General features: G+C 39.5%; 54 protein-coding genes, 1 tRNA gene and 1 other RNA gene (2 of these 56 only partly in view). 25 read left to right on the forward strand and 31 right to left on the reverse strand.

The window, feature by feature from the left end; genetic code table 11:
• A protein-coding gene (locus AMET1_RS05355) for a hypothetical protein (RefSeq protein WP_086637469.1) crosses the window boundary here: on the reverse strand, nt 1-592 show its 5' portion. 116 nt of this gene lie to the left of the window's left edge; 592 of the gene's 708 nt are visible here — the first part of the coding sequence; it begins with the start codon at nt 590-592; the stop codon falls past the left edge of the window.
• A complete protein-coding gene (locus AMET1_RS05360; protein WP_086637470.1) occupies nt 582-3,218 on the reverse strand; it encodes an ATP-dependent helicase in 2,637 nt (878 codons plus the stop codon). Before AMET1_RS05360 ends, AMET1_RS05355 begins: the two co-directional genes overlap by 11 nt.
• A gap of 208 nt (nt 3,219-3,426) precedes the next feature.
• Between AMET1_RS05360 and AMET1_RS05365 the strand changes: the two genes are divergently transcribed.
• Nucleotides 3,427-3,891 carry a type IV pilin N-terminal domain-containing protein gene (locus AMET1_RS05365; RefSeq protein WP_086637471.1) on the forward strand — a complete coding sequence of 155 codons (465 nt, stop codon included), beginning with the start codon at nt 3,427-3,429 and terminating at the stop codon, nt 3,889-3,891.
• A gap of 202 nt (nt 3,892-4,093) precedes the next feature.
• On the opposite strand, the gene yciH is transcribed toward AMET1_RS05365, so the two are convergent.
• The gene (gene yciH, locus AMET1_RS05370) at nt 4,094-4,408 is read right to left on the reverse strand and encodes a stress response translation initiation inhibitor YciH (RefSeq protein WP_086637472.1); all 315 of its coding nucleotides are present in this window, start codon (nt 4,406-4,408) and stop codon (nt 4,094-4,096) included.
• 356 nt (nt 4,409-4,764) lie between these two features.
• Between yciH and AMET1_RS05375 the strand changes: the two genes are divergently transcribed.
• Together AMET1_RS05375 and AMET1_RS05380 are read left to right on the forward strand one after the other, a co-directional pair.
• Entirely contained in the window at nt 4,765-6,900 is a 2,136-nt protein-coding gene (locus AMET1_RS05375; RefSeq protein ID WP_086637473.1) for a minichromosome maintenance protein MCM, read from the forward strand.
• A gap of 34 nt (nt 6,901-6,934) precedes the next feature.
• Nucleotides 6,935-7,225, forward strand: coding sequence for a DUF424 domain-containing protein (locus tag AMET1_RS05380; protein ID WP_236629459.1), 291 nt, complete (start codon nt 6,935-6,937; stop codon nt 7,223-7,225).
• A gap of 300 nt (nt 7,226-7,525) precedes the next feature.
• Here the strand turns inward: AMET1_RS05380 and ribB are convergent, their stop codons facing one another.
• Both ribB and AMET1_RS05390 read right to left on the reverse strand, forming a co-directional pair.
• Complete coding sequence (gene ribB, locus AMET1_RS05385) at nt 7,526-8,173, reverse strand: 3,4-dihydroxy-2-butanone-4-phosphate synthase (RefSeq protein ID WP_086637475.1); 648 nt, start codon at nt 8,171-8,173, stop codon at nt 7,526-7,528.
• Nucleotides 8,170-8,811 (reverse strand): DUF120 domain-containing protein, encoded by a 642-nt coding sequence (locus AMET1_RS05390; protein ID WP_161490790.1) that lies wholly within the window; start codon nt 8,809-8,811, stop codon nt 8,170-8,172. The genes ribB and AMET1_RS05390 overlap by 4 nt, the downstream gene beginning before the upstream one ends.
• A 249-nt stretch (nt 8,812-9,060) precedes the next feature.
• On the opposite strand from AMET1_RS05390, the gene AMET1_RS05395 reads away from it, so the two are divergent.
• On the forward strand, nt 9,061-10,914 hold the full coding sequence (locus AMET1_RS05395; RefSeq protein WP_086637842.1) for a threonine--tRNA ligase: 1,854 nt from the start codon (nt 9,061-9,063) through the stop codon (nt 10,912-10,914).
• 54 nt (nt 10,915-10,968) lie between these two features.
• Here the strand turns inward: AMET1_RS05395 and AMET1_RS05400 are convergent, their stop codons facing one another.
• Entirely contained in the window at nt 10,969-11,484 is a 516-nt protein-coding gene (locus AMET1_RS05400; RefSeq protein ID WP_086637477.1) for a cob(I)yrinic acid a,c-diamide adenosyltransferase, read from the reverse strand.
• Nucleotides 11,485-11,756: 272 nt separating this feature from the next.
• Here AMET1_RS05400 and AMET1_RS05405 point away from each other — a divergent pair, with 272 nt between their 5' ends.
• Nucleotides 11,757-13,151, forward strand: a complete 1,395-nt coding sequence (locus tag AMET1_RS05405; protein WP_086637478.1) for a phosphoribosylamine--glycine ligase — start codon at nt 11,757-11,759, stop codon at nt 13,149-13,151.
• A gap of 13 nt (nt 13,152-13,164) precedes the next feature.
• Nucleotides 13,165-14,058 carry an ornithine carbamoyltransferase gene (gene argF, locus AMET1_RS05410; RefSeq protein WP_086637479.1) on the forward strand — a complete coding sequence of 298 codons (894 nt, stop codon included), beginning with the start codon at nt 13,165-13,167 and terminating at the stop codon, nt 14,056-14,058.
• A 397-nt stretch (nt 14,059-14,455) separates the two neighbouring features.
• Here the strand turns inward: argF and AMET1_RS05415 are convergent, their stop codons facing one another.
• Both AMET1_RS05415 and cobS read right to left on the reverse strand, forming a co-directional pair.
• Nucleotides 14,456-15,058 carry an NTP transferase domain-containing protein gene (locus AMET1_RS05415; protein WP_086637480.1) on the reverse strand — a complete coding sequence of 201 codons (603 nt, stop codon included), beginning with the start codon at nt 15,056-15,058 and terminating at the stop codon, nt 14,456-14,458.
• Entirely contained in the window at nt 15,055-15,780 is a 726-nt protein-coding gene (cobS, locus tag AMET1_RS05420) for an adenosylcobinamide-GDP ribazoletransferase (RefSeq protein WP_161490791.1), read from the reverse strand. Before cobS ends, AMET1_RS05415 begins: the two co-directional genes overlap by 4 nt.
• Nucleotides 15,781-15,931: 151 nt before the next feature.
• On the opposite strand from cobS, the gene AMET1_RS05425 reads away from it, so the two are divergent.
• Both AMET1_RS05425 and AMET1_RS05430 read left to right on the forward strand, forming a co-directional pair.
• Complete coding sequence (locus tag AMET1_RS05425) at nt 15,932-16,846, forward strand: TIGR00269 family protein (RefSeq protein WP_086637482.1); 915 nt, start codon at nt 15,932-15,934, stop codon at nt 16,844-16,846.
• Between the two features lie 236 nt (nt 16,847-17,082).
• Nucleotides 17,083-18,216 carry a nicotinate phosphoribosyltransferase gene (locus AMET1_RS05430; RefSeq protein ID WP_086637483.1) on the forward strand — a complete coding sequence of 378 codons (1,134 nt, stop codon included), beginning with the start codon at nt 17,083-17,085 and terminating at the stop codon, nt 18,214-18,216.
• Nucleotides 18,217-18,278: 62 nt separating this feature from the next.
• Here the strand turns inward: AMET1_RS05430 and cca are convergent, their stop codons facing one another.
• Complete coding sequence (gene cca / locus AMET1_RS05435) at nt 18,279-19,676, reverse strand: CCA tRNA nucleotidyltransferase (RefSeq protein ID WP_086637484.1); 1,398 nt, start codon at nt 19,674-19,676, stop codon at nt 18,279-18,281.
• Nucleotides 19,669-20,229 carry an RNA 2',3'-cyclic phosphodiesterase gene (gene thpR / locus AMET1_RS05440; RefSeq protein ID WP_161490792.1) on the reverse strand — a complete coding sequence of 187 codons (561 nt, stop codon included), beginning with the start codon at nt 20,227-20,229 and terminating at the stop codon, nt 19,669-19,671. Before thpR ends, cca begins: the two co-directional genes overlap by 8 nt.
• 182 nt (nt 20,230-20,411) lie before the next feature.
• Here thpR and AMET1_RS05445 point away from each other — a divergent pair, with 182 nt between their 5' ends.
• The 9 genes from AMET1_RS05445 to AMET1_RS05485 all read left to right on the forward strand — a co-directional run bounded on the left by AMET1_RS05445 (nt 20,412) and on the right by AMET1_RS05485 (nt 26,145).
• Nucleotides 20,412-21,128: an anaerobic ribonucleoside-triphosphate reductase activating protein gene (locus AMET1_RS05445; protein ID WP_161490793.1), complete on the forward strand. Its 717-nt coding sequence runs from the start codon at nt 20,412-20,414 to the stop codon at nt 21,126-21,128.
• Nucleotides 21,125-21,667 carry an AAA family ATPase gene (locus AMET1_RS05450; protein WP_086637487.1) on the forward strand — a complete coding sequence of 181 codons (543 nt, stop codon included), beginning with the start codon at nt 21,125-21,127 and terminating at the stop codon, nt 21,665-21,667. The genes AMET1_RS05445 and AMET1_RS05450 overlap by 4 nt, the downstream gene beginning before the upstream one ends.
• Nucleotides 21,668-22,084, forward strand: coding sequence for an RNA-binding domain-containing protein (locus tag AMET1_RS05455; protein ID WP_086637488.1), 417 nt, complete (start codon nt 21,668-21,670; stop codon nt 22,082-22,084).
• Between the two features lie 10 nt (nt 22,085-22,094).
• Nucleotides 22,095-22,886, forward strand: a complete 792-nt coding sequence (locus tag AMET1_RS05460; protein WP_086637489.1) for a sugar phosphate isomerase/epimerase family protein — start codon at nt 22,095-22,097, stop codon at nt 22,884-22,886.
• Between the two features lie 70 nt (nt 22,887-22,956).
• Nucleotides 22,957-23,271, forward strand: an RNA gene (ffs, locus tag AMET1_RS05465) — signal recognition particle sRNA.
• Nucleotides 23,272-23,277: 6 nt separating this feature from the next.
• Nucleotides 23,278-23,364, forward strand: a tRNA-Ser gene (locus tag AMET1_RS05470).
• A 194-nt stretch (nt 23,365-23,558) separates the two neighbouring features.
• Entirely contained in the window at nt 23,559-24,476 is a 918-nt protein-coding gene (locus AMET1_RS05475; protein ID WP_086637490.1) for a substrate-binding domain-containing protein, read from the forward strand.
• A gap of 95 nt (nt 24,477-24,571) precedes the next feature.
• A complete protein-coding gene (locus AMET1_RS05480) occupies nt 24,572-25,330 on the forward strand; it encodes an ABC transporter permease (protein WP_086637843.1) in 759 nt (252 codons plus the stop codon).
• On the forward strand, nt 25,330-26,145 hold the full coding sequence (locus AMET1_RS05485; RefSeq protein WP_201721291.1) for an ABC transporter ATP-binding protein: 816 nt from the start codon (nt 25,330-25,332) through the stop codon (nt 26,143-26,145). Before AMET1_RS05480 ends, AMET1_RS05485 begins: the two co-directional genes overlap by 1 nt.
• 428 nt (nt 26,146-26,573) lie before the next feature.
• On the opposite strand, the gene AMET1_RS08000 is transcribed toward AMET1_RS05485, so the two are convergent.
• Entirely contained in the window at nt 26,574-26,750 is a 177-nt protein-coding gene (locus tag AMET1_RS08000) for a hypothetical protein (protein WP_201721323.1), read from the reverse strand.
• Between AMET1_RS08000 and AMET1_RS05495 the strand changes: the two genes are divergently transcribed.
• The gene (locus AMET1_RS05495; RefSeq protein ID WP_236629462.1) at nt 26,701-28,017 is read left to right on the forward strand and encodes a rhomboid family intramembrane serine protease; all 1,317 of its coding nucleotides are present in this window, start codon (nt 26,701-26,703) and stop codon (nt 28,015-28,017) included. The genes AMET1_RS08000 and AMET1_RS05495 overlap by 50 nt on opposite strands.
• A 93-nt stretch (nt 28,018-28,110) precedes the next feature.
• Here AMET1_RS05495 and AMET1_RS05500 read toward each other — a convergent pair whose 3' ends face one another.
• The 4 genes from AMET1_RS05500 to heR all read right to left on the reverse strand — a co-directional run bounded on the left by AMET1_RS05500 (nt 28,111) and on the right by heR (nt 31,717).
• On the reverse strand, nt 28,111-28,902 hold the full coding sequence (locus tag AMET1_RS05500; RefSeq protein ID WP_086637493.1) for a UbiA family prenyltransferase: 792 nt from the start codon (nt 28,900-28,902) through the stop codon (nt 28,111-28,113).
• Between the two features lie 7 nt (nt 28,903-28,909).
• Nucleotides 28,910-29,803 (reverse strand): PH domain-containing protein, encoded by an 894-nt coding sequence (locus tag AMET1_RS05505; RefSeq protein WP_086637494.1) that lies wholly within the window; start codon nt 29,801-29,803, stop codon nt 28,910-28,912.
• 120 nt (nt 29,804-29,923) lie between these two features.
• Nucleotides 29,924-30,850 carry a nucleotidyltransferase domain-containing protein gene (locus AMET1_RS05510; RefSeq protein ID WP_086637495.1) on the reverse strand — a complete coding sequence of 309 codons (927 nt, stop codon included), beginning with the start codon at nt 30,848-30,850 and terminating at the stop codon, nt 29,924-29,926.
• Between the two features lie 51 nt (nt 30,851-30,901).
• Nucleotides 30,902-31,717 carry a heliorhodopsin HeR gene (gene heR / locus AMET1_RS05515; RefSeq protein ID WP_086637496.1) on the reverse strand — a complete coding sequence of 272 codons (816 nt, stop codon included), beginning with the start codon at nt 31,715-31,717 and terminating at the stop codon, nt 30,902-30,904.
• A gap of 179 nt (nt 31,718-31,896) precedes the next feature.
• Here heR and AMET1_RS05520 point away from each other — a divergent pair, with 179 nt between their 5' ends.
• The gene (locus AMET1_RS05520; RefSeq protein WP_086637497.1) at nt 31,897-33,411 is read left to right on the forward strand and encodes an AMP phosphorylase; all 1,515 of its coding nucleotides are present in this window, start codon (nt 31,897-31,899) and stop codon (nt 33,409-33,411) included.
• 92 nt (nt 33,412-33,503) lie between these two features.
• Here the strand turns inward: AMET1_RS05520 and AMET1_RS05525 are convergent, their stop codons facing one another.
• From AMET1_RS05525 to cheY, 9 genes are all read right to left on the reverse strand, one after another.
• On the reverse strand, nt 33,504-34,010 hold the full coding sequence (locus AMET1_RS05525) for a nitroreductase/quinone reductase family protein (RefSeq protein ID WP_086637498.1): 507 nt from the start codon (nt 34,008-34,010) through the stop codon (nt 33,504-33,506).
• A 71-nt stretch (nt 34,011-34,081) separates the two neighbouring features.
• On the reverse strand, nt 34,082-35,248 hold the full coding sequence (locus AMET1_RS05530) for an inorganic phosphate transporter (protein WP_086637499.1): 1,167 nt from the start codon (nt 35,246-35,248) through the stop codon (nt 34,082-34,084).
• A 108-nt stretch (nt 35,249-35,356) separates the two neighbouring features.
• Complete coding sequence (locus AMET1_RS05535) at nt 35,357-36,157, reverse strand: CheR family methyltransferase (RefSeq protein ID WP_086637500.1); 801 nt, start codon at nt 36,155-36,157, stop codon at nt 35,357-35,359.
• The gene (locus AMET1_RS05540; protein WP_086637501.1) at nt 36,154-36,666 is read right to left on the reverse strand and encodes a chemotaxis protein CheD; all 513 of its coding nucleotides are present in this window, start codon (nt 36,664-36,666) and stop codon (nt 36,154-36,156) included. The genes AMET1_RS05535 and AMET1_RS05540 overlap by 4 nt, the downstream gene beginning before the upstream one ends.
• A 59-nt stretch (nt 36,667-36,725) precedes the next feature.
• Nucleotides 36,726-37,910, reverse strand: coding sequence for a chemotaxis protein CheC (locus AMET1_RS05545; RefSeq protein WP_086637502.1), 1,185 nt, complete (start codon nt 37,908-37,910; stop codon nt 36,726-36,728).
• Nucleotides 37,907-38,518, reverse strand: coding sequence for a chemotaxis protein CheC (locus tag AMET1_RS05550; protein WP_201721292.1), 612 nt, complete (start codon nt 38,516-38,518; stop codon nt 37,907-37,909). The genes AMET1_RS05545 and AMET1_RS05550 overlap by 4 nt, the downstream gene beginning before the upstream one ends.
• Before the next feature lie 31 nt (nt 38,519-38,549).
• Nucleotides 38,550-40,481 carry a chemotaxis protein CheA gene (locus tag AMET1_RS05555; RefSeq protein ID WP_086637503.1) on the reverse strand — a complete coding sequence of 644 codons (1,932 nt, stop codon included), beginning with the start codon at nt 40,479-40,481 and terminating at the stop codon, nt 38,550-38,552.
• A gap of 21 nt (nt 40,482-40,502) precedes the next feature.
• Nucleotides 40,503-41,525, reverse strand: a complete 1,023-nt coding sequence (gene cheB, locus AMET1_RS05560) for a chemotaxis-specific protein-glutamate methyltransferase CheB (RefSeq protein WP_086637846.1) — start codon at nt 41,523-41,525, stop codon at nt 40,503-40,505.
• 12 nt (nt 41,526-41,537) lie between these two features.
• Nucleotides 41,538-41,900, reverse strand: coding sequence for a chemotaxis protein CheY (gene cheY, locus AMET1_RS05565; protein WP_086637504.1), 363 nt, complete (start codon nt 41,898-41,900; stop codon nt 41,538-41,540).
• 331 nt (nt 41,901-42,231) lie between these two features.
• On the opposite strand from cheY, the gene AMET1_RS05570 reads away from it, so the two are divergent.
• From AMET1_RS05570 to AMET1_RS05580, 3 genes are all read left to right on the forward strand, one after another.
• Entirely contained in the window at nt 42,232-43,437 is a 1,206-nt protein-coding gene (locus AMET1_RS05570; protein ID WP_086637505.1) for a DUF401 family protein, read from the forward strand.
• 319 nt (nt 43,438-43,756) lie between these two features.
• Nucleotides 43,757-45,109, forward strand: coding sequence for a sodium-dependent transporter (locus AMET1_RS05575; RefSeq protein WP_086637506.1), 1,353 nt, complete (start codon nt 43,757-43,759; stop codon nt 45,107-45,109).
• Nucleotides 45,110-45,391: 282 nt separating this feature from the next.
• A complete protein-coding gene (locus AMET1_RS05580) occupies nt 45,392-46,336 on the forward strand; it encodes a sugar phosphate nucleotidyltransferase (RefSeq protein WP_161490795.1) in 945 nt (314 codons plus the stop codon).
• 70 nt (nt 46,337-46,406) lie between these two features.
• Here the strand turns inward: AMET1_RS05580 and nifB are convergent, their stop codons facing one another.
• From nifB to atwA, 5 genes are all read right to left on the reverse strand, one after another.
• Nucleotides 46,407-47,288 (reverse strand): nitrogenase cofactor biosynthesis protein NifB, encoded by an 882-nt coding sequence (gene nifB / locus AMET1_RS05585; protein ID WP_201721294.1) that lies wholly within the window; start codon nt 47,286-47,288, stop codon nt 46,407-46,409.
• Nucleotide 47,289: 1 nt separating this feature from the next.
• On the reverse strand, nt 47,290-48,630 hold the full coding sequence (locus AMET1_RS05590) for a (Fe-S)-binding protein (RefSeq protein WP_086637509.1): 1,341 nt from the start codon (nt 48,628-48,630) through the stop codon (nt 47,290-47,292).
• 15 nt (nt 48,631-48,645) lie between these two features.
• A complete protein-coding gene (locus tag AMET1_RS05595; RefSeq protein ID WP_086637510.1) occupies nt 48,646-49,476 on the reverse strand; it encodes a respiratory nitrate reductase subunit gamma in 831 nt (276 codons plus the stop codon).
• 97 nt (nt 49,477-49,573) lie between these two features.
• Nucleotides 49,574-50,218 (reverse strand): methyl-coenzyme M reductase I operon protein C, encoded by a 645-nt coding sequence (gene mcrC, locus AMET1_RS05600; RefSeq protein ID WP_086637511.1) that lies wholly within the window; start codon nt 50,216-50,218, stop codon nt 49,574-49,576.
• Nucleotides 50,215-51,807: a methyl coenzyme M reductase system, component A2 gene (atwA, locus tag AMET1_RS05605; protein ID WP_086637512.1), complete on the reverse strand. Its 1,593-nt coding sequence runs from the start codon at nt 51,805-51,807 to the stop codon at nt 50,215-50,217. Before atwA ends, mcrC begins: the two co-directional genes overlap by 4 nt.
• A gap of 325 nt (nt 51,808-52,132) precedes the next feature.
• Between atwA and AMET1_RS05610 the strand changes: the two genes are divergently transcribed.
• From AMET1_RS05610 to thsA, 3 genes are all read left to right on the forward strand, one after another.
• Complete coding sequence (locus AMET1_RS05610) at nt 52,133-53,224, forward strand: phenylacetate--CoA ligase family protein (RefSeq protein WP_086637513.1); 1,092 nt, start codon at nt 52,133-52,135, stop codon at nt 53,222-53,224.
• 118 nt (nt 53,225-53,342) lie between these two features.
• On the forward strand, nt 53,343-54,263 hold the full coding sequence (locus AMET1_RS05615) for a transcriptional regulator (protein ID WP_086637514.1): 921 nt from the start codon (nt 53,343-53,345) through the stop codon (nt 54,261-54,263).
• A 254-nt stretch (nt 54,264-54,517) separates the two neighbouring features.
• Entirely contained in the window at nt 54,518-56,179 is a 1,662-nt protein-coding gene (thsA, locus tag AMET1_RS05620; protein WP_086637515.1) for a thermosome subunit alpha, read from the forward strand.
• Nucleotides 56,180-56,498: 319 nt separating this feature from the next.
• Here thsA and mmp11 read toward each other — a convergent pair whose 3' ends face one another.
• The gene (gene mmp11 / locus AMET1_RS05625; RefSeq protein ID WP_086637516.1) at nt 56,499-57,449 is read right to left on the reverse strand and encodes a methanogenesis marker protein 11; all 951 of its coding nucleotides are present in this window, start codon (nt 57,447-57,449) and stop codon (nt 56,499-56,501) included.
• A 1-nt stretch (nt 57,450) separates the two neighbouring features.
• Nucleotides 57,451-57,671: the 3' end of a radical SAM protein gene (locus AMET1_RS05630; RefSeq protein ID WP_086637517.1), read on the reverse strand. It continues 835 nt past the right edge of the window; 221 of the gene's 1,056 nt are visible here — the last part of the coding sequence; its start codon lies off the right edge, out of view; its stop codon occupies nt 57,451-57,453.

Raw genomic sequence — 57,671 nt, forward strand, 5'->3', positions numbered from 1 at the left:
CACGTGACTTCAACCTGTTTACTGATACACCTTTTGTCAACGGTGAGAAACTAGGGGTTAATATTAAATCGCTGTCTTTTTTTGAGCGATCAACCAAAAAACAATCAAGTTTATCCCCCTCTATTTCGATTGCAGGATGTTCATGGCCTAATACCACCATTTCAGGGTTATCTAACGGTAGTTCACGATCTCCGTGTAAGAAAAAAACTCCATCTATTTCGAGATGTTTGTGGATATTTCGATCTTTATCCTCCATTAAGGTGGGTAGCATTTTGTCATGGGAACCCTCTATCAAAACACAGTCTCCACATATATCTAGTACTTTTTCAAGTTTGGTTGAAACACCGCTCCAAATCTTGCCGAAAGAATGCAGTATATCTCCATTTAAAACAGTTTTATGGGGGTTGAATCTCTCTATAACTTCACTGAGACGGGTTGTGATTATTTCTTCTTCGTTTAGTGGGAAAGAGATTCCTTGACGAAGAAGTTCATCTTCAAGACCTATATGTAGGTCTGAAACGACGCAGACATCTATATCGGGTAGGTATAAAGCTGAGTTATAAACTTCGATCCTTTTTGGTTTAGGGGTCATCCAACCCAATCTCCTCAATAACCTGTTTATGGAATTGTTTTATAACGGAAGAACGGTCTTCAGCTAGTACTACATCACTTGAATCAAGTGTTGCCGTTCCGAACATGAATGGGCTTGGTGACCTAACAGTTTTCTGAGTAACCTCGACCTCGTTTTTTTGAACTTTATTTATAAACTGTTCAACATGGTCTAACTCAAGTTTATCATAGAAAATCTCTCGGTATGTCTCATCTACAACTGCGAAATCATCTTTTGATAAGGCGTAGTTTATCATCATGTCGGAATTAAACTGCTGCCTACGACCACTTTTTCGGTTCCCCTTATAGTTTTCAAGTATCATGAAGGAACGTACAGCGTTTATCCTGAACATCCTTTTAAGCATTTCAGTACCCTGTAGAGCATCTTTCATTGTTCTCTCCATCATATCAAGGTCGATTCCATCGATAACCTCTTTGAAATCTATCTCTATTTCATTTGAAAAGGAGAGTGTGAAACCAAAATCCGATATCGAAACGGAAACATCTACACCACGTCTCCTGGAAACCTCATGAGCTAAAAGCCTACTTAAACCATCGTTAAACTTACGTCCATAGGTACTCTGGAATAAAAATCTCTTGCGGTAGTCACTGTCATGATACTGTTCAACGTAGAAATTGTTTGGTGTTGATATCGATTCACCTCCAGAGTACATGACCTGCTCCATAAACATCTTAACTAGGCTTTTAACTGCGTTTTCATCGATTGGAAATGTCTTTAGATATTTCTCTGCTTCTTCAGCGGAGCCACCACTAACCCAACCCCGCATCTTCTTTTTAAACAAAAGAATTTTAATCGCTAGGTCATAGGACAAAGGCAATCGCTCTGAAAACCATCTAGGCACGTTTGAAGGACGGTCGGTCCGGTCTACATATACCTTCCCACCACGTCGATACCTGAATTCATATCGATCACCACCAAGATGGAATACATCTCCCTTCTCGAGTTTATCCAGATACTGTTCATCTAAACTACCAACTCTTTTTTTATCATCCCTTGTATACACTCCACAAGAGAAACTGGCAGGTATAGTTCCAAGATTCGTCATGTATATAACGCGTGACATGCCTCCACGCCTACCTATCTCGCCTGAATCACTGTCATACCAGATTTTGGCGTATATATTCTTGTCTTCCATACCAGCGTAATCCGCGGTCAAATACTTGATAACCTTATCAAAACTACTTTCAGGTAAATCTGAATAGCAATAAGACCTTCTAACAACTTTTTTAACTGTATCAAGCTTTTTAACACTATTTATAGCCATGCCATAGATATGTTGGGAGAGCACATCGAGACAGTTTGTCGGTATGAACACCCTATCGATAAAACCTTCTTCAGCGTGTTTAAGCATAACAGAACACTCAAGCAACTCATCCCTATCCATCACAAAGACAATACCCTTCACCTTATGATGCAGTGAGTGTCCAGACCTACCTATACGCTGCAACAACTTGGAGACAGATTTTGGAGATCCGATTTGAACAACAAGGTCCAGGTGTGGCATGTCAACCCCGAGTTCGAGGGAGGTGCTGGTGGTTACAAAATCGATTTCCCCACCTTTCAACTTCTCCTCAATATCCACCCTCTTCTCCCGTCCAAGAGAACCATGGTGACACCCAGTGTTCTCATCGAAATAATGTTCTGGGAACTTACTCCTCAGATTTTTCAACACACGTTCAGCACCACTACGTGTATTGGTGAAAATCAATGTGTTATCATGTTCCTGGATAAGGTCGTGAAGTTCTGTATACAATACCTCGCTGATCTCCTCTGGATCCGTGTTTATCAAATCATCTGTTGGACATCTAAGACTTAACTCCATATCACGTATAAAACGTGTGTCAACAACCTCGAAATCACGTCCAGAGCCAACTAAAAACCTAGCAACCTCCTCAACAGGCTCAACCGTCGCACTACAACCAATCCTAACAAACTCTTGGTGAGCCATCTCCTGAAGACGCTCCAAACTCAATGAAAGATGAACACCACGCTTACCCTCAGCAAGTGAATGTATCTCATCAACAATAACCCACCTAACCGACCTCAACTTCTCCTTAAACTTAGGTGAATTCAACAAGATAGCTAGTGTCTCAGGGGTTGTATTCAATATATGCGGGGTTGTGTCAAGCATCTTAGCCCGCTCGTTTTTTGGAGTATCACCATGCCTTATCGCATGCCTAATCTCATCGTTATCAATACCCCGCTCCCTAGCAATCTCTTCAATACCCCTTAATGGTTCAACCAGATTGCGGTGTATATCATTAGCAAGAGATTTCAAAGGAGATATATAAAGGCAATAAACAGTGTTTTCAAGCTCATCCTCTCTAGAAAACTTATACAACTCATTTATAATCGATGCAAAAGAAGAAAGCGTCTTACCTGACCCTGTTGGAGCACATACAAGAGTATTCTCACCCCTATAAATATTAGGGATAGCCCCACGCTGCGGAGGAGTGAAATAACCGTCATTAACATCGAAAAAACGACCAAACTTACCAACCCACCAATCCCTCACAGAAGGCTCAAAAACCTCATCAATTATATAACTTTCAACATCCTTTAACTCAGATTTAGGTTCTAAAGACATCTAATGAAAAAAATAATCCTACAGATTTAAAAACAAACTGGAAAAAAAAATCAGGGAATGAAAAACAACCAATCCTCGTCGAAACACCCAAACCACCAAAAAAAAAACAAAAAAAATAAATAAAAACCCAATAAAAACCCAATATAAAAGGTATTAACCATTAGAAACCGAATTAACATAAACAGAACAAACAGTCTGGTGTAAAACTTTGAAGAAACTATTAAAAAATAAGAATACATCATATAATGACAGTGGGGTAAGCTCGGTAGTAGGAGCCATAATAATGGTCAGCGTTGTGGTAGTGATGGCTACAATTGCAGGAGCATTCGTAATGGGAGTTTTAACTATACCCGAACCAGCACCAACAACAACCATCTCAACCGAAGACATGAACAATCAAGAAATATCCCTAATACACGAAGGAGGCGACACTGTCAAAACCGAAGACCTCAGAATAATAATATACAACCTCGATGGCGAGCAAGAAAACAACCGAATAGACATAGACAAAGAAGAAATAGCAGAAGAAACCGATAAATCCGAATGGAGCAGTGGAGAAAGAATCTCAATACAAATAAACGAAATCCAAGTCGATCAAGGAGATAGGGTAGATATAAGAATTATGCACACACCATCAGAAACAACAATATACTCAGAACTAAAAACAACCTAAAAAACACGACAAAATAAAAATATTCAAAGAAAGGTCTTGATTTATAACATAACCCTAGCCTAACTGTTTTCTGTTATTTTTTTAGAAATTAAATGGGTTTTAGGAGGGCTGTCTACCCGTTTTTTTGGTTTTTAGGAGGTATCCCTAGGGTTGTTGTTCTATGTTGTTCCTAGGTTCCCTCCATGTGCGTTTAATTATTTCTTCATTTTCCTAGTACAACACTTTGTTCGGAAAATCCTTTTTGAATCAGCATATCTTTTACTTTACGTTTGTGGTCTCCCTGTAGCTCGATTTTTTTATTTTTAACCGTACCTCCACAAGCGCATTTAGTTTTTAGTTCTGTAGCCAATTCGTTTAGGTCAATGTCTTTACTGTCAATACCCTTAACAATAGTCATGGGTTTGCCATAAGCTCTATTTTCAACATAGACCTTAATCCTCTGATCTTCTTTTGCTATTTCTTCGCATACACAGAGTTCACTAGGTAAACCGCATTTGGGGCAAACTTCTTCACTCATTTGTTACAAGTCCTCATTTTTCCTCCAATATATTATTATTTTTTGGAGACCATGCAGATATTATCTTTTGGTGTAACCATCAAACGAAATTTTATACTCGAAATAAACACCATTTCTCAAATTACTCAGTATCTTATATATCTATTCTGTTTTCTATCCATCTAATTTTCCTAGAACCTACCAAAATTACGTTTACCAGGAAATTATTAATATATCGAAGATTTAGTTAGTTGTCACAATAATATTACTTATAGATCAATTTAATTTGGTTTGGATTGGATTAGTTTGGTTTGGTTTGAAGTTGGGTTGTGGTGTTTGGTTGGTATGGTTTTTTGGTTGTATGTGTGGGGTTGATTATGTCTACTACTATTGAAGAGAGTTTGGATATTAATGAGGTTGAAGATAGGTTTAAGGAGTTTTTCGAGAAGTATTATTCAACTGAGATTAAGGATTTAGTTGCTAAGTATCCAAATGAGAAGTCTCTTTATGTTCATTATAACTCTTTGTTGGAGAGGTTTGACCCTGAGTTTGCTGATCGTTTGGTTGAGGAGCCTGATAAGTTTATTTTGGGGGCTGAAAGGGCTGTTAAAAATACGGAGATTAAGTTGCAGCCTGTTATTGATAGTGGGGAGTCTCAGGGATTGAGTTTGAATGAGATTTTGAACAATATTAATGTTCGATTTATTGAGCTTCCGACTCGTTTGAGGACTCTTGCTCGGAATCTTCGAAGCCATCACATTAATAAGTTTGTTTCTATCGATGGTATTGTTAAGCGGGCGACCGAAGTACGGCCTAAATTGGTTAAGGGGGTTTTTAAGTGTCTTCGGTGTGGTAATGTTATGGAGGTTGGTCAGGAGGGAGAGTCTTATCAAGAGCCGTATCAATGTGCAGATGAGACTTGTCAAAGGAAGAATGCTTTTGAGTTGTTGGTTGATAAATCTGATTTTATAGATTCTCAGAAGCTTCAGATTCAGGAGCGGCCTGAGGATTTAAGAGGTGCTGAACAGCCTCAGGATCTTAATATTCTTGTGGAGGATGATTTAACGGGGGAGGTTGTTCCTGGTAATCGTGTTATAATTAATGGTGTGTTGAGGTCTTCTCAAAAGCAGAGTAGGAACAGTAAGAGCACTGTTTTTGATGTCTATGTTGAGTGTAATTCCATTGAGTTGATGGATCGTGAGTTTGAGGACCTTGAGATTACTGTTGAAGAGCTGAATATGATTGAAGATCTTTCTAGTGACCCTGATATCTATAATAAGATAATTGATTCTATAGCGCCCACGATATATGGGTATAGGGATGTTAAGGAGGCTATGGCTCTTCAGTTGTTTTCTGGTGTTGCTAAACAACTGCCTGATGGCTCTAGGATTCGTGGTGATATACATACGTTTCTTGTTGGTGACCCGGGTATTGGTAAGTCGCAGATATTGAGGTATGTTTCTAATTTGGCTCCTAGAGGTGTTTATGCTTCTGGTAAGAGCAGTACGTCTGCCGGGCTCACTGCAGCTGCTGTTAAGGATGAGTTTGGTGATGGTAAGTGGACTTTGGAGGCTGGTGCGTTGGTTCTTGCAGATAAAGGTGTGGCCACCATCGATGAGATGGATAAGATGAATAGTCGTGACCGTAGTGCTTTGCACGAGGCGATGGAGCAACAGAGCATCTCTATTGCAAAGGCTGGTATTACATCTACACTCAAGTCGAGATGTGCTTTGTTGGGAGCTGCTAACCCTAAGTATGGTCGTTTCGATAGGTATGAACCGATTGCGGATCAGATTGATATGGAGCCTTCTTTGTTATCGAGGTTTGATTTGATTTTTACTTTGACGGATAAACCGGATAAAAAGAAGGATGAGAAGATTGCTAACCATATAATTAAATCTCATTATGCGGGTGAGATTTCGATGAAGTCTGATAAATCTGGTGAAGCGGATACTGCTTTGGAGGATATAGAGCCTGCTATAGAGCCTGAGTTGATGCGTAAATACATTGCTCATTCTAAACAGATTACTCCGGTTTTAACTGAGGATGCTAAAGAAGAGTTGGTAGATTTTTATCTGGAGCTTAGGGAGATTGGTGAGGATGAGAATTCTCCTGTCCCGGTTACTGCTCGACAGCTTGAGGCTTTGGTTCGTTTAGCTGAAGCAAGCGCCCGAACCAGGCTTAATGAAACAGTTGAGGTTGTTGATGCTGAACGAGCAACCACTATAGTTAATAAATGTCTTAAAGAGGTTGGTATGGATCCTGAGACAGGTCAGTATGACATTGATATGTTGACAACTGGTACCAGTAAGAGCCAGCGTGATAAAATCAGGTTGATTAAGGAGGTCATTGAGAGTTTAGAAGGTGAGGAAGGAGCTCCTAGGACTGAGGTTATTAGTGAGGCTGAAAGTGAAGGTGTAGATAAGGATGAGGTTAAAGATATAATTAAGAAGTTGAGGGAGAAAGGAGATATTATAGAGCCAAGGCCTGGAAAGACCTTGCGTACAACTTAAATCAAATAATAGTTAGGGGTGTTTATTGTTGTTTATGAAAACTCATGTTAGGAGGGCTGAAACGATTGTTGCTGTTTGCGATGAAGATTTGGTTGGAAAGGAGTTGGCCGAGGAGGGTAGGAAGATCTCGATTCGGGAAAGTTTTTATGGTAGCGAGAGTAGGTCTAAAAAGGATATTAAAGAAGCGTTAAATAATGCAACTATAGGTAATTTGATTGGTAGGAACAGCGTTGATTTAGGAATCGAGGTTGGTGTTATCGATGAGGAAAATGTAATGGATGTATGCGGTGTTCCCCATGCACAGGTTGTTGTAATGGACTATTAATGTTGTAATGGATTATTAATGTTGTAATGGATTATTAATGTTGTAATGGATTATTAATGTTGTAATGGATTATTAATGTTGTAATGGATTATTAATGTTGTAATGGATTATTAATGTTGTAATGGATTATTAATGTTGTAATGGATTATTAATGTTGTAATGGATTATTAATGTTGTAATGGATTATTAATGTTGTAATGGATTATTAATGTTGTAATGGATTATTAATGTTGTAATGGATTATTAATGTTGTAATGGATTATTAAATAACTTTATAGTTTTGTTTTTTTGTTTGGTTTTTTAGTAGTTTTTGATTTGGCTGCCTGTTAGGAATGGTATGTTGTTTTTTTCGCCGTATTCTATTGCTTTTTCTTTTGGTAGTGCTTCTCCTGTTTTGTTGTCTAGCATTTCGCATAGTACCATTGCTGGTGTTATGTTTGCTTTCTGTGCCATTTCTATTGATAGTTCTGTTTGGCCTGTTCTGTTTTTTGTTAGTCCTTTAGCTGCTCTTAGTATTGGTACGTGTCCGGGGGCTCTGAATTGTTTTTCGAAGTTGTAGTTTTCTTTGTTTATTGTTGTTTCTACTGCTTTTGAGAGTTCTTTTGCTGTTTTGCTTCTGTCTTTGTCTGTTATTCCGGTGTATGTGTCTTTGTGGTTGACCCATATTGAGAAACTGCTTCTTTGGTCGTATGGTACTTTTTTGTTGAATTTGTATCCTGTTTGTTTTAGTATGTCTGATGTGTATTTTAGGTTGAGTTTTTCTGCAGCTTTAGGGGGTATTGCTACGCATATTAATCCTCCTCCGTCTCGTCTCATTCTGAGTATTGTGTTGGGGTTTGTGTGTTTGGCGGGTGCTACTATGTCTGTTTCTCCTTCTCGGTCGCTTGAGTCGTAGATTAGTATTGGTTTTCCGTTTTTGAGTTGTTTGATTCCTTTTTTTACGTTCATATTTGGACCTCTATTTTTACTTTGTTTTTTTCCAGTTTGTTTCTGAGGCGTTCTGGGGATATTATTTCTATTATGTCGTCTTTGTAGTGTGATCTGTTTGGCTGTATTATTGCGCTTTTTATGCCGTTTATTCTGGATTTATAGCATTTTGAATCTCCGAATGTACGTTCTCCTTTTTGGAAACCTTTTATCATTATTCCATTTTTTTGTTTGATTAGTTGGTATTTTTTTATGCTTTTTTTGTTTAGTTTGATGTTTAGTGTTCCGGGGTATGCTTTGAATCCAAGTTTCTGTTTGAATTGTTGTTGGTATTCAGGTTGGGATATATAGTATTTGCCTTCTCCTATTCCATCGATTACGTGGCCCTGTAGTGTTTTGGTCATCTCTAAATAAAATATGTTTTTATAGTCCTTGTATTCTTTTTTAAGTGTGTTATATCCTTTTTTGGATATTTTGATTATCTGTCCGTTTGTATCGACTTCTCTATTTATGTATTTATTTTTTTCAAGGTTGTTTAGACGTCTTGATATGGTTTGAGGGCTGTAGTCCAGTTTTTGAGCTAACTCGGTGTTTGTTGTTTTTTGTTTTTCTTGTAAAGCTATGGTTTTAAGTAACTGGAGGTTGTCAGAATCAATCATCAACTTCCCAAAAATGAGATGCCTTCCATAAATAATAAAACCTTTGTTTTTCACAAAACCAAAAAAACAAAAAACCAAACAAAAAAACATCCAGATAAAATAATGTTGGTTTTTATCTCCGTAAATATATTGTTTTAAAAACATCAAGTTTCAGGGAAGGTTGAAATAAAAAACGACCAAACCCGTTTTTCTCCAGAAATATTGAACGAAAAAACATGGAGAACATCAACACCTGGTGGAGGAAAAATAATGAAATTATTACTTATACATTCCGATCACTTCAAATATAAAGTCACAAAAGAAACCCCGGTTGCTGAAGACATAAGTGATGAATTGAAAGAAGGATTAATGGATGAAGTTTTAGCAGTTTTCACAACAGTAGAACAGACAGACGAAGAAAACCCAGAAAACATAGTCAAACAAGCAAAAAAAGAAATAATAGACGTACTTGAAAGCGTTAACGCCGAGAGAGTAATGCTGTATCCCTACGCACATCTAAGTCCAGATCTCGGTTCACCTGAAACAGCCGTCAAAATACTGAAACAACTAGAAAAAGAACTCCAAAACTCCAACATAGAAACACAGAGATCCCCATTCGGTTGGTACAAAGCATTCGAAGTAAGCTGCAAAGGCCATCCACTCTCAGAACTATCCAGAGATATAAAACCAGAAACAAAAGAAAAAGAAGAAACAGGAGAAGAAAAAAGAGCAGTACCCAGCGAATACCTAATACTATATCCAGATGGAACTGAAGAAAAAATCAACCCAACAAACTACGAAAAAAATGACGTAGAAAACAAACCCCTAAATAGATACATCTTATCCGAAGAAGTAAAAGGACAGCCATCAGAAAAACCACCATCAATAGACTCGATGAGAAAACTAGAGATCGCCGACTACGAACCATCGAGCGACCCTGGAAACCTAAAATTCTACCCAAAAGGCAGCTTGATATTCAACCTAATGAAAGATTGGGCACACGAAATAGCGGTCGACAGGTTCGGAGCGATGGAGATAGACACACCCATACTATACGACTGGAACGAACCAGATATCCGAGAACAAGGAGAAAGCTTCCACGAAAGACACTACATAGTCTCCCCACCAGAAGGAGACAAAGAACTAGTTCTAAGGTTCGCAGGAGACTTCGGGCTATTCAAAATGCTCCAAGACTCAATAATAAGCTATAGAGATCTCCCAATAAGAATATACGAATTCAGCAAGAGCTTTAGATACGAAAAAAGAGGCGAACTATCAGGTCTTAAAAGACTAAGAGCATTCCACATGCCCGACATACATTCCTTCACCGCCAACCTCGAATCAGGATGGAAAGAATACCAAGAACTATACAAAGAATACGCAGAACTCGCAGATGGAACAAACATAGAGTACGCAGTAGTATTCAGAGTCGTCGAAGAATTCTACAGAGAAAACAAACAAAAAATAACCGAACTACTCCAATACTCAGACAAACCCGCATACATCGAACTACTAAAAGAAAGAAAACACTACTGGGTAGTCAAACACGAATTCCAGGGAATAGACTCAACAGGAGGCAACAGCCAACTATCAACAGTTCAACTCGACATAGAAGACGCTGAAAGATACGGAATCACATACACAGACCAAGACGGACAAGAAAAAGGATGCATAATCTGCCACTCATCAATAGGGTCAATAGAAAGATGGATATACGAAATAATAGAAAACGCACATAAAATGGATAAACCAACACTCCCAACCTGGCTATGTCCAACACAAACAAGAATACTACCAATATCCAGCGACAACACCGAATACGCCGAAAAAATCCAACAAAAACTAACAAAAAACAACATAAGAGCAGACATAGACGACACAGACTCCAGCCTAGGCAAAAAAATCAGAAACGCCGAAATGGAATGGATACCATACATCATAGTAGTAGGGGACCGAGAACAACAAAACCAAGAAATAAATCTAAGAACCAGAAAAACAGGAAAAGAAAAAACAACAAAACTCAACCAACTAATCAAAGAAATCAAAGAAGAAACAAAACAAATGCCACACCGACCACTACCACTACCAAAAAAACTAAGCAAAAGACCAAAATTCATCGGTTAAAAAAGGGAAAAAACCCTTTTTAACCAACAAAACCCTTTTTAACCCTTTTTTTAATCAATAATCAAAACCTTCACGAGCCTTGACACCAGACTTCATATAATGTTTAACAGGAGTCATAACTGTAACAAGGTCGGCCACATCAATAATCTCATCAGGAGCATACCTACCAGTCAAAATGACCTCCATATCCTCCGGCTTTTTAGACAACAAATCAAGCACATCACCCACCTCGATCAAACCCTGATCTAAAGCAACATTCACCTCATCCAAAATCAAAAGCCGACAACCACCATTTAAAACCACATCAAGAGCAACTTCAAGAGCCTCATCAGCCTGTTCATAATCGATAGGTAAGGTATCACCCTTAAGCTTCCCCTCCCTACCAAACCGCTCAACACTAAAATTATCAAATTCATTCAAAGCCTTTAAAGCAGAATCCTCACGGCTCTTAAGAAACTGAACCATCTTAACCTTATAGCCAGCTCCAACCGCTCTCAACCCAGCTCCAAACGAAGAAGTAGTCTTACCCTGTCCTTTACCAGTATAAACACGAATATATCCAGTCGAAATAAATACACACCCACCTAAACACTAGTTTCCAACAAACATTACTCTAACTCCCCAAAACAACTCCTCATCCTACTTCACCAACTAAAAAACCGATAAAATAAAACAAAGAACACTAAACCAATAGACTGCATATACTAAAATACCTAACGCATCAAAACATAAAAAACCCAACCCACATATGTAATGTATATAAACCACTATACATATTTTAAATTGAACCTTAATACAGATACAGAAATATTCAAACTAAAACATAGTTTTGAGGTCTATTAATGAAAGAAGTTGGCATACTTATTGTATCATATGGCTCTAGAGCCGCATCGATGGTTGATGCTTTTTCACGTAGCGACAAATACGATGTAACATTCTACATCGCAGATAAACAAAATAATCCCTACAACTTAAAGATGGCTAAAATATCCGAAGGCGACCACGAAGTAACCGGATTAGATGTAAATAGAATATTCGGGTTCGCACGAAAATACAGAGACGAAATAGACTTCGGAATCGTCGGCCCCGAAGGACCCATCATAGACGGAGTTAGAGACAGAATAGAAAACGAACTATGCATACCGATCATATGTCCAACATCAAAATACGCATTAGAAGGAAGCAAAGTACGACAAAGAGAGATAATAGATAAAGTACACCCATCCGCAAACCCTGAATACAAAGTATTCAGCAAAGACCAATACCAAACCGAAAAAGAAGCAATAGAAGACTTAAATAAATGGATAGAACAAAACGGAATCGAAGTAGCAGTAAAACCAGACACACCAGCAGCAGGAAAAGGAGTTGGAGTCTGGGGAGACCACTTCACAACAAAAAAAGAACTGATCGAAGACTGGTTCCTACCCAACCTAAAAGGAGGTAAGGTCATACTCGAAGAAAAAGTCGATGGAGAAGAATGGAGCCTCCAGTTTATTTCGGACGGAACCCACCTAATACCAACCCCACCCGTAAGAGACTACAAAAGAGCATACGACCGAGACCTAGGGCCAAACACCGGAGGGATGGGCACATACACATACAAAAAAACACAACTCCCATTCATGGATCCTGAAGACTGGGAAGAAGGAATAGAAATCGCTAAAAAAATATTCATAGAACTAAAGAAAAACACAAGACCTGAAAACCTACGTGGAGTACCACTATACATGGGATACGTATCCTGCAAAGACGGAGTAAAAGCATTCGAAATAAACAGTAGATTCGGAGACCCCGAATGCCAAAACACAATGGCATTGATAAAAGACGACTTCGTGGACGTATGCCTCAAAATGATAGAAGGAGAACTAGACGAAATCAAATTCAAAGACAAATGCACAGTCCTAACATACGCAGTACCAATGACATACGGAAACGCAAGAAAAGAATACACAGGAACCAAAAAAATCAACCTACAAAACGCACATAGACTCAAAGAAAAATATGGAGAAAACCTCAGAATCCACCAAGGAAGCATGATAGAAGAAAACGGCGTCACAAAAACAGGAACCAGCCGAACAGTAAGCACAGTCGGAATAGCAGACACAATACAAGAAGCACGGGAAATATCACTAGAAGCAATAAGAAGAATAGACGGAGCCCTATGGAACCGATGGGACATAGCATCCAAAGAACACATACAAGAAAGCAAACAAAACATGAAAGAAATAAGAAAATAAAAAGGAAACAAAAATGGATTTCTTAAAAATAACAGACATAACCCCCGAAACCCTACATCAACTCATAGAAAAAGCAACAAAATACCGAAAAAACCCCAAAAAACATCCAAAAACACTAAAAGAACATAACATAGGTCTCTTCTTCGAAGAATACAGCACAAGAACCCGAGTATCCCTATCAGTAGCCGTTTCAGAGCTAGGTGGAACACCCCACATGCTAAACAAACACGAACTACAGATAACCAGAGGAGAAGAAATAGGAGACACAGCAGCCGTCCTATCCCGATACCTAGACGGATTAACAGCAAGAATGCTCGACCAAAAAGCCCTAAAAGAGTTCGCAGAAAAATCAGAAATGCCAATAATAAACGCAATGACCAAAAAACACCACCCATGCCAAACACTAGCAGACCTCCAAACCATAAAAGAAAAAAAAGGAAAACTAAAAAACCTCAAATACACATGGATAGGAGACACAAACAACGTCTGCAACTCAGCAATACTAGGAAACGCAATGACCGGAATAAAAACAACAATAGCAACACCCAAAAAATACCAACCAAACAAAGAAATACTCAACGAAGCACAACAATACAACCCAGACATCACAATAACAGAAGACCCAATACAAGCAGTAAAAAACGCAGACATAATATACACAGACGTATGGATATCAACAGGAATGGAAAAAGAAGCAGAACAAAGAAAAAAAGACTTCAAAGGCTACCAAGTAACAAAAAACCTCATAAAACACGCAAAAAAAGACGCAATAATAATGCACTGCATGCCAATAGACGGAAAAGAAATAACAAGACAAGTCGTAGAAAGCCCCAACTCAGTAATAATCGACCAAGCAGAAAACAGACTACACTCCTCAAAAGCACTACTAAACCACATATACCAATAAAAAACAAAACAAAACAAAAAACAAATTAACTAAATTGGTTTTTTCAACACCACCCCTGCAAAAACACTACCAATAAACCAAACACAAAAAACCACTAAAAATACCAAAAAGAAACACAGAAAAAAAACAACCTAATCCACTCCACCAATAGACCTCCACAACACCAAACCATTCCCCACCAACCTAAATAAACATAGAGAAACCATACCACCTGTATATCCATAAACAGTGAAATCGAAAAAACAGAGATTGGATTGTTTAGGCTTTATACAGCTATACCCTGTTTTTAAACTAAATTAAAGGGATTTAGATATCTATGTCCATGGCACCCTCCTCTCCCTGAAGAAGATATGTTTTAGCCCTGAATCAAGATGAAAATAAACTGGCCGTTAACTGATTATTTCTTGTTTTTGTTGGCCACCAATGTTTTTTTAGCTACCTTTCTAGCGTAAGTTAGGTCTTCGGTTTTATTGATGTTTATACTGAGTTTAGGGTTGTATGTGAAGATTTTTTTCTCTTTATCTGTTTTTCCAACGATGTTTAATCCAATGGGAGCAACTTCAACCCCCATATAATTAAATGTATCATCTCTATCCACCTTTTCAGGAAAGAGTTTTTTTGGAATCACTACAGTATATCCGCCATCGAAATCATTTTTTTCAGCCATCTTGATCAGGTTGTTTATGTGGTTTGGTTTTATGAACGGGATATCTGATGCAGTAGTTAAGAAAGGTGGTTTCAACAACCTAGTGATGTCCTGTAGGTCTTTTATGTATCCTGCTCCACGGGTCCGTATCATTTTTATGTCTTTTTTACGGCAGTATTTCCAGGTTTCAGGGGAGTTTTCCGAAACAGCAACATAGACATCGGTTAACTCAGACCTATCCAACTTGTCATAAATTATGTCTAAAAGCCTTTGGTTACCGATTCGTGATAGTTGTTTTTCTTTACGAGCAGTAAACCTACTTCCTTTTCCCCCGGCAAGCACAACACCTTTCATAACAACATCCCCCACAACAACAGTGTTGCAAACCTAGATGTCTCGTTGGATCCACCCATAACATCACCATTAACACCACCGATAGTGTTCTTGCCTAAACGAATAAACAATAAACCGATTAAAGGACCGATTAAAACCAACAACCCTCTCCATCCACCGACAACAAAACCAAGCAACAACGAGATAACAAACACAAAAGCAAAATCTTTTTTATCAAAACCCTTGATGAATCGGTTACCACTACCTTCATATGGCGATTGGCCGTAAGCAAGAATTGTTGACATACTGAATTTAGCGCTCAACTCACTGACAACTGCAGCTTGAAATAGAATTAAGGGACTATAAGACCCTAAAGCTTCAATAGCGACCAAACCAGTAAGCAAGACAATAAATATTGATAAAACACCGCCAATACCTACATTAGGGTCTTTCATTATCTCTCTAGCTGTTTCAACATCTACTTTAGCAAAAACAGCATCCATAAAATCCGATAAACCATCAACATGAAGAATACCGGTAACTAAAAAAATCGATATAACTGTTAGTATACCAGCAACCCAACTAGAGAAATAACTAAATCCAACATAACCAACCCCACCAAAAACTACCCCAATAAAAACACCAACAAAAGGCAGTAAATACGAACTATCTGCAGCCCTATCGAAACTAACCCCTTTAACAGGAAGTCTTGTAAAAAAACCTAATAAATCTTTAAAACCCAACAAACCAACTCCATTAAAAAACCGTAAGATAAACGGCCCCTTCCAATTCAAATGCACCTTCAACAAAATTAAAATTTTCGGAAACAAAAAAACACGAAAAAACATCAAACCCCGGAAAATATGAAAACACTGGAGACCATACCATACCTAGATGGATTGTGACAAATGCAGTCAAGAAGCTGTCATACACCAAAAATACTCAGGCCTACACCTCTGCCAAACACACCTTATGGAAAGCGTTGAAAGCAAAGTTAAACAGACACTTAGAAAAAACTGTGACATCCAACATGGCCAGAGAATCGGTATCGCTTTAAGCGGCGGTAAAGACAGCTCAGTGTTACTGCACATAATGCACCAAGTATTTGGTGAATGGCCAGACCTAGATTTAATCTGCATATCGGTAGATGAAGGAATAACAGGATACCGAGACCCATCTATAGAGCTCGCCACCAAAAAAACCAATGAACTAGATATAGAACACCACGTATACTCATTCAAAAAAGAGGTCGGATACACACTAGACGAAATATCCAACACAGTAGGAGATGAAAAAACATGCCGATACTGTGGGATATTGAGGCGCTGGATATTGAACAAAAAATCAAAAACACTAAACCTTGATAAAATAGCTATAGGTCATAACCTAGATGATGAAAGCCAATCGGCATTAATGAACTTCCTAGATGGTGATGTAGATCGATTAGCCAGACAAGGACCTGAAATCAACAATAAAAAAGGATTCATACCCAGAATAAAACCACTCCGAGAAGTCCCCGAAAAAGAAATCGGCCTCTACGCACTAATCAACAACAAAGTCGACGCCCACTTCGATGAATGCCCATACTCAGACTGGGCATTACGACAAGAAGCACGGAAAATATTGAACAAATATGAAACAAACCACCCTGGAACCAAATACTCGATACTAAGATCGGTAGACCAGATAGCACCCAACATACCCAAAAAAAACATCGACCTAAATAACTGCCAAAAATGCAGCGAACCCACAACAAACAAAAACTGCAGAGCATGTCAAATCATAAAAAAACTCCAAAAAACTCATTAAACTCCTGAAAACAAGAGATAGATTAACTTACCTTGTTCTTACTTTAACTTGTTTTTCGTTTATTATCTCTATTTTTATTTTTATTTTTATTTCTATGGGTTTTTGTTTGGTTTTTTTTGTTTGTGTTCTAATTTTTTTTGTTTTTGTTAGATAGAGTTAAATTGTGTTAGATACAATTTGGTAGTGTTTGTAGAGTTTGATTAAGAAGTTTTGTTTCCTATTGTTGGTGTTTGTATATGACTGATCTATATAATGTTGATAAGGATTTTATTAGGGATGGTAAGACTACGGATGTTTATTTAAATCGGACTGAAGAGATATTGAGAGATAAAGGTGTTAACCCTTTTGTTGTAGCGGAGATTACAGCTAGTGAGCGTGGTGTTTTTAGTGGTTTGGAGGAGGCTGTTTGTTTACTTGAAGGTTTACCGATTGATGTGTATGCTATGGAGGAGGGGACCTTCTTTATGGAGGGTGAGCCTGTTATGCGGATTGAAGGGAATTATCTCGATTTCTGCAGGTATGAAACTTCCTTGCTTGGGGTTTTATGCCATAGCACGGCGATTTCAACTAAAGCGGCTCGTATAAAGAAGGCTGCGAAAAACAGGAAGGTTCTTTCATTTGGCACTCGAAGGCAACATCCATCTATAGCTGGTTTGATAGAGAGGTCTGCATACCTTGGTGGGATGGACGGTATAAGTAATACCGCTGGTGAAGAGATGTTCGGAATAGAGGCAAGTGGAACAATGCCTCATTCACTAGTAATCTGTTTTAGAGATCAGGAAAAAGCTTGGAGTGCCTACAACGATGTTTTAAATAAAGATATACCGCGTATAATGCTGTGTGATACATATAGTGATGAGAAAGACGAGGTAATACGGGCAATTGAAGAACTAGGAGATGATTTAGATGCAATCAGACTGGACACCCCTAGTTCCCGTAGAGGAGATTTCCGCGAAATCATAATGGAGATTAGGTGGGAACTTGACTTAAGAAATAGAGAGGATGTTGAGATATTTATTAGCGGTGGCATAGATGAAGAAGATATATTAGAGCTCCGTGATATAGTCGATGGTTTCGGTGTAGGCACATCTGTAAGCGGTGTGTTCCCGATTGATTTCGGGATGGATATAGTTATGGTTGATGGTGAATATTCAGCCAAAAAAGGAAAATACAGTGGCAAAAAACAGGTGTATAGGTGGGAAGATTTCGATGACGCAATAATGATAGAAAAAGAAATACCACCAGAAAATGCAGAACCATTACTTGAAAAAATAATAGAAAACGGAGAGATAAAAACAGAGTTCTCTCTAGAGAAAGCTAGAAAAAAAGTACTATCAAAACTGAATAAAATGCCATTAGGGATGTTATAACCTAAAATAAAAAGCCTTAAACAAGACACCCTAAATACCAAAAAACCCCATGCTGGGGGTTTTTATTTATGATTTTCCAGCCAGTGTGGTTTTCCAATAAAATATTCGGTTAAAAACCTGTTGTTGACATCGAGAATTTCTTGGTCTTCTAGTATTTCAACTTCGGTTTTTATTAGGTCTTTACCGACACCGGTGAGTTTTGGGTCTTTGATTCTCTCTAAAATTATGTTGGTGGGTTTTTTTTCCTTTCTTTTTCTTTCTACAACCCATCTGTCTTCTTCGATGTAGGGTCCTGAATGTATGTCGTTATCTATATATTTTTCTAGGAAGCTTTGGCTATGTTTTTTTGATGTTACTGGGGGTCCATAGTGTTTTTCTACTGATGGAAGGTTTTTTTCTTTCAGTTCGATTAAGACATAAGCACCTGTTTCTCCGTTTATTTCGCTTCTTATTACATCGAAACCTTTGTTTTCGAGTAATTGCTCTATCCAGTTCGCTGTTTTCCTTAGTTGGGGGTAGAGTGTGTCATCCACCACTTCAGGTTTATCGAAGTCTAGTAGGATTAGTTTGGTTTTTCTCTTTTTAATTATCTCTTTTAGTTTTTTACTGTTGTATGGTTTTATTTTGCTGGGATAGAAGTAATCGGTTTTTGGGTTCTGGAGGAATAGGTGTGCTGCGGATGTAAATTCAGCCCATCTTTTTTTTGTTAATGCTGCGGCGACGTTTCGGTTGGGGTCAACTGGATCGATCACTATTAATGGGCCATTAAAACTGCTTGCTGTTTTATATCCTTTTATATCGATTGTTTCGCCATAACTCCATTTTGAGGCTTGTTTTAATGTGTTAGTGAATGTTGGGTGGGGGTTATCTCCATTTTTTTGGTAGTTTAACGCTAGTAACTCCGTTAGGTATCCTGAGAAACCACCGATTTTGAATTCGGCTCCATAAACCCCGATTCCCTTCATGAATCTTTTTAGTAGTTTTATACTGTTTTTTAGTTCTTTGTTTAGTTTATTGCTGACGTAGTCATCGTGGAGTGGTGTTCTGTCCACGGCTGAGGTAACTTCTTGGTAGTTTTCGGCTTTGTAGCAGGGAACTATGTCAACATCGAACTCCCCGAACCTAGCTGTTATGTATGGATGTTCGGCGAATTCTTCGACATAACTATCTGCGTGTTCGGCTGTCTTTCTTGCAAGCTTTAACCCTTTTTTTCTGAACTCTTTCTCGCTGAGGTTTTTAGGGAGAACTAAGAAGATGTCTATGTCACGGTCTCCTGAGATCCATGTTCCACGTGCAACGGAGCCTACTGTTCTCGGATTAACTTTAACCCCGATTTCATCGCCAACTATTTGGACAATATTCTTGACTTTATCGATCGTTTCAACTGCTTTCTCCCGCTCCCTATTACTTGGATCTACTTTATTCAAAACTTGGTTTAAAACGTTTTCCAGGTCATCCAACTAACTTAACCTCCTTGAGATCGGTGTACTCCGGACCCTCCGGCTTTAACTCACTTTTCTTTATCTTGACAACATCGAAGGTTGTTTCTCCAACATAAATACCCTCATTCTTCTTTAATGCATCAACTAACCTTTCTTTGTTACGACCGCTCTTAACTCGAGCTAGTGTTGCGTGTGGAACGAACTCATGCTCCTCTTCACTAAATCCAATAGAAACCATTTCTCTTTCGATACGTTTATGCAAGTCAACAACCTTTTCGCTACCTTTATCCACTCCCAGCCACACCACTTTTATGTAACCTATATCAGGGAACACACCAACCTCTTCGATAGAGGCTTTAAAACTATTAAAACCCTTAACAGCATTTTCAACACCGCTAACTACTTTTTTAAGTTGGTTCGAATCGATTTCACCAAGAAACTTAAGAGTTATATGAACTTTTTCTGGATCTACCAGATTAAGGTCGGCTCCACTAGCGGATAGTTCATGCTGTATCCTCTCAATCTCATCCTTAAATTCACTAGGCAGGTCAAGTGAGATAAAGCTCCTCAAACAAAACACCCAGTATATATTATCTCTAATACAGAAATATAACCCCACCACAAATACCGGTATATGCCAAATAAAATAGTGATGCAACACCAACATCAATACCCAACCCTAAAAAATAGAAACAAAAAAATATCGGTAATATAAATCCGATGTTCCTTATCGATGTATCGGTGATCTATGTTATGAAACTTAATTTTGGTGGTAAAATACCGTTAACAACGGTTGATTGGCCTGGTAAACCATGTATGTCTATTTATTTTAGAGGATGTAATTTCAGGTGTCCATACTGCCATAACCATGATATTTTAGAGGGTCTTGATGAAATTAAGATATCTAAGGTAGTGGAGGAGGTGGAGGAGTCGGCACGTTATATAGAGGGTGTGAATGTTTCTGGTGGGGAACCGACGGTTCAAATCGAGGTTTTAATGCATTTAGCTAGGCGGGTTAAAGACCTTGACCTTGGATTCGGTTTGCAAACCAATGGATACTATCCAGACAGGGTTTTGAGGTTGGTTGAATCGGGGTTGGTCGACTATATATCGCTTGACATAAAAGCACCTCTCGATAATGAGGAGTTGTATAGTGAGGTTGCTGGTGTTGAAGTCGATACCGATAGGATAAAGGAGACATTGAACACCTTGATTGATTTTAATGGCGAACGAGAAGTTACAACCACATTATTTAGAGGTAAAGTCGGTAGGGAAGAGGTAAATCGGGTTGTTAATGATCTAAAAGATATTAGATACGTACTTCAACAAGGTAGACCCGAAAGTGCTATGCAGATGGAGTACAGAGATATAGAGAAATTCACTAGAGAAGAGTTAATTGAAATCGCAAAAAAAATTGATTACCCGGAAATATTGATTAGAACATTTGAGAGAGGAGAGGAAATAATTTGAAGGTCATTGGATTTGTAGGACGGCAGGCATCAGGGAAGACAACTGCGGCGAAGTTTTTAAAAAACGATGAGATACCCGTAGTTAGAATGGGAGACACGGTTCGTAATGAAACACGGGAAAGAGGTTTAGAGCCAACTATAGAGAACATAGGTCAGGTAGCAAACGAATTAAGACAAAAAAACGGGCTTGAAGCTATAGCTGAACTAACAATCCCAGAGATTAAGGATAAAAAATCAAACCTAGTAATCATCGATGGAATAAGAGGTAAAAAAGAAGTAGATAGGTTTAGAGAAGAGTTCGATGAAAAATTCATATCTATAGCAATAAAATCAAGCCAGAAAACAAGGTTTAAACGAATACAAGAAAGAAAAAGATCCGACGACGCCGCAAGTTGGAGCGAGTTCATAGAGAAAGAAGAACGAGAAGATTCATGGGGCCTCGATGAAGCAATAGAAACAGCAGACCTAAAAATAAAAAACGAAAACAGCCTAGAAACATTTCAAGACCAACTAACAAAATTGGTAGAGGGAATAAAATAAATGACCGAAATAACAGTCGAAACCCCGATATACCCAACAGAAGAAAGTGAAAAAATAAAAAAACTCATAAAAAAACTATTCCCAAAGATAGAGATAGAGATAAAAGAAAGGGAGCAAAAAAAAGCCTTAGTCGCCTTTGGAAACAAAGAATCACTTAAAAAACTCAGAAAAAAACTCTGGGAACAAAAAATCCTAGACACATCAAGAACATACCTTCAAAAACAGAAACAAAACAACCTGACAACATTCTCCATAAACAAACAGTCAGCCACATCCGGTAAAATAAACATAAAAGAAAACGACATACTCGGAACAATAAAAATAACAATAAAAGAAGAAACCCCACAAAAACTCCAAAAAACAATAGACTGGCTAGCCCCCGAAACCGAAGACGGAAAACCGATAACTCAAACCTGAGGAAATCCCCATGGAAAACCCCATATACTTCGCTTCATTCAACATGCTAGAACTAGACCCCAGAGAGATGATAAAAAAAATAAACAAACACAACTTCGATGGAGTCGAAATACTAGCAGACGGAAACCACGAACTCAAAGGAAAAAACATAGAGATATTCAGAGAACTAAGCAAGCAAACACCATTATCCGTACACGCACCATTCGAAGGAATAAACCTAGCAAGCCTCAACGACGAGATATGGGAGAGATCGATAGAAAAAACAACCACCGCAATAAAAGGTGCAGCAAAAATAAACGCCAAATGCACAACAATACACCCCGGCCACCTAACCAGCGTCACAGTACACTTCAGAGACAGAGCCTGGAGAAGAACCATAAGAGCTTTCAGAAGACTTGCAGACAAAGCAACGGAAGAAAACACATCGATAGCGATAGAAAACATGCCCAAAATGGAACACCTATTCTGCAGACATCCATCAGAGATACAAGGATTCATAGAAACAGTCAACAAACCAAACCTAAAATTCACTTTCGATATAGGACATGCCCACACAAACAACAACCTCGAAAAATTCCTGGAGATAAAAAACCAAATAAACCACATACACATACACGACAACAAAGGAGACTTCGACTCACACCTACCAGTCGGTGAAGGAACAGCAAACATAAAACAAACACTAAAAGAACTAAAAAACTACAAAGGAATATACGTAATCGAAGGAAGAAACCTGAAGGAAGGAGAGACCAGTAGAGAAAAAATGAACGAATACACAAAACAAACACAAAAAACAGAATAACCAACCAACCTACCACCAGAAAACTAGATAGCAACAATTTTATTCATAAGTAACCACTAACATATATTCCCGGTGGGATAGCTCGGAGGGTTCGGCGTCCTCTGTAACCTAAAACCGCTGTTATGTAGGTGGCGAAGCTGGGGGGAAGGCAGAGGGACTATACTTAGGAATATGTCTCTAACGTCGATTCCTCGTCCTCTGGGACTGATGGTGGTATGATCTTCGGCTGGAGGGCCGATGCACATACCTTTATCATGGACAACGGCTCAGGCCCGGAAGGGAGCAGGCCATCCATGAACACGCAGTGCTCAGAGGGTCGCGGGGATGAGGAGGAGGCATATACACCGAGTGTAGTCGCTCTGTCAACCTTCTGGCGTTCCCACCGGCTATTGTCGGGGTAGCCAAGTCTGGCCCACGGCGCTGGTTTGCTAAACCAGTGGGCTTTACGCCCTCGCGGGTTCGAATCCCGTCCCCGGCGCTCTAAAATCTATTTTTTAGATTTTTTTTCTTTTTTTATGTTGCAATCTCTAGTGCAAATGTCCCTAGTGCAAATGTCCCTAGTGCAAATGTCCATATACGGTTTTTTTGTGTGTTTTTTTTTGAGGGCAATTTATTTATACGTTTAAACATAACCCGTTATGTGAGTTAAGACATAACGTATGGTGTGTAATAATGAAACGAAGAGATTTTTTAAAACTAATAGGCGGAGCCGCAGTGGGTGCAACCACCGTTGGAGTAGCTGGATGCCTAGATTTTAATGGAGATACTGGAGAACTACCACTCATAGCAGATAAAAAACTAACCTTAACAACAACTACAAGCACATACGACACCGGACTCCTCGATGCATTGAACGGGGCATTTGAAGAAAGATATGGAGTAAGCGTCGAAGCAGTTGCACAGGGAACAGGAGCCGCATTGGAAACCGCACGCCGAGGAGACTCGGACGTCGTCATGGTTCACGCAAGAGAACTAGAAGACGGGTTCTTAGAGGATGGCAAAGGCGTTAACCGAAGAGACATAATGTTCAACGACTTCATCATAGTCGGTCCAGAAGACGACCCTGCAGGGATACAGGGAATGGAAGACGCACCTGACGCTTTAGATAAAATAGCAGAAACCGAATCAACCTTCGTATCTAGAGGAGACAACTCAGGCACACACGTAAAAGAACTAGATATATGGGATCTCGCCGAAAACGAACCCGGAGGCGGATGGTATAGAGAAGCTGGTGACGGCATGGGTCCAGTACTTAACCAAGCAGATGGAAGCGATGCATATGCATTGGCCGATAGAGGCACATTCATATCGATGAAGGCCAACCTTGACTTACATATAATGGTTGAAGGTCCAATAGAAGACGGTCCAGAAATACTGGCAAACCCATATGGAATAATGGCTGTAAACCCAGGAGTCCATGATGACGTTAAATACGATATTGCAATGGCATACATAGGTTTCATAACATCCAAAGAAGGCCAGCAGATAATCGAAGACTACACAGTAGAAGGAGAGCAATTATTCTACCCAGAAGCAATTTCAGATAAACCAAACTTCCAGCAATACGTACCAAAGGAATGGAGAAAATAAAAACAACACTATTTTATTGAATTAATATGGACCTGGCAACCATTGCATTGGAACCACTGCACTACCTACCGTTTATAGAGGTATTTAGCGAGATAATGGACCTGATCGTAGCGTTGATTTCAGGGATTATAACCTCTTTCGTTGCAACCGTTTTAGGCCTAATCGGCATAGAGGTTGATTTCGGCTGGAACTACATAACCAGTATTATCTATGTCTCTCTGTATGTGAGTTTAACTGCGGTTTTTTTCAGCACGTTGTTCAGTATTCCAGTCGCAATGGTTGTCGGCTTCACAGATTTCCCTGGTAAACAACTTGTTGTTTCAGTAATAAACACCGGTATGGGTTTCCCAAGCGTTGTAGTTGGATTGGTCGTGTTGTTTGCCGTGTCTAAACAAGGTCCCTTAGGAACCCTTGACTTGATGTTTACAAAAGAAGCGATGATAATGTCCCAATTCGTTTTAGCAACACCAGTGATAACCGGAGTTGCCCTATCCTCAGTTATGGGGGTTAGGGAGGGTGTGCGTGACGCAGCATATGCTATGGGCGGTACAAAAATCGATGTTTCACTGGTTACAATCAAAGAGGCTAGAGCCGGAATTGTTACAGCAGTTTTAGCCGGCCTTGGACGCGCTATAAGCGAAGTAGGATCTGTTTTAATTGTAGGGGGCAATATAGCTGGTTATGATGGAACATCCATCACGAGGACATTAACAACCGCGATACAGCTTGAAGCAAGGCAAGGCAGATTTGAAACCGCAATGGTTTTAGGAGGTATACTAGTAGCACTTGTCTTACTTATAAATGGAATATTGATACGTCTTGGATACAGCCGTGTCTCTGGAGGTAAAGACTGATGTCAATGCTGAAAACCAAGAATAAAGATAAGTTTGATGATAAAGGAGTTATGGATCGAATCTCTCTCACAGATGTTAGTTTCGGATTCGATTCTCCAATTCTAGAGAACGTGAACCTTGAGTTAGAGAGTTCAGAGGTTCTTGCCGTAATCGGGCCGTCTGGAACTGGTAAAACAACTTTGCTGAGGCTTCTTTCACTTTTTTATAAACCAGATGAAGGGAACGTATTTTTCGATAACAAAGATGTTTGGTCGGTTTCAAAGAAACAAAGACTTTCTTTACGACGTAAAATCGGTATGGTTTTTCAAAGACCCAATTTATTCAATTCTTCGGTACACAACAACGTTAAATATGGATTAAAGGTCAGGCAAACATGGCGAGACCGGTTGAACCGATACTTTACCGGAGTACTCAACAAAAACACAGACCCCCGTGTTGTTGAAAAACTCCGGATAGTGGGGCTTGAAGACTACATCCAAAAAGATGCTTCATCCCTTTCTGGAGGTGAAGCTCAAAGAGTAGCCTTCGCCCGAGCCCTAGCCTACGAACCAGAATACTTACTTTTAGACGAACCAACCTCAGATCTAGACCCCAGAAACACAGCCATAATAGAAGAAGCTATACACAAAGCACGAGAGAAAGGAATTGGAATAGCAGTGGCAACACACGACATGAATCAAGCGGAAAGAATAGCTGACAGAGTTGCAGTAATAATAAACGGTCAGATACTGGAAGTTGGAGATGCAGAAACAATATTCAACAACCCAAAAAACCAAAAAACAAAGAGGTTTATAGAAGGAAAACTCGTCTACTAAAAAAACAAGAACAGCCTAAACAAAATATCTGAATAATAAGAAGGTATAAGCCAAACCAACCATCTTCTCCTATCTATAACTCAGAAAATATTGCGCTGAACGAGATAACAGAGTTTAATAGAGTTTTTTGTTGTGTAGATGGAAGTGTTTTTGTTTTTTAAACACATACTCTATTTCTAACCTACTAAAATTTATAGAGATATTTGTGTGTGTCATGGTTTTTGGGTTGTTGGGGTATTTGTGTTGATTGAATCTTTGTTCAGGTTGACGACGATATTTGTACTGTCCTTTATTGTCGTTTTGTTGGTTTTTAGCAACAAGGAGCGTTGGAGTGAGTTTAGAGAGTTTGTAGGTAGGCGTCTGTATCTCTCTCTACCTGTTGGTACGTTTGTCATTATATCTCTTAATGTATTGGTTTATCTGTCTGTTCAAAGGGGGTTTTGGGATTTTTTCAATCCTTTATGGCTGCCTTTTGCATCAAACTCTTTTTCCAACCCTATTGGTATGGTTTTGAGTTCTTGGTCCCATATGAGTTTTAACCACCTTCTCTCCAATATGCTTGCAACCTTGGTTTTTGCTCCACTTGCAGAGATAATTTTTAACACTGGTGTTAAGGACACTAGGTTGGTTGGAACTGGTTATTTAAGCCGTTTGTTGTCTTGGCCTGCTTTTAGAGCACTTGTTGTATTTCCATTCATCTGGTTTGTTGTTGGAATAGGTTTGTCTATGGGAACTCCACCTGGAATAGGTTTTTCTGCAATAGTTTTCGCTTTAATAGGGTTTTGCGCGGTGCTGGCTCCAGTTTTAGTGATTGTGTTGTTGTTGGTGAACATTATATTGAACAATTTTGTTTCGGTTTTATTGGTTCCAATCGAGGTTACTAGGGTTACTACAGTTGTTGCAGAACCTACATGGGCTGGGGTTGGTATCTGGGCTCACTTACTTGGTTTTTTGGTAGGTATTCTGATTGCAATGGCCTATTATTTTTATAGAGGCGGTTTTAAGAAACCTGAACCTCTTTATGTGTTTTTCGCAGTTTTCATTATTGGTTTGATGATGGGGCTTGATCAACCTTTCAGTTATGTGTTGGATGGAGAGTATGTTCTTTTCAGTGCAGCAGGGTTTATTTTGGTTTTGGTTTTAGCTGCATTGATATATCTGTTTTGGAAGTATGTAGATGCAGAACCTAGATCTTCTAAACCGTCTTTGAAGAGTTTGGGCCGGAAAAAGAATGTTATAGATAGGGGGTTGTCAAAAGATAAGGTTTGGAAAACATCGGTTCTTTTAATCATTTTATTCACATTATTGATCTCTTTTACCTTTGTTGGAGCGAAAGCAACTATGGAGTCACCGGAAGTGCCTGACCACTCGATAGAGGTTGAGGGATATGAGTTCTGGTTCCAGCCTGGTGAGGGTGTTTTGGTCTACAATGAAGACAAAAAGATATACACGTTGATTGCATCTCCTCAAGAATTAGTTTCTGAGCGCACGCACTCGCTTTATGTAGGGGGTTTGTTGGATTATGAGAGAGTCGATATACATTACTCCGAGATAGCTCCTGTTTCAGGGGATAATGTAGGTAGTGTATGGATAGATTCAAAACATGGCGTTGAAAACTTATTTGCTAAAAACCATCAGTCCACGGGTCTTGAAGTCAGTGGAGTTGAATTATATGTCGGTTTCGATGTTGAAAACAGGTCCTACATGGTTATGGGGGTTGGTGAAGTAGATTTCAACATCTCAATACAAAAAGACAAGCAGTATGAAGTTGATGAGAAAGATTTCACATTTGAATTAATTGACGACAAATTATGGTTGTATTCAAACGAATTCACAGGCATTATCGCTGAAATCAAATCACCAATACCATAAACTAGAATTAAGACCCTTAACCTCTTGAGATTACCTATTTTTATTAGGTTTCTATGTTCCCGTATTTTGTTTTATTTTGTTTTGTTTTGTTTTTCAGAGTAGGCTTCCTATTAGGAATGAGATTAATGCTGTTATCATAGCGGTTTTGGAGTTTTTTTGGAATTTGCTTGCTGATTTTATTGTTTTTTCTTTGAGGAGTTGGATTGCGGCTGTGATGAAGATTATGTTTGCTATCATGACGGTGGCTAGGTATTCTATTCCGAATATCTCTAATGTGTATGGGAGTGGGCTCATAGATACGGCGATAACTGTCATGGCTATTGCGAGGTTGGCTGAGTTGTTTATTCCGTATTTTGTAGCTACTGTGTCGGCGACACCTCTATCTCCTTTGATGTCTTCTATGTCTTTAGCTATCTCTCTGCCTATCGTAGCTGTTGTTGCGAGTATGAATAGTATTGTTGCGATAGCTAGTCCTTCGACAGCGGCTCCACCATATAGAAATGTTGTTCCAACTAAAATCCCAACAGATAAATTACCTATTAATGGGGTTCCTTTGAGATTTCTTGCGTAAAAATACAGTAATAGGGAGTTTATTGTTGCTATAACGAGGCAGACAACGTTAATGAATATGGAGAGTGCAACTCCAACTATAAATAGAGCTATAGATAGTTTATGGGCGGTATTTTGTTTTATTTCTCCAGATGGTATGGGTCTAGTTGGTGCGTTCACTTTATCGATGTCGATATCATAATAGTCGTTTATAGTGTTCCCAGCTCCAGTGATGATGAATGCTGACAACATAGCTAGTGCTATGTTTATTTGGTAGTGTGGTTGGCTGAGGTCTCCTGCGACGGCCCCTCCTATTAAAACTGCTATTGAAGCCATAAAACAGTTAATTGGTCTTATTATCCTGAGGCTCCTTGGCTTCAGATTCTGTTCCTCCTTGATCCATTCTTTTTTGATTTGTTAATGTTTCAACATCGCTAGATATCTTTTTTAGGTATGGGGTGTTTTCGGTTTGCCGTATAAACTCTGATATCTTACGGTAGATTCTTTCAGATTCACTTACACCGTAAAGTATGTAGTATGGTCGGCCACGTGCATCTTGTATTCCTTTAAGCCCACCGAAACCTAAACCTAAACCTCCGCCAAACCTATCTAATGAACCACCGACACCACCTCCAGCCATCGACATATCGCTGGTTAAACCGAATCCAGATGCGGTTATGGGTAGTATGGTTCCGTAGTCGAACCATTTTCCTAAAAAAGATTTCTGAACAACTAAATCGTTTACCCGGCTGTACATCAATGAACGGGTTTTTTTACCAAAGAAATCGAGTTCGGTTATGATTCGTTGGTTTGTTAGATAGAAATGATGTTGACGGCGGTAGTATTCAGATATAACTAAACCTACCAAACCGATAACGACTAGGATGTAGTTCATGTGCGCTATCTCTACCCAACTATATATTTTGAGTAAGGTTAGGCCGGTTGTAATGGCTAGATATAATGCAAGCCATTTCCATGTTATTTTCAATAAAGCTATGATTATAGCTGGAACTATCAATAAAACCCACCAAACCGCGATAGTTGTCCAAATTCCCGCGGCTTCAATCATCAGTAGGTTTGAGAAATAACTTACCAGGTCTTCATGGAAAAACACGAAAACAATGCCTAATGCGATGGGGTATAAAAAAATTAAATACAGCCCTAAAAATGACAGTGGATGTGGAGACATCTCTTCAACAAACTCTTCACCATCCATCAACTCATGTCTAAAATCCATCCAATTAAAACCTCCAGCCAGGTTCCTAAGAACCTGTTACTATAAATTTGTCGGGACTCAATATCTTTTTGATCTAACAAACCAGTTCTCTTATTTAGGTAGTGTGAGGTATAGGTGATCTCAGTCCTTCAATGTTTTTATGTATTCTCCTTCCGCAATTCTTGATGTGCCAACTATCAATATCTCTTTAACTCCTGTTTGGTGTACGCCTCTTGCAACTATCTCTTCTCCATTGTAGGCCTGCCCTGCGTATGTATGTGTGTAGGATAGTACGTAGTCGATTGTTGGGTGTTTTATTTTGTATATTGCGGGTGAATCGAAGTTCATTGAGTCATCGATAACGGTTCCAGTAATTTTTTTTGTTTTGGTTTTTGTTCCTTCGAAATCTTTTGAGGGGAGTTCCTTTTGATTTCTAACGAAGAGCAGGTCCAGTGGAATGCCGTTTATTTTTGCTCTATTGTTTTTTCTTTTTTCGTGGAAAACGAACTCTTCATATGTTAGTGAGGGTTGGCGTTTTTCGTAGGCTTTTCTCCAATCTGTATCTTCAAAAGGCTTTAACTTTTTTTTCTCTATCAATTTTTGAATGGCGTCTCGGGCTTTATTGAATTCTTTTTTGCCATATACAGCTAAATCGATGTCTGAATTTGGCGTTTGTAATCCAACCAACCTAGATCCTGTTAGGCCGATAGAATTTCTACTGACCCCTATCTCTACAAATAGTTCTATAACCTTTTGGGCGATACCGCTGTAGGTGTTTTTTTCAGGCCTATAGATTTTGTCTATATCTGTTTTAGGTATCAATTGACGTTGGTTACCACTGACCTTTTCGATGTATTTTGGTTTGTTTTTCTTTAGGTATTCAAATGATTGTTCGAAACTAAGTTTACGGTATTTTTTATTGTCTATATCGCTTTCCCTGCCTCCGTCTTTATGTTCTATATACCTAAGTAGGGCTTCTACTTTGTCTCCCTGGCTGTATCTAACTGTTGAGAACAACATATGTCCTACTCTAAAGAAATCTCTGATTCTTAGTTCTATGTCTTTCATCTAAAGTTTCTATTGTTGTTTTTATGGTTTTTAGTTTCCCTACGTTTGGTGTTAGAATGGTGAGAAAACTCCGACGAAAACTAACCAAGCAAGAGCTGTTTTAGCTGTTAAGCTGAGCACTATGTAGGTTTTTTCTCCATATAGATAGTCACTCCATCTGCCAATCCCTTTATACTGCAAAACCATGTTAAGGGAGAAGGTGTTGAACAATATGAAGTAAACTACAAGGATTAGGTAGACGAATGTGGGTGGTTGTGTTTCTGCAGTGCTTAATGCAGCTATGAAGTATGCGGCTATAACAACCCAAGCGGTGAAACCGGATATAGCTCCTAGTATATATGCTGTCCAGTCGACCTTTCGTGTAAGGCTGTTGATTTTCTCCATGAGATAGCCGAACATGATCATCATTGCGTTCAATACAAATATCATTACCAGTGACCAGAAATCCCAAACTCCAACGAACTGCGCAATCAACACGATCATTATCGAGCTGGAGATTGAATATTCGAACCACCGGTATGGATTCATTCCCTGACTGAGATATTGATTGTATTTTTTGTTTTTAAAGTAAGCAATATAGATATGGGCGAATCCAGAGATCAATAGGAACGAAGCAAGAATTACACCTAGATATTCAATAGTGAAAAATACCGTTGGGTCTGGTAAAACCTTAAAAACACCGTTGGTAACCTCAAAATCTAGATAGAAAGTATAGATATCTCTTGACCACTCCAACCAAAAACCAAGTACAACTAACAAAACTCCCTGAAATAGATGTAAAACACCAGCCTTGATATTAAATTTCCTTAAATTGCTAAAACTAATTTCTGAATTAGATATAGCTTTCCTTCTTTCTATGTTGTCCAAAATATAACCTCAAACATAAGTTGCATTAAAATAAGATAATACTTTGTTTTTTCAACCATAACATAGATGATAACTTGCTAAAACGACTAAACCAAATAAAATAAATCTAAACTTAAATATCTTTTCTTTTTGTTAAGAGATAGGTCAGTTATTTCTGTAGTACCAAACCATTACTATATATGGAGCTTAAATCTAGGATTCTCGACCTGAAAATCGATGGTGAAAAAGCAATTTTAAGCGATGAAGTGGCCAGGTCCCTCGGTGTCTGCCATGGAAACCGGGTTCGTGTCAGCGGTAAAACCGGGTCTGCAACCACCTTCATCGCACTAACCAGCGAGATTGTTGGTGACGATGAGGTAGGACTTGTTTCTGATTTTTCAGATAAAATAGGCGTAGTAGAAGGGGATTTAGTCGAGTTAACCCCTACAGGAAGACCTAACTCAGCTAACTATGTACGTAAAAAAATATACGGAGAGTTTTTATCAAGAGAAGAAATGTTTGAATTGATAAAAGATATCGCCAACCGTAATTTAAGTAACTATGAACTATCTGCATTGGTAACCGCAGTTTCAATTAGAGATATGTCTATGGATGAGGTTCAATGGATGACTGAAGCCATGGTTGAATATGGGGATAGCCTTGAGTTCACCGAATATCCGATTGTCGACAAACACTCCATTGGAGGTGTCCCTGGAAACAAAATAACCTTACTAATAGTCCCAATAGTTGCTGCAGCCGGCCTGTATATCCCAAAAACATCTTCAAGAGCGATAACCGGTGCCGCAGGAACCGCAGACATAATGGAGGTTCTAGCACCCGTTAAATTTACCGCAGAAGAGATATACCAAATCACAAAACAAGTAGGTGCTGCGATAGTCTGGGGTGGAGCAACCCACATAGCCCCCGCAGACGATGAAATAATTCGAGCCGAATATCCATTAGCCCTAGACCCAGTATCAATATTAATAGCCAGCGTACTAGCGAAAAAAATTGCTGTTGGAGCAGATAAAGTCGTTATAGACATACCTGTTGGCGATGGCACAAAGATAGAAGACCGTAAAGAAGGCTCCAAACTAGCAAGGGATTTTATAGAGATAGGTGAACGCCTAGATATGGAAATCGAGTGTGCAATCACATACGGAGGCTCACCAATAGGCCGTGCCGTTGGACCGGCACTTGAAGCACGAGAAGCATTAAAGGCACTAGAAGGAAAAGAAACCCCAAAAAGCCTGATCGAAAAATCATGCTCCCTCTCAGGCATGTTGTTTGAAATGGCCGGAACCTCCTCAAAAGATGAAGGAACCGAAAAAGCAAGAGAACTACTGAAAAATGGAAAGCCACTAGAAAAATTCAAAGAAATAATAGAAGCACAAGGAGGCAACCCCGACATCACCAGCGAAGACATAGAAATAGGCCAACACAAAGAAACATTAACAGCCCCTTCAGAAGGATACGTCACCTCAGTAAACAATAAATCAATAGTCAATATAGCTAGAGCACTAGGCTCGCCATCTGACAAAAAAGCAGGACTGGAGATATGTAAAAAAGGAGGCGACGAAGTATGCAAAGGAGACCCATTGATACATATGTACGCCGAAGAAAAATGGAAACTAAAAGAAGGAATGAAAGAAGCTAAAAAACACTTCCCCCTTAGAGTAGAAGGAATAGTCCTTGAAAGAATACCAGAGCTCTAAAAAACCAGAAAAACCCACCTAAACGACTTCAAAACCAATTATCTACATAACCTAAACTCCACCTATCCAAAGGAGGAGGAAGTTTATTTATTTCAATTTTGTTTTCTTAGTTTTTTGGTTTGTTTTTGGTGTTTTTTGAATTTTACCAGTATTGTTTTTTTTGAGGCCTGTTTTAGTTGTTTTTTGTTAGGGTTTATGGGGATTCCATATAGTTTTAAAAATATTTTCCATGTATTTGATTGGGTTATCATTTCTTTTAGGTATTTTTCAATGGTTTCTGGGTTTTTTTCTGCTTTTGCTGTTGTTTTGATCTTTTTTCCTTTGTATTGTATGGTTACTGGGTGTTGTTTTTTAAAGTTTCTCCACCACTTTACACCATCTTTCATGGTTAACACAAACAGTGTGTTTGTTTTTTCTCGGTAGTAGAGGGGTGTTGTGTATTTTTCTCCAGTTTTATGGCCTTTATAGGTGATTAACATAAATTTCTTGCTTAATGGCCAGTGAAGTTTGGAAGTAAGTATTTTCTTTATAATTGGATTGAATATCTTTGTTTCAAACCATATTATGTGGTGTAGTAATCCGGTTTTTTGGTTTGACATTTTTTCTTCAATTTAAATTTTCTTTTTTGTTTTGTTTTGTTTTAGACTATTGGTGATTGTTTTGTTTTGTTTTAGACTATTGGTGATAGGATGAAGAAGGTGTATGATAGTCCTGCTGAAACTGTTGGTCCTATTATCCAGAGGGAGATGAATCGGGCTATTGCTTTTGGTCTTACTAGTTGTTCTCCGGTGTCTATGTCTTCGATTTTTTCTTCTCCTATTTTTGCTACTTTTTTTGGTTTGTCGGCTAGTAATGGGTTTATTGTTAGGTCTATCTTGCCTTCTCCTGTTGCTACTTGTTGGATTGTGGATACTCTGCTTGCTCGTCCCCATCCTAGTCCAACGATTGTCATTACGGTTCCCATGACTAGGCTTATTGGTATGCCTATGTATGAGAGGCCTGTTGTTATTGTTGCTGCTACAACTGATACTACTACGGCTGCTAGTAATGGTAGTTCGGTTAGGTCGTTTCCAACGCTGTCCATTGTTCGTCTTGCGATTGTGAATCCGCCTAAACCGATTGCTAGAGCTGCGATTAGTATTGCTGGGTTTTCGTTTAGTTCCCCGCTTCCTACAAGGGGGGCGATAGCGTTTGGTACGTTGGATGCTCCGGCACTGAAGGCCATGAAACAACCGATTATGATCACTATAGATATTGATGCGATCTCTTGTTTGGTTGTGTTTGGCCCTAACTTTATTTTTGGTATTTTTTTATTGTACTGGATGTCTAGGAGAGGTCCTTCTGATCTCTCTGATTTGAAGTATCGTTCTAAGTATGGGTAGATGTAACGTCCGGTTACGGCTCCTACCCAGAAAGCGAGTACTGGGGTTACTAGCCACCATGTTACTATTCGGCCGAGTACTTCCCAATCTAAGGTTCCTGTTGCTAATCCGAGTCCTGCGATTGACCCTACTGCGGTCATGGAGGTTGGTACGGGGACACTGTATAGGTTTGCGATTAATATTCCTAGACCTATAAATAGTAGGATCATTATGCTGGCTTGGAGTGTGAACATATCGCTGGGTACGATGCCTCTTCCTAATGTGTCTATTACGTGTCGGCCTACGGTCCAGCCACCTAGAAATACAAAGAAGGTGAAGAGTATTGCGGCACCGTTTTTTGTTATTACATTAGCTCCTACTGGGACTCCCCAGCAGATACCGGCGGATGATCCACCTATGTTAAATCCAACGAAAACTGCGATTAACACACCTAATAGGAGAACTAGCTCAAACATCCATGGGAAAATTGTGTTACTTTGAAATATTTTTATTGGTTATATTTTTTGTGTAAATTATATTGTTTTATCTGGTTGTTGATTTTTTGTTTTGGTTATTGTTTTTGGTTATTGTTTTTTTTGGTGTATTCTTAGTCGTCTGTTTATTGTTTTGAAGTCTTTTCTTAGTTTGTATGGCATTGTTTCTGTTTTGCCTATTATTAGGTATCCACCTGGGTTTAGTGCTTGTTGGAGGCTTTTGAATATTGGCATTTTGTAGTCGTTTGATACGTATATGAATACGTTTCGACATAGGATTAGGTCGAATTTTTTGTTTATTTTGTCTGCGATGAGGTCTTTGTGTTGGAAGTTGCAGAGTTTTTTTATTTTTTGTTTAATTTTGTATGTTTGTCCATCGTTTTCGATGTATTCGTTATGGTTTTTTAGGTATGAGAGTTGTTTTTCTATGTCTACGGTTCGACTTGATTTGTAGACTCCTTTTTTTGCTTTTTTTAATGCTTTTTCGTCTATGTCTGTTCCTGTTACTATGTTGTTTGTTAGTGAGGAACCGTTGTTTTTTAGGTATAGCATTGCTAGGGAGTAGGCTTCTCGTCCATCGCTGCATGCAGCGCTCCACATTTTCGGTCTTCGTTTTTCTTCCATCAGTTCTTGTATTATTGTGTCGATTTCGCTCCATACGTCTTTGTTTCGGAAGAATTTTGTGACGTTTACTTTGAGTGTGTCTAGTAGTTCTTTTTGTTCATTTTGGTCTTTTTTTAGTTTTTGTAGGTATTCGCTGTATGAATCGGTTTTTGTTCTTTTCATACGGCTTCTTATCCGCCGTTTGAGGTATTTTTTTTCGTAGTAGGTTCCGTGGAAGGATAGTTTCCGTTCTATGTAGTTTATTAGCTGGTTGAAATCTTTTGTCAAATTTCTTTAACCCCCTTCTTCACGCTTTTGATTTCTAGGTTCCATGATCTGGGTTTTAGTTTTATCGATCTTCCATATTTACCGCCAGTGTCCTCGTTTTTTAGAGGTATGTTTAGTTCTTTGAGTTTTTCTCGGGCTGCTTTCGTGTTTCTTTCACCAATTGTTCCATTTTCTCCAGAAAAATCGAACATGTTGCTTCCACCGACGATTTTCGCCTCTAGATGTTTTTTGTTAGATCCTTTTTCAGCCATTTGGTTTACGAGTTTTTCTATTCCTGTATCTACATATTTAGCTGGATTTGTGTCTCTTGAGTCTTCGTAGGAAGGTAGCATTGCATGTAGTAGGCCTGCTATTTCATTTTTTTTGTCGTATATTGCGACTCCAACGCATGAACCAAGTCCATTGGTTTTAAGGGTGTTTCCATTTTCAGTTATCTGGTAGTCTCCAATGCCTACATTTATCTCTTTATTGTCTTTACCGACATCGTCTCGATCGCTAATGATTTTCATTAGTTATCACGTCTTGTGTTTAAATTAACTATTTTTGAGTTAGGTTATTTTATGTTATGTTATGTTATTTTGTTTAGGCTTTGTCGTATGCTTTTGTTTTCGAAGAATACGTATACGTCGCTTTCGAATTCTTGGTCTGCTGCGTCTATTTTTGTGTCGAATAGGAATACGTATTTTTGGTCTTCTGCCATCAGGCTTAATACAGATTGTACTATGGATTTACCCATGTCGTGCATGTAGTTGGGTGTTGATATGTCTATGTCTGTTTGGAGCATGTCGGCCCATCCGTCTATGAATCCGCTTGTCATTATGTTGCCTATTTCTTGTATTGCGCTTTGTTCCATTTCGCCGAAACCGTTTTCTGGTTTTTTCCCTAATAGGTTGGTTGTTAGGTCTTTGGCTGATTTCTCGCTGAATTTTATCATTACGTATCCGCTTAGGCTTCCTTCGAATTTGAATACGTTTGCTATGCAACTTCCGTTGCTGAAGCCGTTTCCTACTTCTTCTATTGGCACGAAGTTTAGGTTGAGTATTTGGAGTTTTGTTGGCATCTGGGTCATCATGCTTAGGTTTTCGGATATTTGGTTGGCGCTTGTTTTTGTTACTTCGTTCAGTTTTCTGAGTCCTTCTGTGTCTATTGGTTTTTGTTTTTTTGTGCTCTGGCTGTTTAGGGCGTTTTCTAGTGAGTTTGGTTCAGGGAACATGTAGAAATAGAATTTAATGCTTTTTCCAACTGTTTTCATTTTGCTTACGAACGCTATTATGAAGTCTGTGTTTGCGTTTTGGTTTATCTCTTGTTCGACCATGTTGTTCCAGTTGTCTTCGATGTAGTTGGGTGTTGATATGTCTATGTCTGTTTGGAGCATGTCGGCCCATCCGTCTATGAATCCGCTTGTCATTATGTTGCCTATTTCTTGTATTGCGCTTTGTTCCATTTCGCCGAATTCGTCTCCTGCTTCGTCTCCTGCTAGTGGCATTACGGATTTCACGATTTTTCTGGCGCCTTTTGGTGGGAATACTAGTATTGATCCTCCTTGTAAACCACCTTGGTATGTGATGGATACGCCTCTATATTTGTTTTGATCCATCTGTTTGCTTAGTTCTTCTATTGGAATGAAATCTACTTTTGTGATCTCTACATCTATATCTTGGTTCACCATCATTGAGAGGCTTTTTGCGGCGGTGTCAGCTCCTTTCATAGCCATCCGGTTGAAGGAGCCAAGTGAGTCTATCTGTATCTTCATGTTTTCAACTCTATCTCATTCATCATTTTTACTAGGTCTTTTAGGTTTGGAAATACGTATATTTCTCCGGATATTGAGTCTGTTTCTGATTTAGGTGTGTGTATCCGTGAATCGAATAGTAGTGCTATGTCGTCGTCTTCGAACTGTATTTCTTCATCTACTATGTTGCTTCCGCTTGTGTGGTAGAATGTTGGTGTACCGATCTCTATTGTGGTTTCTAATACGTTGGCCCATCCGTCTATGAATCCGCTTGTCATTATGTTGCCTATTTCTTGTATTGCGCTTTGTTCCATATCGTTGAACTCACCGTCTTCTTTGTTATCATCGACCATTCCGGCTAGCATTACTTGTGAAAGTGTTTTAGCACTTTTTTCATCGAAGAATATTAATATACATCCATTGGGCATCGATTCGATATTTATTCTAACGGCTATACGGTCTTCGTATCCCATGTGTGCTCGGATGTTTTCTATGTCTAGGAAGTTTATTTTAGTTATCTGCATTTCGGTTTCGATCTGTGTCATCTGTGTCAGTTGGTTTGCTACGGTGTTTGCGCCTTCGTTCGCCATTTCGTTAAACATACTAAGTTTTCTTATATCTATCATCATGCTCAATTAAATCACCAAATCAATTTTTTGTTTATTTTAGTTGTTTTTCAGCTTTTTTTAATGTGTCCACGTCGATTATGTTTATTACTTTTCCTTCACCCATTATAGCGGCTCCCGCTATTCCAGGGGTGTTGCTTACAAGACTGCCGTAGGTTTTAACTACAACCTCTTCGATTTTTATGACCCGGTCACACTGTAAAGCCATTGAACTGATTTCGTCCTTTATCTTAAGGGACATGCCTTTGTCGGTTGAGTTTGGTATGTTGAATATCTCTCCGAGTCTGTAGACTCTGTAGGTTTCTCCATCGATATCCATTATCTCCTGTCCATCCACCTTTGTGGTTTTTTTCATGTTCAGTATTTTGTCTAGATGTTTTACAGGTATTCCGAAAACATCGTCACCTACCTCTATAAGCAGTACTTTGACGATGCTGACGGTGAATGGTAGTGAAAGTTTTATTGTTGTTCCCTCTCCAGGTTCGCTTGTTATATCGATCGAGCCATCAAGTTTTGATATAGTGTTTTTAACAACATCCATACCGACTCCACGGCCACTGACCTCTGTTACCTCGGTTGTTGTTGAAAAACCGCTTTCAAAGATGAGTTCGTAAACTTCGTTATCGGTCATTTCACTGGCTTGACTATCGGTTACAACCTCTCTTTCAATAGCTTTCTCTTTAATCGCTTCTGCATCTAGCCCTCCCCCATCGTCACGTACTTCTATAACTGCTTTACCTTGTTCTTGCCGGCCTTCTAAGACTATTTCTCCAACCTCTGGTTTACCTGCTTTAACCCTTTCTTCAGGTAGTTCTATACCATGGTCAATTGAGTTACGAAGTAGATGCATTAATGGGTCTCCGATTTCATTTAGAACTGTTCTATCAAGCTCTAGGTCGTCTCCTTTTATAACTAGATTTATTTTTTTTCCTTCGGAGTTTGCGAGGTCTCTAACCATTCTTGGGAACTTACCGACAACTTTTTTTAGAGGAACCAACCGGATATCCATAACGATGTTTTGAAGTTTTGATGAAAGTTTATCCAGTTCTTTAAGTTCTTTTTCAACTTTAAGTGTCTCTCCACTCTCTATTGACTGTCTAATACGTATTCTTGTTGTAACAAGCTCTTTAACACGGTTCATCAATGAATCTATCTGGTCTGTATCTACCCTTACAGACTGAATCTTCTCCATGGATTGGTTTTTAGCTGGCTTTTCGACATCTAGTTCAACACCATCTTCGACATCGAAACCATGTTCGTTGTCCCCAAAAACCTCTTGAACAGGTTTTACAACGTAACTTCCAACCTTACTGGAGTTGTCCAGTTTCTCCTTGAAACTATCAACACCATTCTCTAGGGAGCATACAAACTCTATAGAACTTTCATACTTGCCTTCTAATACATCATCCATCGGTGGGTTTGATTTAACAACATCTAACCCATCAAATGATTTGAAGAGTAGTTTTGCGTCCACGCCCTTCATATTCAAGTTTTCGAGGTTAACTTCAACATAGAACTGTCCGTTATCTGAATCGATATCTTCAAGCCAATCTCTACCTAACTGATCACCATTATCTGTTTCAGGTGGATTTGAATCCTTTATTTTAGATCTAATCTCTTTGATTATCGGGGTTGGGTCAACACTGGTCTCACCACCTTCCTCTATCTCATTTAACATCCTTTCGATAGTGTCAACGCCTTTGAAAACCGAATCCATGTTTTCACTTGTGACCTCTATCTCTCTAGCCCGAACCCCATCAAGAAGGTCTTCTATAGCATGTGAAAGGTCACTAGCCCCTTTAAAACCCATGGCTCCAAAATTACCTTTAAGTGTGTGAGCGGCTCTAAAAACAGAGTCAATAGCCTCTCTATTACCTGGGTCTTTCTCTATTTCAAGCAAGGCATTATTGATCTCGGTCAACATCTCCTTGCCTTCAAGCACAAAACTCTCTAAATATTCCTCCATCGCAAAACACCATAATTTAACTTAACTCATAACCACATCCAAGATACTGTCAGGTATCTCGTTTATAGGTAAAACCCTATCCACAACACCGGCCTCTATCGCTCTCTTTGGGATACCGAAAACTTGGCTTGTGGCTTCATCTTGAACGATAACCGACCCACCAACCTTCTTAACCTCTCTAGCACCATCTACACCGTCGCGACCCATCCCTGTAAGCAATGTGGCTACCAAGAAACCATCTATTTTACGGGCAGCAGACTCCATTGTAACATCTATGGCGGGTCTGATACTATTCACCGGTGGGTCATCGGTTAAACGCACCCCAATAACTCCATTTCGATAACTAACTACCTTAAGATGGTTTCCACCACGAGCAACAACTCCCTCCCCAACACCAACCTTATCACGTTGGTTGGACTCCCATATTTCATATTCAGATGAACGATTAAGCCGTTCAGCAAACTGTTTAGTGAAGGGACTGGACATATGCTGTACAACTATCACCCTAAAACCGGCTTCCAATGGAAGCATCGATAGTACTGTTTCAACACATTTTGGACCGCCGGTTGAAGCACCAATAATTAGTGTGGGGTCATCAGTTATATCCCCAACGCCCCTAACTTTGGTATCTCCTTTGAAATCTCTAACCGGTTTTGTCCCAGCAACCGCTTCTACCTTGGTTACAAGTTCGTTTGACATTTTGGAGATTTCGATAGATTTATCCCCACCCGGTTTGACGAAAAAATCTATTGCCCCCCGATCCAATGCCTCCATTGTCAACTTAGCGTTTTCAGTTGAATGGCTGCTGATAACCAATATAGGTGTTGGATGTCTATCCATAATCGATTCAATAGCCTCTAAACCACCCATCTTAGGCATTTCAATGTCCATAGTAACTACATCAGGTTTAAGCCGCTCAACCTTCTCAACGGCATCTAAACCGTTTTCAGCGGTACCAACAACATCTACACCACCTTTCTCAAGGATATTCTTCAAAACCTCCCGCATAAACCGGGAGTCATCGGTTATCAAAGCCCGAACCATCTTAAATCCCATTTAATTAGAAACAACATCATTAATTGCTTCCATCACACTTGGTTTTTGAAAAGGCTTCGTTATATAACCATCAGCACCAGCTTCAATCGCCTTCTCCATCTTCTTCTCCTGACCAACAGAGGTACACATAATTACTTTAGCACCAGAATCACGTTTTTTAATCTCAGCAGTAGCCTCAATACCATTTTTAACAGGCATAACAATATCCATCATAGTTATATCCGGCTCCAGCTCAAAATATTTTTGAACAGCGTCAGCACCATTCTCAGCCTCCCCAATCACATTGTGTTTTTCCTCAAGAATCTGCTTAAGAAGATTCCTCATAAAGTCAGAGTCATCAACGACCATTATTTTCTGAGACATACATATCACTGAAACTAATATACACTTTTACCGCTTTTATAGATTTTGTTTAAACCCAAAGAAAACCAACTAAGACACAAACAAACAACAAAAAAACCAACTAAAACACAAACAAACAACAATCTAAAACTGAAAAAAGAAAAAACCACCAAATATTATTATATAAAACCCAACCATGGCCTTAAACATTAAAAACAACCCACTTAACAACAAATAGGTTTTAAAAACCCCTAAAACCCAAACTCAAGACGTTATAAATAAAACACTAAAGATAAAACTCATCCAAACAGTTCTAAACCACCAAAAAAACAACCCTTAAACATATAAAAAAATGCTTGCTTTAACAGGAGTTATACTCGGATTACTAATCATAATCGCATTAGTTAGAATAAAAATAGATTACGGAATCGCTATGGTTATAGGGGCATTAACCGTAGCGATTACAAGCCAGCTCACCCCAACACAACTAATCGAATCCACTATAAACACACTGAGAGACCCAAGCACAATAGACCTAATCGTATTGGTAATATTCATAAACATGATCGGAGTCGGAATGAAAGAAACCGGCCAGATAGACCGAGTATTAGATGGATTCCGATCATTAATGTCGCGCAGAGGAACAGTAGGGGCAATACCAGCAATCTTCGGCCTACTACCAATGCCTGGTGGCGCTTTAATGTCAGCACCAGTAATGGAGCCAGAAGCAGATAAACTAGGCTCAACAAATGAAGAAAAAACCGTAATAAACTTCTGGTTCAGACATTTCTTTTTCTTCATATTCCCCTTCTCACCAGACCTAGTTCTAGCAGCAAGATTAGGAGAAGTAAGTATATACCAACTAATATTAATACAAATACCAGTAGCAATAATAGCACTAATACTAGGATACATCTTCTACATACGACCATTAAAAAAAGGAGATATAGAGGGAAATAAAGGATATTACAACGGAACATGGACAGTTATCTACGGTTTAGCCCCAATACTAATAGCAATAGCATTATACGGCGTAACAGGTATAAGCCTGCGATACTTCGTACCACTAGCCTTCCTCCTCCTAATAATACAAAACATACAACGCCTAAAACCCAAAAAAACAATAAAAATAATGAAGGAAGGATTCCCACCAAACCTAGTGCTCGCTGTATTCGGAATAATGTTCTTTAGAGAAATATTAACAGAAACCGGCTCACTAGAAATAATCGTAGACATATCAAGAGCAATAGGAATCCCAATCGAACTAATAGTACTACTAATACCATTCATAATCGCCATGGTGACCGGAATAGGTATGGCAGCAATTGGAATATCATTCCCACTAATAATACCATTCATACCCGAACTCCAACCAATACACATAAGCATACTATTCGTATCCTGCTTCCTCGGATACCTCGCATCACCAGTGCACCTATGCCTAGTCGTAACAACCGAATACTTCAACTCAGACCTAATAAAAAACCTAAAACAAATAGCAAAACCAATCTCAATACTACTAATATACAACCTAATACTCGTCTTAATATTCCTTTAACAACCCAATACCGACAAAAACCTCAATTACTCCACAAAAACCCAAAATTAAATTTTAAATTAAATTTAATTAATTTGTTTTTTTGTTATCTTGTGTTTAAACAGCTTTTTTGTTTTGTTTTTATTTTTTTAGATTTCGTGGTTTGTGTTGTGGTGTGTTTTTGTTTAACAGTCTGATTGGTGTTGGGTGGTTTGGGGTTTTTTGATTTGAAAAACGGTGTTTTTGTGATGTTTTTGTCATAAATATGGGTTTTTTAATGATTAATGTGGTGTTTTTTTCCGAAAGGTATTTAAGGGAATAGTATGAGTTTTTTAAAGAAATGTTTGAACGAGAAAACTGGGCAACCCGGATGGGTTTTATCCTGGCTGCAGTAGGTAGCGCAGTCGGGTTGGGAAACATATGGCGTTTCCCTTTCCAGGTTGGACAAGAAGGTGGTGCAGCGTTTCTATTGATCTACCTATTGTTTATTTTTGCAATAGGTTTCCCCGCAATGCTCGTCGAATTCGTCATCGGACGTAGATCACAGCGTAATCCAATTAACGCTTTTGAAGAACTTGGTTACAAGAAATGGATGTTCGCGGGAGCAATAGGTGTTGTAACAGCCTTTGTGATACTTGCTTTTTACAGCGTTGTCGGTGGATGGGTCTTCCGATATGCTGGAGCAAGCCTCACAGGAGCCTACTTCGCAGACCCTACGGCCTATTTTAATTCAATAGCCATGGGGTATGACGCCCTAGCATTCCACGCCGTATTCATGTTGTTAACCGGAGGAATTGTTTTCTTCGGAATAAAACGTGGTATAGAGATAGCGGTTAAACTAATGGTTCCAGCAATAGTCGTTTTACTAATATTCCTTGGAATATATGCATTAACACTAGAAGGCGCTATGGACGGTATTTCATGGTATCTAGAACCTGATTTCGCTGTTCTAGCTGAAAACTGGACATCGATATTACCTGCTGCTGCAGGACAGGCATTCTTTACCTTATCGCTTGGTATGGGTGCAATGATAACCTATTCTTCTTATTTAGGTGAAGACAAAAACTTAGGTAAAGATGGTGCTTCAATCGTTGGTCTAGACACATTGATAGCTATAATGACCGGTTTCGTCGTTTTCCCAATACTTTTCACAATAGGAGTTTCACCAGGCGAAGGTGGAGCAGGAGAACTCTTCGTAGGCCTTGGGGGAGCAATCGCTGAATTACCAGGAATTGCTGCTGAAGTAGTAGGTTTCTTGTTCTTCTTTACAGTACTGATAGCAGCTTTATCCAGTGCAATAAGCATACTCGAGGTAGTTGTTTCATTCATCGTTGACAACTTCCGAATAGACAGAAAGATAGCAGCCAGCGCAGTCAGCCTAGCAATATTCCTAACAGGAGTTCCAGTGGCGTTGGACCTATATTGGCTCGATATATACGATCACCTAACAGCGTACATATTACTACCACTCGGTATGTTCTTCCTAGTGGTATTCGTTGGATGGATTTACGAAGAAGCCGAAGAAGAACTGGCCAAGGGAGTTGGTAACAGAAGCCTCATAAGAGCATGGCTCTGGCACGTAAGAATCCCAATACTAATCATTATAGGCATAGTGTTACTACTCAACTTTGATTGGTATCTAGCTGAATACGCTGGAGTAAGCTACATAGACTGGATAACTGGACTGTTCTAAAAACCCAATCCGGAAAGCTAAAGAAAATTTAAACGAGAAGCCCGTTAATGGGTTTCTCAACAACTATTTTTATTTACATTGTTAAGTGCCTAAGAAATTTTTAAACTATAGAAAATATAGCTACAAATTCAAACAATATTGTTTTTAATTTGAATTAATTAAAGAAGGTTTTTCTTCAAACCGAGTGTTTGATTTAGGCTAAAATATATGGTGTTTTAACTCTTATTCTTGGTTCGGCGTTTCCCGAAAAAGTAAGACGGAATGGGGATTCGAGGATTAAATATGGATGCTATTGTACTTGCAGGTGGATTTGCAACAAGGCTATGGCCTTTAACCAAAGACAAAGCCAAACCTTTATTGCCGTTAGGTAAACGCGAAATAGTTGATTATTTATTGAAGGAGATAGTTAGGGAAGACCGTGTCGACAAGGTATACCTATCCACCAACAAAAAATTTCAACAGGATTTCGAGAGATATATAGAATCCAATGGATACAGTAACGTTGAGGTAGTTGTTGAAGACTCTTTGAAGGAGGGGGAGAAACCTGGAGCCATTGGAGCCCTACACCAGATAGTTACGTCGAAAAACTTGAAAGGCCCATTATTGATAGTTGCTGGAGATAACTATGTTTCATTCTCACTTTCAGATTTCATAGATTTCTATTCAGATGGAGATGGTTCGTGTTTAGCCGCCTATGATTTGGATGAGGATCCAAGCCAGTTTGGAGTGCTAGAGGTACGTGGTGAAAGGGTTGTAGATTTTGAAGAAAAACCTAAAGAACCTCTGTCTAATTTGATCAGTATCGCTTTCTATATATTATCGGAGAGAGGAGTTGAAAACCTCAGTCGGTATATGGATGAGGGTTTAAATCCAGATTCACCGGGATATTTTATAGAATGGTTGGTTAACCATGAGGAGGTTAGGGCTTTCAAGTTTGAAGGAAACTGGTTCGACATTGGAACTTCAAAAGGATATATAGATGCTTACACGACCGTTGTTGGAGAAAACACATTTGTATCCTCCGAAATAGAGAACTCAGAAATAAAGCAGACATACATTGAAAGCTCTAAAATAAAGAATTCAACTATCAAGGAAAGCATCATCGTAGGCAACTCAGAAATAAAAAACTGCAAACTCAACAGAGCCATAATAGATGGAAAAAAACTGGTTGGAGAAAAAATAGAAAACAAAATCCTCAGCAACAAAAAACAAAAACAAAAAAACTAAAACAAAAAAATATATAAACCTAACAAATGTGATATTAGGGGTTTAAAGAAGATCTCTTACCATCTCTGTTTTATTGACAAGATTTGTCTTCACCTAACTTTCCTACAGCGTCAGACCTGCATTGTCGGCAATGTTTCATTTGCCTTACGTATTCGCTGCATTCTTCCTGTATCTTTTTTTTCTGTTCTCGTGTAGGAGGATCTATATCTTTAAGTTTGTATTGTGGAATTAATGGAGTGATGTTTTGGAGGTAGACTCCTTTTTCATGTATTTTTTTAGCTATGTCTTTTATGTGGTTTTCGTTTACAGTTGGTATCAATACGGTGTTGACCTTTATTATCATGTCTGTTTTCATTGCCTTTTCAAGACCTGATAGCTGTTTTTCTATAAGTATTTCAGCTGCTTCTTGGCCTCTATATTCTTTGTCGTTGTATTTTATGTATGAATAGATTTCTTTACCTATTTTCGGGTCTATAGCGTTGATTGTTATTGTTAGGTTGGATATCCCGATTTCGGTTAGTTCTTCGATTTTATCAGGTAGTAACAGTCCGTTTGTGCTTATACACAAGATTTTGTTGGGATATTTCTTTTTTATTAGTTTGAGGGTTTCGAATGTTTCTGGATTGTAGAGGGGTTCGCCAGGCCCGGCTACACCCACTACTTTGATGTATGGATATTTTTTGAACATCTCGCTAGCTCGCTCTATGGCTTGTTGTGGGGTCAGTACGTCGCTGGATACGCCGGGCCTGGTTTCGTTCACGCAGTCGTATTTTCGTATGCAGTAGTTGCATTGTATGTTGCATTTAGGGGCTACTGGGAGATGCATTCTCCCGAAACGACTGCATGCTTTTTCGCTGAAACAGGGATGGCTCTGTATCTTCCTGAGCTGTTCAGGATCGAAGGGTACATCCCGTCCTTCTACATTTACAGATAGGTAGTTATCTTCTTTCAATTTATTCTTCTGCCTCAGCCTCTTTTTCTTCAGCCTCTTCTTCGGTTTCTTCGGGTTCATCTCCATTTAACGTGGTTTTGAGGCCCATTGCTTTTGCGGTTATTATTACGAGGTCTTCTGCTTCAAGACGTCCTTCTTCTATTTCACCGCTTTCCATGAGGCTTTTTATTCCGTCTCCGAGGTTTAGCCTGCAGAATGGGCAGGCGCTTGATACCATGTCCGCACCAGTTTCTAATGCGTCTCTACATCTTGTTTCAGCTGAATTTCCAGCTACTTCGGGTATTCCGGCTTTTACTCCGCCTCCGGCTCCACAACATCTGCTTAGGTTGTGGCTTCTTTCCATTTCAACTAAATTGATTCCGGGTATGCTTTCGTAGACGTATCTGGGGTCTTCGAATATTTCGAGGTCGAGTCTTAGGTGGCATGGGTCGTGGTATGTTACTGTCATATCTTCATCCCAATCTTCGCTCCACTCTATGTCTCCTTCTCTTATTACGTCTGCTAGGAACTGTGAGATATGTACGAACTGTAGGTCTATTTCTTCTCCAATTACCTCTTCCCAGTCGAGTAGGGCTGTTCGGAAGCATCCTGCACAGCTGAAAAGAACTTTTTTAACTCCTCTGTCTTTTAATCGCTGTACGTTTCTCTCCGTCATTTTACGTACGATTCTCTCTTGTTCGTTTTCTTCTCCTGGCTGTCTGTATTGCCCGGTTCTAAGCAGCACAGATCCACAGCACTCTTCGTCTTCCCCTAGGTAGGTGAATGGTATTTCGAGGTCGTTGAGGATTCGCATCGCTGCTGCGGCCACCGTTCTCATCCTGAGTGAAGCTGTACATCCGGTGAAGTAGGCGATCTCAGCTTCTTCCTCTATCGCGATGTCTTCGGGTATCCAGTTAACCCGCTCTTCTTTTTCCTCCATATATGGGTTCTGGTATTTCTCGAGTATCTCTGAGAACTTGGCTTGTTTTCCATATGGACCTTCTCCTGCTAGAACTAGGTTTTGTCGTAGTGATTCCCATAGTTCTACTGTGTCTATGTTTACGGGGCATACTTCTTTGCAGCTTCCGCAGGTTGTGCATGTGTATAGGTCGTCTCGGAATTTCTCGATTTCTTCCGGTTCAACTGGTTTTGGACCGAATAGTTTTGCTTTTAGTCCGTAGTTACGGTTTATGTATTGTCTCCATCTGTCGATTTTACTTCTTGGGGCGACGTCGATGTCGTCTGTAGCGTCTCGTGTTGGACATATATCTTCACATTCACCGCATCGGGTGCATGCGTCAAGCTCCATTATTGATTTGGCTTCAAGAGCTTTGAAATTTATATTTGGTTTGTTTTTAGCCATCTTAATACACCTTGGTTATGTTTCGGGTTCGTGTTTTTTTCCATAAGCCTTTCTTGGCTTGTATTCTTCTCCATAATTCGCCATCTGTGTCAGTGGTACTGTGAAGAAATGTATGAACTTGGTGAATGGTAGTATTGCGAGGAATAGTAGTGAGATAACTCCGTGTCCTAAGGCTATTTCGGTTTGTGTTATTGCCCCACCTAAGAATTCCCAGCTTCCGGCGAATATCTCTGGGAAGTGTCCGTAGAATGGTGTTTCTCTTGCGAACTGAGCCATAAATCCGGTTATGTTGACTATTATTAGAAGGACTAGTGGCCCCCAGTCGTAGGCGGTTGACATTCTTTTTGTTGGCTCTCCAAAAAACCTGTTCAATACTGCCATTACAAGGCCGACCATTAAGATGATTCCGAATAGGTTACCCCAGATTGCTACGTGTAGTGATTCTCTTTCGGCTATGAAGTAGTCGATTGACCAACCGAGTATGTAGTATGTTATTATTTCGTAGAGAAGTAGGTATATTGAAAGTAGGAATAGTGCCATGAATCCCCAGAAGATCGACATGTGCATTGTCCATCTTAGTTTGCTTCTCTTGAATAACCTTAGTTGTAGTAATCCGTTTAGAAGTATGTTTTTTATTCCTGGTTTTGCTTCGGCCGAGTGTGCGAAGCTTTTAAAGAAGTTTTTTATTCCTGGTTCCTCTGCGTCTCCCATCCATTCGCGTGAGCCCTTTCCGTATATATTGAATTTCCAGAGGAGTCCAGCTCCAAAAATAAATACCGTGAGCATTGCTACGGCCATTATTGCTAGGAAGCTGACCCCACTATAGAAATGACTACCAATAAACATTGTTTGCCTCTTATTTTTTAACTGCGTTATAATTTATGCCAGCGACGGCTGAATTTTAAAGTAATATTATTTACGACTTATAAAGATTTTCCCCGATTTAGTCGGTTATCGCTTCTTGTTTTGTTTTTTGTTCAATAGTAATTAGGTTTTCCTTTACTTTGCGTATGACTTCATCTAACTTGCTCTGTGGACATGCTTCGCCTCTTATGATGCCTGATATTATTTCAACGATTTCTCCTTTTGTTTTTATCTCTTCTTCTGGCGGCATGTCTTTCCGTGTTTTTATTCCAATTGCTGAAAAGTCTTCAAAATCTACGGGACATTGGGTGACACATATCGCAGGGATGTCTACGTTTCTTAAAACAAGTCTTGCTTTATAGACGATGTGGTTTTTAACGTTACCTAGATGTATAACTGCTAGTTTGAATTGCTGTATTTTTTTGATTTCTTCAGGTTCCAACCCGAATGTACCCATTGTTCTGGCTGGTGCGTCTGTGGGAACTCCACTACCTGCGTTTAGAACTATCACGCTTGTATCGATCCCTTCTTCACGTAATGCGTATGTTATTTCGCATATCGGTTTTGTTATGTGTCTACGTCCTGGCCCCATGGCGATTGCTATAACATCTCTGGATGGTGATTCGGCTACTGTGTTTCTCTGTGCTAACCCACCGGTTTTGGCGAGCCCTGCGGTTTCTCTGCAATCGACGATTCGGCATTTACGGCCAATCCCTTTCTTCAAACTTGAACCTCCTTTTCTTCTACCAACCGGTCTACGACTTTTTTTGGGTCTCCAGAAACTACAACCTTACCGTTGCTCATTAAGCATGCACGGTCACATGTGTCTAATATAAAATCACGGTCGTGGCTTATTATTAGGAAGGTGGCGCCTAACTCTTCTCTTGCACTAACTATTGCTTCTGCAACATCTGCTTTAGTTACTGGGTCGAGTGTTCCAGCTGGCTCGTCAAGTATGTTGAGTGTGGGTTCCTTCATCAATACTTGGGCTAGGGCGACACGTTGGTCTTCACCTACGCTTAAAGACCTTGGTCTTGAATCCAATATCGATTCTACTCGTGATTCTTTCATACCGAGTCCTTCGAGTGTTTCTTTTGCTTTTATACGAACGAACTCTTCGGGTAGTTTTGTACCTATGGCGGTGGATAGGTTTTCGAAAATGGTTGAATATGGGTGTAGAGAGTGTTCTTGATGCAGTATTTCAAGGTGTGGTGTTGCCCGGCCTTTTCCATTAGGTCCTTTTTTTGACATGTCTATCCAGTCGTCACCGATTCTAACTTCTACAGTTCCTTCTTCGGGTTCGGTGATTCCAGATATCATTCTTGCAAGTGTGGTTTTTCCAGAGCCACTCCAGCCGACCAAACCGAAGATTTCTTTTTCGTCTAGTTCCAGTGAAACTCCATCTACTGCTTTGACTACACCTCTTTTTACGGAATAGAAGTATTTCTTGACGTCTTCAACTTTAACTATTGTGTCTTCGAACTCGACTTCTCGTGGAGCTGTTGGTCCTTTAACTTTTATGAACTCTTCTGTTATTTCTTTTGGACCACCTTCTTCAACTACCTCTCCTGCTTCGAGCCAAGCTCCTCTATGGCTGATGTCTCTGATTACGTCTGGCCAGTGTGATGCTGTTATTACTGTTAGACCTTCATTGTCAGCTTTATGGGTTAGCATGTTGTGAACTGTGTCTGCACTTTTTGGGTCCAGTGTGCCGGTTGGTTCGTCTGCTAGTAATAACATGGGTTTTTTCGCTAGCTGTCTTGCCAGTACGACACGTTGTTTTTCTCCTCCACTTAGGTCTCGTGCTATGTGTGTGGTTCGGTGAGTCATATCCACTTTCTCTAGGAGGTTCATTGCGAACTCTGCTTTTTCAGATTCAGACATGTTTGGGTCGTTGATTGCTTCCAGTACGTTTTCGATTGTGGATTTGTCTCCGAAAAGTGAGAAACTACGTTGAAGCATTATAGATATACGGGACCTAATCGCTTTGAATAGTTCTTTTTCCGCATTCCAGTAATCTACATCTTTTTGTTCCATCTCTCCTTGACATCTAGGGCAGGAGTGTGAGGTTCCTATAGGCTCAACCCACATGCAGTCTGAGCATACCAACAACCTGAATATAACCTGACCTTCATCTGGCTTGTATTCGGTACTACCTCTAATAGCATGCATCAATACGGATTTTCCAGCACCGCTTTTCCCCATTAGGCCGTATATTTCACCCCGACCTATCGATAAGTTAACGTTGTTTAATGCGGTGACATCGCCGAATCGCTTTGTAAGATTTTTGACCCTAATAAATTCGTCCGACATAGATCTCAGAACCCTTTAATTAAAAACACTTCAATTAACTATTAAATCATTTGATTACTTATCATTTTTTGACTATAACCCAAAAACTCCCTGCACACCTATATCAGATATGTTAGCGAGATAGATATGGCTATGTGATTTATACAGACATTTGTATACTTTAAAGAAGAAAGTGAATGGATGTATATATAGTGGATATCGGTTCAGGAATTCGTGTATGTATATTTTTGGAACGTTTTTTAGTTTTTGATTTAGGGGATTGGGTTTTATTGCTTTTATGGTTTATTTGTTGTATTGAAGTATTTTTAGGTAGGGGTTTTTAGTAATGGATTTGGAGATTTTTGTAAAGAACAATGTGTTCAGTTGGTTCGAGGATAGGGCTGGTGAAGAAGTGGTTAGATCTAGTTCTCTGTCGTCCATTGATGATGTTGGTAGGGCTGAGATTAGTAGGTATAGCGAGCATTTGGTTTTGGAGAACCTTAGGTATGCTTTTGAGAACAGTAGTTATTATCGTGATTTATTTAAAGAGAAAGATGTTGTTGTTGGTGAGATAGATAGTTTAGATGTTTTTAGGGAGGAGGTACCGCTTACATCTGTTGAAGAGGTTGTTGGGAACCACTACCGGTTTATGGCTGTCACCCGTAACGATATATTCCGTGGTTTTACAGATAGTGGTAAAAGGATTTTATATACTAAAGAAGAGCTTAAAAACCTGGTTAAATCTATTTCTGCTGGATTGGAAACGGTTGGTTTAGATAGAGATGATCGTTTGTTGATAACGTTTCCGAAAGAGACTGAATGGGGCTGTCCATTCTTAGTTAAGATGGCTGCAGTTGAATGTGACTGTACAGTAATGCATACAGATCACTTGACAGCTGATGAACAGGTTGAGAAGATGGGTGAGTTTGAACCAACCGCTGTTATAGGTTCACACCCATATTTGTATACTCTTGCTAAAACTGTTGATAGAATGGATATCGGTTTGAGTGGTGTGGATATAGATAAAATGATAATGTCAAGAGGATGTGTATACTATCCATTCAATGAAGATATCCGTAACGAAATTGAGAGGATATACCGATGTGATGTATATGACCATTACGGAACGACTGAAACCGGTTTTGCTGTGGCTATAGAGTGCCAAGATAAAGATGGCCTACATGTAAATGAGAGCGAGTTTTACCTTGAAGTGGTGGATCCAGAAACACTTGAACCATTGGGGTCTGGAGAGGAAGGGGAGTTGGTAGTGACAACATTAAGTAGAGAGGGGATGCCATTGATTAGATATCGAACAGGAGACATAACATCGATAGACAACTCTATACACAGCTGTGGTTCGATCCTATCTAGATTGAATGGTATAAAGGGAGAGGTGGGTAATAAATATCCTGGAGGATCAGGGTTACCGTTATTTTGAAATTTATTTTTTACAACTTTTGGGTTGTTTAAGTTAGGTTAGCTGACTACATTTTTTGTGTCGTTTTGATTTGTTTTGAGAAGGTTATTTATCTCGCTAAATATAAATAGTATATAAAATGACGCAGGCTCTTAAGGATGAAGTTGTTGCTATCTTACTTGAAGGTGGCTATAAAGTTTCTGATGAATGTACGGTGTATCCTAAGAGCTTTGACTATGTTGCTAAGAAAGGCGAGCGTATACTTGTTTTAAAGGTTCTTGTGGATATTAATAGTCTTAGGGATGATGTTGCTTTTAGGCTTTCTGAGATATCTAGGTTGTTTATGGCAACTCCGTTGGTTGTTGGTGTTAAGAATAGGGGTGAGCCTATGAACCGTGGTGTTGTTTACAACAGGTATGGGGTTAGGGCTGTAACTCCTGAGACACTTTACGACCATGTTGTTGAGGAGATCCCTTTTGTTGTTTATTCGGCTCCTGGGGGTAATTATGCTAAGCTTAACAGTGAACGTTTGAGGCAAGCTAGGGTTGAGAAGGGTATTTCTAGGGGTGAACTGGCTTCTAAACTCGGTGTATCTAGAAGTGCTATCCGTAAGTATGAGGAGGGTGGTGACGTGAATCTGGATGTAGCTATGGAGATTGAAGAGGTTTTCGATATTCCCTTGTTTGAAACTGTCGATATCTCTCCCGATGATGATGTTGAGGTTGGGCGGGATAAGATTGAGAACCCTGTTTTGGACCTTCTTTCTTCTTTGGGCTTGAGGGTGTTGCCTACTGATCGGGCTCCGTTTAACGCTTTGTCGAGGACTGAACGACAAGCATATTTAACGGGTATTGAGGCCTATAATGAGAGGCTTAAGAAGAAGGCGAGTATTATCAGTAGTGTTTCAGGAACGATAGACTATGGCTGTTTTATGGTTGTTAAAGAAAGTAAGAAGGATAGGTCAAACATTGAGGATGCACCAATAGTTTTTGAACAGGAAATAAGTGATTTTGATTCTGTAGAGGACCTTCTTGGTCTGCTTGATGATAGATGTCCGTAAAGGAAATATTTATTTTTTCTAAAGAACTTTTTTGGTTTGGTTTGAACTGCTTTAGGTGTGGGGTTCGATTGTAGTGTTGGGTTGTTAGTGTTTTGTTTTTTGTTGGTGTTTTTTGTTGGTTTTGTTGGTTTGGAGGAGTTGTAACCACCAAAACCACCGAAACTTTTTTATAGTACAACATTCCATTAACTGTTAGATTCTAAGCCATCACAAAACTCTTGAAAAAGAGTGCGTGAATGGAGGTAATTTAAAATATGTCTATGAGACAACCAGTTTTTATACTTAGTGAAGATACCAAGAGAACAAGAGGCCGAGACGCTCAAGAAAACAACATTAACGCAGCAAAAGCCGTAGCCGCTGCAGTCCGAACAACACTCGGACCAAAAGGCATGGACAAAATGCTCGTCGACACACTAGGAGACGTTATAATAACAAACGACGGCGTAACCATACTAAAAGAGATGGATATAGAACACCCAGCAGCCAAAATGGTTGTAGAAGTCGCAAAAACACAAGAAGATGAAGTAGGCGACGGAACAACAACAGCTGTCGTAATAGCAGGAGAACTCCTAAAACAAGCACAAGAACTTCTAGAACAAGACGTACACCCAACAATAATAGCATCAGGACTAAGACAAGCATCACACAAATGCCAAGAAATACTCGAAAACGAGATAGCAGTAGACGTAGAAGTTGACGACAAAGAAAAACTAATGAAAGTCGGCGAAACAGCAATGACAGGTAAAGGAGCCGAATCAGCAAGAGACACCCTAAGAGAAATAGTAGTAAACGCAATAACAGCAGTAGCAGACGAAACAGAAGACGGATACCAAGTCAACGTCGAAAACGTAAAAGTACAGAAAAAAGTCGGTGGTCGAGCAAAAGACACACAACTTGTTGACGGCATGATAATCGACAAAGAAAAAGTACACCCAGAAATGCCCAAATCAGTAGAAAACGCAAAAATCGCTTTAATCAGCGCACCAATCGAACACAAAGAAACCGAAGTAGACGCAGAGATACAGATCACAAACCCAGACCAACTACAACAGTTCCTAGACGAAGAAGAAGCAATGCTCAAAAAATTGGTTAACAAAATCAAAGAAAGTGGAGCAAACGTAGTATTCTGCCAGAAAGGAATAGACGACATGGCCCAACACTACCTAGCAAAAGAAGGAATACTAGCAGTAAGAAGAGCCAGAAAATCAGACCTTAAAAAACTCGCCCGAGCAACAGGCGGAAACGTAGTCTCCAACATAGACGAAATATCAGAAGAAGACCTCGGACAAGCCGGCCACATAAAAGAAAAAAGAGTATCCAACGAAAACATGCTCTTCATAGAAGACTGCAAAAACCCCAGATCAGTATCCCTACTCGTAAGAGGAGGAACCGAACACGTAGTAGACGAAGTCGAAAGAGCACTGGAAGACGCATTAAAAGTGGTAGCAGTAGCAGTAGAAGACGGTAAAATAGTTGCCGGCGGTGGAGCTCCAGAAGTTGAGTTGGCTCATAGGCTTAGAGAGTATGCAGCATCTGTTGGTGGAAGAGAACAACTAGCAATAGAAGCATTCGCAAACGCACTAGAAATAGTTCCAAGAACACTAGCCGAAAACGCAGGACTCGACCCAATAGACGCATTAGTCGACCTAAGAAACAAACATGAAGCAGGCGAAAAAGCAGCCGGACTCAATGTATTCGATGGTGAAGTAATAGATATGTGGGAAGCAGGCGTTGTAGAACCACTAAGAGTCAAAACACAAGCAGTCGACTCCGCATCAGAAACAGCCGTAATGGTACTCCGAATCGACGACGTAATCTCCGGAGGAAGCGGAAGCGGTGGAGACCAACCCGACATGCCAGGAGGTCCAGGCGGCGGAATGCCCGGCGGCATGGGCGGCATGGGCGGAATGATGTAAACCCCCAATAAACCGAAAGAAACTGAAGTTGAATAAAAAATTTGGGTAGGTCCGATATAGGGCCTAACGCCCACCCTTTTTTTCTTTTTTTAAAACAAAAAAACAAAGAGATATTTTTTTTAAATTAAAACTAAACTAGCTATTGGCTGTATGAAGACATAGATAGATTTATAAAATAACCTAGTTTTTTATAGAAATATTTTATAGAAAATAGAGTTGATTAACAGGGATTGTTTTTTCATCCCAGTTAACCGAGTTTTTTTAGTTTAAAGACATATATTAACTTAGTTTCTTTTGGGTTTGGTTTTTTGTTTTGTGGTTATTTTCCTACTTTTGCTGCTTCGTCTGGGTCGTTTGATAGTCCTATTGCCGCTAGAGCTCCTATTTTTCCTTGTTCTCCGGTTACTGATATTAGGTCGATATCGTTTTCTTTAGCTATTTTTTCGGCTTCTTCTATTTCGACCATTTGGTTTTTGGCTTTTTGTGTGTATTTTTTTACGGCTTTTGGTATGGCGATTTCGTCGTGTACTGCTATTGCTGTGTCGTTGGAGGATGTGTATTTTTTGAATTGGCTGACTACTTCGTCTACGAATTTTTCTTTCATTCCTGGTTCTACTGCGAAGGTTATTGAGATGCTGACTCCGTTTTGGGTTCTGTATGGGTTTTTGGTGTATAGTTGAACGATTGTGTGGTTTAGGTAGTGTGCCCACTCTAGTTCGTCTAGTATGCAGCCTATTTCGTTTGATAGGGCCCATGTTGCTCCGGCTTCATCTGTATCGGTGTCGTCTATTCCGATTGTTATTTTTTCGTATTTTGGTACTACTAGTGAGGCTCTTCCTAGTTGGCCGCCTCCACCTTGTTCGTGTACTTCTACTCTGTTCACGCCTTCTGCGAGTCCTCTGCACATTGCTACGGCTACTCCAGCGCCTGCTAGTCCCGCGTAACCTACTTTGATTTCGTTTTCATCGATTTTTGCGGATTCGATTCCTGCTGCGGCGATTCCTGGTGTTAGTTCTAGTTCTCCTTCTCCTAATCCAACGGTGAATACGTTTCTGGCTCCTTCTCTGCGTGCATCTTTTACTAGTGATCCTGTTTCTTGGTAGTGTCTTACTTCCCAGGCGGCTCCTCCGTAGCAGGTGCCTCTGGCGTGGTCTTCGGTTATTTCTACTAGACCGTTTTTTTCGTCTGCGCACATTATTATTCGTTCGTATGGCGAGACCCAAGCCTCGTCTAACAGTTCTTTTATCTGTTCTGGTTTTAAGATTTCCATTTTAAACTCCCTCTAGATATTCGTATAGGGCTGTGCAGGACCCACATCTGACGCATCCTGCTTTGTTTTCACGGGGACGTATGTTGTTTTCTTTAAGTATTTCTGATGCTTTTTTATATAGTTTGTTCATGCGGTCTGTTTTTGGTGGATGTCGTTTTTCGAAGTGGCTTCCGGGTAATGGGTGTAGTGGGGTTAGGAATGGTACACACCCTCTATTGGATA

Origin of the sequence: Methanonatronarchaeum thermophilum, assembly GCF_002153915.1 — an archaeon.
In the GTDB taxonomy this organism is placed as follows: Archaea; Halobacteriota; Methanonatronarchaeia; order Methanonatronarchaeales; family Methanonatronarchaeaceae; genus Methanonatronarchaeum; species Methanonatronarchaeum thermophilum.

What these genes read in the sequence shown, in the direction of transcription:
- AMET1_RS05360 (WP_086637470.1), bottom strand. Translation starts at nt 3,218, where the DNA reads ATGTCTTTAGAACCTAAATCTGAGTTAAAGGATGTTGAAAGTTATATA.
- yciH (WP_086637472.1), bottom strand. Translation starts at nt 4,408, where the DNA reads ATGAGTGAAGAAGTTTGCCCCAAATGCGGTTTACCTAGTGAACTCTGT.
- AMET1_RS05375 (WP_086637473.1), top strand. Translation starts at nt 4,765, where the DNA reads ATGTCTACTACTATTGAAGAGAGTTTGGATATTAATGAGGTTGAAGAT.
- AMET1_RS05380 (WP_236629459.1), top strand. Translation starts at nt 6,935, where the DNA reads ATGAAAACTCATGTTAGGAGGGCTGAAACGATTGTTGCTGTTTGCGAT.
- ribB (WP_086637475.1), bottom strand. Translation starts at nt 8,173, where the DNA reads ATGAACGTAAAAAAAGGAATCAAACAACTCAAAAACGGAAAACCAATA.
- AMET1_RS05390 (WP_161490790.1), bottom strand. Translation starts at nt 8,811, where the DNA reads ATGATTGATTCTGACAACCTCCAGTTACTTAAAACCATAGCTTTACAA.
- AMET1_RS05395 (WP_086637842.1), top strand. Translation starts at nt 9,061, where the DNA reads ATGAAATTATTACTTATACATTCCGATCACTTCAAATATAAAGTCACA.
- AMET1_RS05405 (WP_086637478.1), top strand. Translation starts at nt 11,757, where the DNA reads ATGAAAGAAGTTGGCATACTTATTGTATCATATGGCTCTAGAGCCGCA.
- argF (WP_086637479.1), top strand. Translation starts at nt 13,165, where the DNA reads ATGGATTTCTTAAAAATAACAGACATAACCCCCGAAACCCTACATCAA.
- AMET1_RS05415 (WP_086637480.1), bottom strand. Translation starts at nt 15,058, where the DNA reads ATGAAAGGTGTTGTGCTTGCCGGGGGAAAAGGAAGTAGGTTTACTGCT.
- AMET1_RS05425 (WP_086637482.1), top strand. Translation starts at nt 15,932, where the DNA reads ATGGATTGTGACAAATGCAGTCAAGAAGCTGTCATACACCAAAAATAC.
- AMET1_RS05430 (WP_086637483.1), top strand. Translation starts at nt 17,083, where the DNA reads ATGACTGATCTATATAATGTTGATAAGGATTTTATTAGGGATGGTAAG.
- AMET1_RS05445 (WP_161490793.1), top strand. Translation starts at nt 20,412, where the DNA reads ATGAAACTTAATTTTGGTGGTAAAATACCGTTAACAACGGTTGATTGG.
- AMET1_RS05455 (WP_086637488.1), top strand. Translation starts at nt 21,668, where the DNA reads ATGACCGAAATAACAGTCGAAACCCCGATATACCCAACAGAAGAAAGT.
- AMET1_RS05460 (WP_086637489.1), top strand. Translation starts at nt 22,095, where the DNA reads ATGGAAAACCCCATATACTTCGCTTCATTCAACATGCTAGAACTAGAC.
- AMET1_RS05475 (WP_086637490.1), top strand. Translation starts at nt 23,559, where the DNA reads ATGAAACGAAGAGATTTTTTAAAACTAATAGGCGGAGCCGCAGTGGGT.
- AMET1_RS05480 (WP_086637843.1), top strand. Translation starts at nt 24,572, where the DNA reads ATGGACCTGATCGTAGCGTTGATTTCAGGGATTATAACCTCTTTCGTT.
- AMET1_RS05485 (WP_201721291.1), top strand. Translation starts at nt 25,330, where the DNA reads ATGTCAATGCTGAAAACCAAGAATAAAGATAAGTTTGATGATAAAGGA.
- AMET1_RS05495 (WP_236629462.1), top strand. Translation starts at nt 26,701, where the DNA reads ATGCTTGCAACCTTGGTTTTTGCTCCACTTGCAGAGATAATTTTTAAC.
- AMET1_RS05500 (WP_086637493.1), bottom strand. Translation starts at nt 28,902, where the DNA reads ATGGCTTCAATAGCAGTTTTAATAGGAGGGGCCGTCGCAGGAGACCTC.
- AMET1_RS05505 (WP_086637494.1), bottom strand. Translation starts at nt 29,803, where the DNA reads ATGGATTTTAGACATGAGTTGATGGATGGTGAAGAGTTTGTTGAAGAG.
- AMET1_RS05510 (WP_086637495.1), bottom strand. Translation starts at nt 30,850, where the DNA reads ATGAAAGACATAGAACTAAGAATCAGAGATTTCTTTAGAGTAGGACAT.
- AMET1_RS05520 (WP_086637497.1), top strand. Translation starts at nt 31,897, where the DNA reads ATGGAGCTTAAATCTAGGATTCTCGACCTGAAAATCGATGGTGAAAAA.
- AMET1_RS05525 (WP_086637498.1), bottom strand. Translation starts at nt 34,010, where the DNA reads ATGTCAAACCAAAAAACCGGATTACTACACCACATAATATGGTTTGAA.
- AMET1_RS05530 (WP_086637499.1), bottom strand. Translation starts at nt 35,248, where the DNA reads ATGTTTGAGCTAGTTCTCCTATTAGGTGTGTTAATCGCAGTTTTCGTT.
- AMET1_RS05540 (WP_086637501.1), bottom strand. Translation starts at nt 36,666, where the DNA reads ATGAAAATCATTAGCGATCGAGACGATGTCGGTAAAGACAATAAAGAG.
- AMET1_RS05545 (WP_086637502.1), bottom strand. Translation starts at nt 37,910, where the DNA reads ATGAAGATACAGATAGACTCACTTGGCTCCTTCAACCGGATGGCTATG.
- AMET1_RS05550 (WP_201721292.1), bottom strand. Translation starts at nt 38,518, where the DNA reads ATGATGATAGATATAAGAAAACTTAGTATGTTTAACGAAATGGCGAAC.
- AMET1_RS05555 (WP_086637503.1), bottom strand. Translation starts at nt 40,481, where the DNA reads ATGGAGGAATATTTAGAGAGTTTTGTGCTTGAAGGCAAGGAGATGTTG.
- cheB (WP_086637846.1), bottom strand. Translation starts at nt 41,525, where the DNA reads ATGGTTCGGGCTTTGATAACCGATGACTCCCGGTTTATGCGGGAGGTT.
- cheY (WP_086637504.1), bottom strand. Translation starts at nt 41,900, where the DNA reads ATGTCTCAGAAAATAATGGTCGTTGATGACTCTGACTTTATGAGGAAT.
- AMET1_RS05570 (WP_086637505.1), top strand. Translation starts at nt 42,232, where the DNA reads ATGCTTGCTTTAACAGGAGTTATACTCGGATTACTAATCATAATCGCA.
- AMET1_RS05575 (WP_086637506.1), top strand. Translation starts at nt 43,757, where the DNA reads ATGTTTGAACGAGAAAACTGGGCAACCCGGATGGGTTTTATCCTGGCT.
- AMET1_RS05580 (WP_161490795.1), top strand. Translation starts at nt 45,392, where the DNA reads ATGGATGCTATTGTACTTGCAGGTGGATTTGCAACAAGGCTATGGCCT.
- AMET1_RS05590 (WP_086637509.1), bottom strand. Translation starts at nt 48,630, where the DNA reads ATGGCTAAAAACAAACCAAATATAAATTTCAAAGCTCTTGAAGCCAAA.
- AMET1_RS05595 (WP_086637510.1), bottom strand. Translation starts at nt 49,476, where the DNA reads ATGTTTATTGGTAGTCATTTCTATAGTGGGGTCAGCTTCCTAGCAATA.
- atwA (WP_086637512.1), bottom strand. Translation starts at nt 51,807, where the DNA reads ATGTCGGACGAATTTATTAGGGTCAAAAATCTTACAAAGCGATTCGGC.
- AMET1_RS05610 (WP_086637513.1), top strand. Translation starts at nt 52,133, where the DNA reads ATGGATTTGGAGATTTTTGTAAAGAACAATGTGTTCAGTTGGTTCGAG.
- AMET1_RS05615 (WP_086637514.1), top strand. Translation starts at nt 53,343, where the DNA reads ATGACGCAGGCTCTTAAGGATGAAGTTGTTGCTATCTTACTTGAAGGT.
- thsA (WP_086637515.1), top strand. Translation starts at nt 54,518, where the DNA reads ATGTCTATGAGACAACCAGTTTTTATACTTAGTGAAGATACCAAGAGA.
- mmp11 (WP_086637516.1), bottom strand. Translation starts at nt 57,449, where the DNA reads ATGGAAATCTTAAAACCAGAACAGATAAAAGAACTGTTAGACGAGGCT.